Genomic DNA, 57,671 nt, shown 5'->3' on the forward strand with positions numbered 1-57,671 from the left:
ACTTCGATGTATTGAAGTTGGCCGGCATTATCGCGAGATCGCATCACGAGAAGTGGGATGGAACCGGTTATCCGCACGGCTTGAAGGGCGAAGACATTCCGATTGAAGCGAGAATCGTCGCGCTTGCGGACTTCTACGATGCTTTGACGCACGAGCGCCCTTACAAAAAGGCTTGGACATCCGAGGAAGCTCTTGCCGAAGTAGAGAGACAGCGTGGGCTTCATTTCGAACCGCGAATCGTCGATGCTTTCCTTCAGTTGTACAACGAGACGACTTGTGAATATTTTCAGGCCGTCGGAGGGCATTCTTAAGGGGTACGCACTAAATCTCAAGGAGATGGTCCCCCTGTCGGATGTTAAACTCGCGGTCATTTATTATAGTTCCACCGGAACGAATTATCAGCTGTCGCAGTGGGCTGCAGAAGGGGCCAAGCAAGCGGGAGCCGAAGTGAAAATATTGAAGGTACCCGAGCTTGCCCCCGAAGCAGCGATCGCCGCCAATCTGGGTTGGAAAGCGCATGTGGACGCAACGAAAGACGTTCCTACGGTGACCAATGCGGATTTAGAATGGGCGGACGCTTATATTTTCTCGGTACCGACCCGATTCGGCAATTTGCCGTCCCAGATGAAGCAATTTTTCGATACGTTAGGCGGTTTATGGTTTAACGGCAAGCTGGCGAACAAAGTCGTTAGCGCCATGTCAAGCGCTAGTAACGCGCATGGCGGACAAGAGGCGACTATTCTATCTTTGTACACGTCGATCTACCATTGGGGCGGAATTATCGCCGCTCCGGGATACACCGACCCTTCCGCGTTTACTTCGGGAGGAAATCCTTACGGGACGAGCGTAACCGTCGATCAGTCAGGCAAAATGGTCGAGGACGTTCAGGCGGCCGTCATTCATCAAGGTAAACGAACGGCGACGGTAGCGGGATGGGTGAAGAAGGGGCTGCAGGGATAAAGATTTCGATAATCAATGCCGAATCGTTGCTTAGTGCAACGGTTTCGGCATTTTTTAAGTTGAATCGTATTTGTTCGTAGATGTACACTGGTATTATTCATACCATCAGTCATAGGCAGAGGAGAAATAACGAATGAGCTTCCAATATAGAATCGCGGTTGCAGGCTGCGGAAACATGGCAAACACTTGGGTAAAATACGCCATCGGGCGATCCGATGCGGAGATCGTGGCATTAATCGATATTAAGCAGGAATTTGCCCAAGCGATGGCGGACAGACATGGTCTCGCTTGCCAGACCTTCACGGATATTCAGCAGGCGATTGAAGAAACGGGGGCTAACCTCGTGTTCGATATTACGATTCCGGCGAGCCATTATCAGATTAGCTCTACGGCAATGAAGCTTGGTTGCGATGTGTTCGCAGAGAAACCGCTAGCCGAGACATTGAAGGAATGCCAAGACATCATCGCCATCTCCGATGAGACGGGGCGTACGCATAACGTCATGCAAAATAGGCGCTTCGATGGTCGAATTCGCGCCTTGAAGGAATTGATTACGTCCGGCACGATCGGCAAACCGGGTTATGCGGGAGCGGATTTCTTCTTAGGCCCCCATTTCGGAGGATTTCGCGATGCGATGGACAGCCCGCTCTTATTGGATATGGCTATCCATACTTTCGATCAAGCACGGCTTATTCTCGGCGCAGACCCGGTATCCGTATATTGCCAAGAATTCAACCCCGTCGGATCATGGTATGCCGGACAAGCTGCGGCAATCTGCATTTTCGAGATGTCCGATGGCTCTGTATTTTGTTATAGAGGGTCTTGGTGCGCCGAAGGAGCTCCGACTTCATGGGAAGCTTCGTGGCGCGTGACGGGAGAGCAGGGGACGGCTATCTGGGATGGAGTGAATTCCCCTTATGTCGAAGCGGTGGCACCGGGTAATCAAGAGGAGAACTTCATCCGCGATTACGTTCGGATAGATATCGATGTACCGCAGCAAACGAAGCCGTTTCATGAAAGCGGCTTGGACGAGATGTTCGCTGCCCTTGCGGAAGGCCGTAAGTCCGAGACGGATTGCCGAGATAACATCCACAGCATGGCGATGGTGCTAGGCGCGATCGAGAGCTCCAGATCAGGCCAGAAGATCAGGATCACGGATATGATGGACTCGGCGAAAACAGGAACAGAAGTGTAGATGATTTTCCCGGTTTTCACCGACTTGCAAGATGTGCGTTTGCGCGAATGTTAGCAAATTCCGTCTATTGTTGCCGCATGAACTATTGTATAATGGTTGCTAACTATTATCATCGTTGTGGAGGTAGCACATTGGCTCAGTTGTATTTCAAATATGGCACGATGAACAGCGGCAAATCATTCGAAATTATTAAGGTCGCCCACAATTATGAAGAGCAAGGCAAACCGGTTCTGATATTTACGCCTGCGATCGATACGAGGAACGGATCCGACAGGGTAGGATCAAGAGCAGGCTTCACGCGTCCGGCGATTCCCGTCAGTGAGAACACCAATTTATATGAGTCCGTGAAAACCCAACTGTCGGGTTCGGGCCGCTTTTTCTGCGTTCTCGTGGATGAAGCGCAATGGCTAAAGAAACACCATATCGTGGAGCTAACTCGCGTCGTAGATGAGTTGAACGTTCCGGTTATGGCGTTCGGACTGAAAAACGATTTTCAGAACGAGCTCTTCGAAGGAAGCTACAATTTGCTCGTCTACGCGGACAAGATCGAAGAGATCAAAACGATATGCTGGTACTGCGATCGCAAAGCTACGATGGTGATCCGTTTCAAAGACGGCGTTCCCGTGAACGAGGGCGAACAAATTCAAGTCGGCGGTAGCGAGGATTATAAGCCGGTGTGCCGGCGTTGCTATAACGAGGCTTTCAAACAGAAGTAAAGGTGAATGAAGAGACAGGGGGGGTTGCCCCTGTCTTTTTTGTACCCGCATATCGAAAATCGTAAATTTGAGGGTGATAGCGGCAAATCGTGCTGCTATTTTGTGGTTTAGCGAGTGTTTGTCTGCAATAGCGGCATAGAGTGGTTACTAATTAGGTCTTCACCACTTACAAACAACACTCCCTTACATAAAAAAGTGCCTTCATTGCGCCGCAACAACCTCGCCTGAAGCATGAAGGCCAAAAAAGTACCTTCATTGCGCCGAAATAGCCACTCTTGAAGCACGAAGGCCAAAAAAGTACCTTCATTGCGCCACAACAACCTCGCTTGAAGCATGAAGGCCAAAAAAGTACCTTTATTGCGCCGCAACAACCTCGCATGAAGCATGAAGGTCAAAAAAGTACCTTCATTGCGCCGCAACAACCTCGCATGAAGCATGAAGGCCAAAAAAGCACCTCCATTGCGCCGCAACAACCTCGCATGAAGCATGAAGGTCAAAAAAGTACCTTCATTGCGCCGCAACAACCTCGCATGAAGCATGAAGGCCAAAAAAGCACCTCCATTGCGCCGCAACAACCTCGCATGAAGCATGAAGGTCAAAAAAGTACCTTCATTGCGCCGCAACAACCTCGCATGAAGCATGAAGGCCAAAAAAGCACCTCCATTGCGCCGCAACAACCTCGCATGAAGCATGAAGGTCAAAAAAGTACCTTCATTGCGCCGCAACAACCTCGCATGAAGCATGAAGGCCAAAAAAGCACCTCCATTGCGCCGCAACAACCTCGCATGAAGCATGAAGGTCAAAAAAGTACCTTCATTGCGCCGCAACAACCTCGCATGAAGCATGAAGGCCAAAAAAGCACCTCCATTGCGCCGCAACAACCTCGCATGAAGCATGAAGGTCAAAAAAGTGCCTCCATTACGCCGCAACAGCCTCGCTTGAAGCACGAAGGCCAAAAAAGTACCTTCATTGCGCCGCAACAACCTCGCTTTGAGCACGAGGGCCAAAAAAGTGCCTTCATTTCCCTTACAATAGGGAAACCTAATAGGCTTGACTGGATGAAGAAAGTTAGACAATAACGGCCTCGCATGCCATTATTCAGAGTTTTAGCGAGTTTTTGATCGTAATAGCGGCACCTTGTGCTGTTTTAGGACAACGGGATGGCGTGAAAAGTTCTCGACTTGAACTATTCTTGCTTATATCGACAAAAATCGCTTTTATTTTACAATAAAAGCGATTGCAACAAGAAATAATAGTATGCTATAACAAAATTAATAGAACACTTAAACGTTTAGATAAACGAGGTGTAAGTTTGTCAGAGGTCGGCATAAAGGAAATCGCGGCAAGAGCGAACGTGTCTACCGCAACTGTATCTTACGTGCTCAACGGTACGCGGAATGTGAAGCTCAACACCCGGGAACGCGTGATGCGCGTAATCGAAGAAATGAATTACAAGCCCAATAACGCGGCGCAAAGCCTAAAACGGAAACGTACCAATACGATAGGCGTCATTGCCGAAGACGTAACGGTATTCAACGTGCCCGAAATCATCGACGGGATCAACGACTGCGCGGACAAGATGGACATGCATATTCTATTGACGAACCTTCGTCTCGATAAGCGAATCGGACGTAACTTCGACCAAACGGACAGTTATCGCCACTATGCGAACAATGCCGTCTCGGAGCTACTCAGCAAGCAAGTCGAAGGGATCGTCTATATCGGCGTTCATCCCCGCGATCTAACGGGGTTGATCGATACGTCGGGCAAACCGATTGTCTATGCGTATTGCTACACCCAGAGCGACATTTCCATTCAGTATCACGATGAGCAGGCGTCTTATGAGGCCATGACCTACCTGGTGAAGAAGGGACATACACGCATCGGGATTATTAGCGGGACGATGGACTCCATTCCATCCCGGCTCAGATTTAACGGTTACTATAAAGCGGTGACCGAACACGAATTGCCATTCGACCCGCAATTGATCAAGATGGGAAACTGGGAAGCGGAATCCGGTTATCGATTGGCGAAAGAGTTGTTGGAGCTTGAGCAACGTCCAACCGCGATATTGGCGATGAACGATGTCATGGCGGTAGGGGTCATGCGAGCGGCCGACGAGATGAACGTTCAAATCCCGAGAGATTTATCTGTAATGGGCTTTGACAATCGGGAGTTCAGCGATTATTTAATCCCCCGTGTTACGACAATGGATTTGCCGCTTCACGAAATCGGGTTCCAGGCGATGGAATCGCTTGCCCTCTTGATCAAAGGGGAGCAAGTCGAGCGGAAGCCGATGCCCGTGTGCAAGTTGATCGAAAGAGAATCTGTCGATGCCCCTAGGTGACGATAGATTTTTTTGAAGAAAAATCTAAACGTTTAGATTTCTACAATAGCCGGAATGTCCCCCCTTTATTCGCCGCTAATCATCGTCCCCTTTTCCTCGAACAAGGCTCCAATATTCGTTTCAACTCGATATGTTCTTTTCTAATTAGAAGGGGGGTGATTGCCTATTCGTCGAATGATGCAGGATTAGAGAGTAGATCGACATCATGACGGAGGAGAACCGGCTGAAGCTAAGCCAATTATGAAGGAGGAATTATTGATGCTTACGCAAGAGGCCCCCAGATCTAATCGATTTTTTATTTTCGCCGCATCACTTTTTGTAACCGCTTTATTTATCGTCTTTTGGCCGAAGATGGCTTCCGCGTACACGCTCACGGACGGCAATTTCAACGTTCAAACCGGTACGAACGGGGAGATCACCTCATTGAAATTGGTAGGAGATTCGTTCCCGACGAACTATGTGATGAATGGGACGAATGCTCCGAACCAAAATACGGCCGATCATCAATGGCTCGGTGAATTGATGTTCAAATACAAGCTGGGAAGCGGGGCTTGGACGAATGCATGGACAAGCAAATCCGCGGATGGCAGAACCCAGAGTCAGAGCGGAAACACGGTAACGGTAACGTACCAGAATGCTTCTAACGCAGAGGGGATCAAAAACTTCAAGGTCGTGGAGACTTACTCGCTCGTGAACGATTACTTGTTGTGGTCGATTAATCTCACGAATACGAGCACTCAAACGATCGAGTTCGGAGACGTCGGACTTCCGCTTCCGTTCAACGAATTTTGGTCAGGCGGCAACAATGAGGAGATCTATGAGACGCGGGTTCTTACTCATTCCTATGTGGGGAATAACAGCTCTTATATTACGGTCGCAAGGCCAAGCGGAATTGGTTCCTCGTTGCTGATGATTCCCGATCCGACGACGGGAGCCGGCTTCGAATATCAGGATCGCTGGCGGATCGAGGAGCATCCCGGCAGCAAGTGGGCGATGGATCAGGGAGGCTGGTCCGAGGGACTGAACGTGTTCTACATCCATTCGAACGTAATTAAGAGCACGAACCGGGGCTACCTCCCCAATACGAGCCTGACGTTAGCTCCTAACCAAAGCAAGACGTACGCTTTTAAATTTTTCAAGGTAGCGAATGAGAATGCCGTTAAAGACAAGCTTTACACCGAAGGGCTGATCGATGTCACTGCGGTTCCCGGAATGATCTTCTCTACGAACATGAAGGCGAAGATCGATCTCAGAACCTCTAAGGCGATCACTTCCGTCACCGCGCAATATCCGACCGAAACGACGATAACGTTCCTTAACTCCGCGGCCGGAGGACACAACATATACGAGCTGACGTTAAGCCATCTTGGTCAGAATAACATTACGGTCAACTATGGTAGCGGTGAGAAAACCGTCCTGCAATTTTACGCGATCGAGCCGATCGACACGGCCTTGCAGCGGCATTCGACCTTCATGGTGAACAGTACGCAATGGAACGCGCCCGGACAGGTGAAAAATAAAGTGTTCGACGATTGGATGATGGACACGAAAGCCAAAAGAAACGTATTCAACGGTTACTGGGGCTGGGGAGACGATTGGGGATATACCCACGGGCAATTCCTAGCGGAGAAGAATGTCCAGACGCCAGTCGCATCGGAGATATCGGCGGTCGATCAGTATTTGGAAACGGCGATTTGGAATACGCTCATGGCCACGAACCATACGGATTACCTCATCTACGATTTTCTGATGCCTGCTCCGAACACGACGCCGACCTACCGAGGATACGCTTATCCTCACATTTATAACACGTATTTCAGCATGTACAAGATCGCCAAGTTGTACCCGGACATGGTGACTTACCTTAATCCGAAGAATACCTACTTGCTACGGGCATATAACATCTTCAAAACGTTGTACGACGGTCCTGTCGCTTATAACTGGAATACAGGGCTAATGGGCGAGCTGACCACTCCGGAGATAATTAAGGCTCTGCAAGACGAAGGTTATACGGCACAAGCCAACGATATGATCGCGAAGATGGCGACGAAGTATAACAATTTCAAGAATACGACTTATCCGTACGGATCCGAGTACAACTATGACAATACGGGAGAGGAAGCTGTGTATACTCTCGCGAAGATGAACAACAACACGACGATGAAAAGCAAAATAAATGCCAAAACCCGTGCAGCACGCGGACAGATGCCGATCTGGTATTACTATGCGGATCCGGTGACGATCACGGGCGAGAACTGGTGGAACTTTCAATACACCGTTTCCTTGGCCGGTTATGCGATGGATGATTGGATTCGCAATCACTCTACGACGCCGGAAATCGAGCAGCGGTTATCCTATGCGGCGAAGATTGCCAACGTAGGTGCAATCAATTCCGGGCAGATCAGCTCCGACCCGGCGAATATCGGCGCGGTCGCTTGGACTTATCAAGCGGAGAAAGGCAATTATGGCGCTTTGGGCGTCGGAGGCGGAGCATTGCAGAACGGTTGGAGAGGCATGTCTGGAGAAGCGGATCTCGGTTTATTCGGAGCGATTAAGATTCTAAGCTCCGATGTCGCGATCGACCCGATCTTCGGACTATACTGCTACGGCTGCGAAGTTACTTCTAGCGGCGGCAACTATTCCGTCATTCCGAAAGACGGCGTATATCAACGCTTGAACTTGATCACGGAGAAGTTCGGCATGGAGCTCGAGCGCGACAAGTATACGGCGGCTACGGTTGCGATCGCCAAGAACAGCGTGAACTTCACCTTAAAAAATTCAACGCCGGGTTCTGCGCATACGACGAAGGTAACGTTCTCGGGGCTTGCGCCGGGCTCGTACAACATTCTGGTGAATAACACGGCTGCAGGTAGCTTTAACGCGACGAGCGGCAATAAAGCGACGATCAGTTTAAGTATTGGAACGGCAGCGACATACGACGTGAAGCTTCAGCAGGGAACTCCTCCCGCGAATACGGCTCCCGTCGTGAATGCAGGCTCCAATGCGACATTTACGTTGCCGGCAAGCGTTGCGTTGATAGGAACCGCGACCGACGACGGCTTGCCGAGCGGGACTTTGACGACAACCTGGAGCTTGCAAAGCGGACCTGGAACGGCAACAATCGCGAACGCTAGCGCTTTGAGTACGAGTGCTACGGTATCCGCAGCGGGCACTTATGTATTCAAGCTGACGGCAACCGACGGTGCATTGTCTTCTTCGGCTACGGTCACTCATACGGTAAACCCGGCATTGCCTGTTCCGGAGATCATCGCGAATTATTTGTTCAACGAGACGAGCGGAACAACCGCCAGCGATTCCTCAGGCAACGGCAATCATGCCGTATTGACCGGCGGGACTTCATGGGCCGCCGGACATGCGGGGAATGCCTTAAGTTTGAACGGTTCTAACGCTTATGCCAGCTTGCCGACGGGGATCGTCAGCAATTTGAACGATTTCACGATCGCGACATGGGTGAAAGTGAATAGTCTAAGCGATTGGGCACGCATATTCGATTTTGGCACAAGCACAAGTAAGTACATGTTCCTCACGCCGCGTGCGGGGGGTGCAGGCCTCCGGTTCGCGATAACGACGGGAGGCAACGGAGCGGAGCAAGTACTGAATGCGCCCGTTTTGCCAACCGGAGTGTGGAAACACGTCGCGGTCACTCTCTCCGGTACTACCGGAAGATTGTACGTCGACGGCGCGCAAGTAGCCAGCAATACGAGCATGACGCTGAAGCCTTCTAGTTTAGGAAGCACCAATCTCAACTATATCGGAAAGTCCCAATACAGCGATCCGTACTTGAACGGTTTAATAGACGATTTCCGAATCTATAGCAGGGCGTTAAGCGCTGCGGAAGTCGGCACTTTGTTTAGCGGAAGTACGACTAGCCGGACTTCGTCCGACATTTCTTCCCTAGGCATTGCCTCGACATCGTCCGACATTGCTCCCCTAGGCACAGCCTCGACTTCATTCGTCTCAAACGGGGAAAGCTTGACTGGACTGAACGACGGTTATACGCCTACAAGTTCTAACGATCGCTTGCATTCCGTATACGGGAATCGGGACAATCCAAATACGACACAATGGGTGCAGTATGATTTCGCACAAGATCACACGGTATCCAGCATTGAAGTATATTGGTTCGATGACGATCAAGGAATCGGTCTTCCGGATTCGTATTCGATCCAATACTGGAACGGAACGGATTGGGTTAACGTCGATTCGCCGACAGGGCTTGGACTGCTCGCTAATCAGTACAATACGACTACATTTACGCCGGTATTGACGAACAAGATTCGTTTGAATGTAACCGCCAAGGCGGCCACTTCGACAGGAATCGAATCTTGGAAAGTAAACGGAGTTTAAGAGGTTAAGCCTAATCATTAGCTAAATTCGTTTTCAAGCCACCCCTTCGGCTATTTATGCCGTTGGGGTGGCTTTCTCATGGGGCTTGCTGACTGTTCGAATGGAAGAATACATCCGAGGGAGACGTTGTCGAATCCTGTGTAACCCTTTACAATGGAAATACCGACATTAAGATATTGCTATACGAGGAGTTGAGAGTCATGGTTGATAATCATAGAGAATGGATTCGGTTATGGCAGGATGGTGCACCAGGGGCACTTGGGAGCGGGGAAGAGGATATTCCCGCTATTAAGGCTTTTTTAGCGGGCGAAACAGGGAGAGGGGCCGTCATCGTCGTTCCCGGCGGCGGTTATGGGATGCGTGCCGATCATGAAGGAGATCCGATTGCCTTATGGTTGAATAGCATAGGGATTCATGCTTTCGTATTGCGATACCGAGTAGCGCCTTATCAATATCCTTGCGCATTGAAAGATGTGCAACGGGCTGTTCGTCATGTCAGGCACCACTCAACCGAATGGGGAATCAACGCCAACAAGATCGGCGTGCTCGGTTTTTCCGCGGGAGGACATTTGACGGCATCGATCGGTACGATGTACGATTCCGGCAATCCGTCCGCCGCAGATCCGATCGAGCGGCAATCCTGCCGACCGGACGCCATCGTTCCGTGTTATCCGGTCATTACGATGAAGGAACCCTATACGCATGGAGGTTCGGCTTTGAATCTATTAGGAGCTAATCCCGACCCTGCTTTGATAGAGTCGCTTAGCTGCGAGAGCCAAGTGACGCCGGACACGCCTCCGACGTTCCTATGGCACACGGCGGACGATGGAGCCGTTCCCGTCGAGAACGCGCTATTCTTTGCTTCCGCTCTTAGCAAGAACAAAGTTCCATTCGAATTGCATATTTACGAGAAAGGGAGACATGGCCTTGGCTTAGCCGATGATGACTCTCATGTTGCTTCCTGGAGTAAGCTATGCGGAACTTGGCTACAACGGCAGCAATTCTAAGATAGGATAGGAGCTTTCCTATGCTTTTTGTTTGGATAGCCTTATGGGCGGTCGCGCTTATATTGTGGCTGGCCGATCCTCGTTCCCCCGTGAATCGCTGGCTGAGCGCGGTTGCGGTATTCGGGGGGGCGGGGGCGCTCGCCGAAACGTTGGATAACGTGTTTATTCCTTACATCCATGCCAATCATCCTCACCAGAAGGTAGAGGATGCGTTGTACTTCCTTCAGGCAGGATCGTCTTTAGGTACGTATTACGGACTTCCCTATTCGTATTTACTGTTCGCTAGGGCTTATCACCCTAATAATCTATCCAGGAACGTACAACGGGCGCTTGATCTTATTTTGCTCTTACCGATAGTGCTTTGCGTTATTTTCACGCCGCCTTACAACACTTACGAACCGGTCTCTCATTCGATCATCGTATGGTGGGCCGTTCCTTATTTTCTTATCGGAACGTATATCGTCTTATCCAAGAAATCCAGACCGATATCGCTGGCCCATTCCCATTGGATGATCTGCTTAGCCGTGTTGCCGCCGGTACTCTTCGCCATGATTATGAGTTATGTTCTACCGAGCTTCGGCATCTTGAAAATGTGGAGATTCAATACTTGGATCGTCGCGATTGCGATAGCGGTTTTCTTGATCGGCTTGTTCACTTACGGATTTATGGGATTGAGGATATTCATAGATCGGCGCAGGCTCGATTCGACCCTAAGGGCGGTCACTTCCGGTACGGCCATTCTCCATCATGCGATCAAGAACGACGTGGGGAAAATGCGTTTGTTTACCGAGAAAATGAAAGCCTATGCCGAGACGACTAACCAGCCGGAGCTACTGGAAGACATTCGTGTCGTTCAGAACGCTTCCCACCACATTCAGGACATGATCTCGCGGGTACACCGTCGCACGGAAGATCTGGAGATTCAGCCTAGAGAAGTGGAATTAATTGCACTCATACGGGAGACGATTAAACCGCACGAGCCGTCTTTAGGAAACATCAAGCTTAGCTTAACGGTAGCTGACAACTGGAGATGCATGGTAGATCCGGCTCAAGTCGGGGAAGCTCTTAACAATTTGATCTCCAACGCCATCGATGCCATGAACGGGGTAGGACACTTGTTCATCGCCGTGCGTGAAGGGAAAAAAGAGTTGACCGTAGAAGTTCGCGATACCGGCCCTGGAATGGATAAGGCGCAAGCGGCTAAAGTTCTTGAGCCCTTCTACACGACCAAGTCGAATAAAGAAGCTAACTTCGGACTCGGCTTGCCCTATGCTTATTATGTGATGCGCAAGCACGGCGGATCGTTGCTTATCCGCAGCAGGCCCGGCGTCGGCACTCGCATATACTTGATTTTTCCGAAGAAGAGCGTAGGAGCGGTAAAGCTATTAATGCCGGATAGCGCGGTTGCCGAAAGGGGAGTTAATCTTGAGTAACGTCAAAGTATGGATCGTCGAGGATGACAAAGATTGGCTTCGCGGCTTGCGCGCCTATTTGGGTACGCACAAGGACATCGAGGTTACGTATACGGCGGACAATCCGAATGACGTGAGGCAAACTTTATCCGGGGAATCGATAACGGATGCGGCCGATGTCGTGTTAATGGATATTATGCTGGACGGTGTGCCGGTCGGAATAACTTTAGCGGAAGAAGTGACGATGGCAACCGGCGCGCGGGTGATCATGCTCACGTCGATGGAGGAGAAGGAGCTGATTTTCCGTTCTTTCCAAGCTGGGGCGATTGACTATCAAATCAAATCGGAGTACGAATCGTTACCGGCAGCCATCTTGGCCGCAGCGCGGCGCGAAGCGCCGATCAGTTCGCTAGCCGCGGAACAGATGCGCGAGGAGTTTCGCCGGTTAAAGCGGATGGAGCGGGAATTCGAGGTTAAGAAAATGCAGGACTTGATCACCCCTTCCGAGCTAGAGCTGCTTAAGCTCATAGATAAAGGCTACACACAAACTGAAATCGCGAACCGACTCGTCGTCTCCATCCGCACCGTCAAAAACCACATCAACCACATCCTCAAGAAACTAGGCTCCAAAGGCTCTAAAGAAGCGGCGGAAGAAGCGAAAGATAAAGGCTTGTTCTAGACTGCCGTATAAACGAGTAACCTCATTGCCGCATACCCGTGATTCCCCACTCTGAGCGATTTAAAGCGGCAGAGCCGCTCTAAATCCGCGAAAGCCACCGCATTGTGTGATTTAAAGCGGCACAGCCGCGTTAAATAGTCGTAAGCCTCCATTTTGTGTGATTTAAAGCGGCAGAGCCGCTCTAAATCCGCGAAAGCCACCGCATTGTGTGATTTAAAGCGGCACAGCCGCGTTAAATAGTCGTAAGCCTCCATTTTGTGTGATTTAAAGCGGCAGAGCCGCTCTAAATCCGCGAAAGCTACCGCATTGTTTGATTTAAAGCGGTGGAGCCGCGTTAAAAGGTCGAAAGTCTCTGCTTTGTGCGATTTAAAGCGGCCGAGTCGCTCTAAATCCGCGAAAGCCACCGCATTGTGTGATTTAAAGCGGTGGAGCCGCGAATAAAGGCCGAAAGTCTCTGCTTTGTGCGATTTAAAGCGGCCGAGTCGCTCTAAATCCGCGAAAGCCACCGCATTGTGTGATTTAAAGCGGTGGAGCCACGTTAAAAGGTCGAAAACCACAAAGTTATGTGATTTAAAGCGGCCAATCCGCTCTAAAGCCGCTCTAAAGCCGCTCTAAAGCCACGAAATGCCCCGCCACTCCTCTACTCATTCATTCATCGATTTCAAATCCGGTTGATCTTGCTTAAACAAGGGTACCATATAAAGTTGGTACTTTTTTATTTGCGCCGATTTTCTAAAATGAAGGTGCGAGCAGGTAATCTCACAAGCGGAAAAGAGGAACGGAATTGACATTCGAACCCTTCTCATTAGCTCATGGACTTGGGCTGGCAATGGCATCGGCGATCGTGATCGGATTCATCATCTTCCGCAAGCGCTTGCGGTCGAAGAGGGCTAATCGCAACGCCAGATACGCGTTGGTCGCCGTGCTCGTCGGCTGCGAGTTATCGCTGCAATTCTGGTACGGGCTAACCGACAACTGGGGATTGTACTCTCTCCCGTTTCAGTTATGCAGCATCATGATGTGGTTATCTGCGCTATTGCTGCTTACCCGGAATCGCAAATTATATGAAATTACGTTTTTTCTCGGGATCATGGGAGCGATGCAGGCGTTGCTGACCCCTAATCTGGATGCGACTTATCCGGAATTCCGTTATTTTCACTTCTTCATCGCTCATGGGGCGATCATCGGTTCAAGCGTTTTTCTAACCGTTATTGAAGGCTATCGTCCAACCGTCTCATCCGTATTTCGGGCTATCGGTTGGCTGCATGTTCTGGCCATTCCTGCCGCGATCACGAATAGTGTGGCGGGCACTAATTTTATGTTCCTCGCCCGCAAACCGGATACGGCTTCGTTGCTAGACTTGCTTGCTCCGTGGCCGTGGTATTTACTCCAACTAGAACTCGTTGCGCTCCTTTTATGCTTTTCTTTGCTCGGCTTAGTGAAAGTTCTTGATCGCTGGTTGCTAGTCGATGGTAATAGCAATTCCGGTTCCGATTGTCCCCAACCCAGATCAAATTCGTAGGAGGCTGATCGCAAAATGCAATCCACCATTCGTAAACATTGGACATCGCTTCTAGGCGTAATGTTTATTTTGGCGGCATTTATCACGTTTTTCAAATATTCCATAGAGCAAGGCTGGGTAACGGATTGCATGAAAATCGGCTTAGGCTTGCTTAGCGGCTCGGGTATTAGCGTTGCGGACCTGTGACGAATATCACATTGTTTAAATCCTCAATATGATACAGTCAAAACATCAAATCCATCTCAACCAAGAGACAATGCCGAGGGGGAGTGAATGTGGAGACAGAAGCGCTACAGAAAGTCGAACAGTTGGCTTTAAAGAAAGTAAAAGTATATAAGCATAGCCGAATGCGTTACCTCGCGCGCTCCATGTTAGCTAGCATGTTCATCGGTTTTGGGGTTATCGTCGCTTTCAAGACAGGGAGTTTCTTCTATTCGGAGCATTCTCCGCTTACTTATCCGATGGCGGCCCTTACGTTCGGTGCGGCAATTATCCTAATCTCTTACGGCGGCGGAGACTTGTTTACCGGAGATACTTTTTATTACACCTATGCTGCGTTACGCAAAAAAATAAGAGCCGGGACAGCAGCGAATCTATGGGTATGGAGTTATGCGGGGAATGTATTGGGAGCCGCGGTATTTGCCTTTCTGATCTATACGACCGGTCTCTTCGACGATTCGTCCGTAAACGGATTTCTGCTCAGCGTAGTAGAGAAGAAGATGCACACGCCGACGATGGAACTGTTTTTCCGGGGCATTCTGTGTAACTGGCTCGTCTGTCTGGCCTTCTTCATTCCGATGTCCATGAAGAGCGACGGAGCCAAGATGTTCGCTATGATGCTGTTCGTGTTCTGCTTCTTCATATCCGGATATGAGCATAGCATCGCCAACATGTGCACGTTCGCGATCGCACTCGTGCTTAACCATCCTGGAACGATATCTTTTGCGGGGGTCATGCACAATTTGATTCCGGTTACGCTAGGTAACTTGATTGGCGGCGGACTGCTAATGGGTTATATGTATTATTATGTGAATAAGCCTTTTATGGAAGATTAGATGCTGGGAGAGTGTAGATAATGGCTAACAAAACGAGAATTGTCATCATCGGAGCAGGTGCGGTAGGTTCGACTACAGCCTATACGTTGTTACTGCGTAACCGGGTAGATGAGCTGGTGCTCATTGACGCGAACCATAAGAAAGCCGTTGGCGACGCGTTGGATATGAACCACGGCATGCCGTTCCTAGGCGGAGCTAAGCTGTGGGCAGGTACATACGAGGATTGCAAGGAAGCGGATATTATCGTCATCACGGCGGGGGCAGCGCAAAGAGAGGGAGAGACGCGCGTCGATCTTCTGAAGCGAAACGTGGCGATTTTCGATAGCATCATTACCGAGGTTCTGAAGTATAACTCGCATGGCATCTTGTTGATCGCGTCGAATCCGGTCGATATTATGAGTTATTTTTCTTGGAGAAAATCGCAATGGCCGGTTAATCGGATCATCGGTTCGGGAACATTGCTGGATAGCGCCCGTTTCCGTTATTTGATCGGAGATAAGTTGGCTATCGATCCGCGCAGCGTGCATGCCCATATCGTTGGAGAGCATGGCGATTCGGAGTTGCCGATCTGGAGCCTTGCCAACGTGGCGGGATCCCAGTTGCAATTAGACGAAGAAGACAAGGAAGAAATCTTCACGAACACTCGCGACGCGGCCTATCAGATCATTAGCGCCAAAGGAGCGACCTATTACGCGATCGCCCTGGCGTTAGACCGGATTTGCACGGCGATCCTTCGGGACGAAGGGGCGGTTCTGAACGTATCGACCTTACTTCAGGACTATCATGGGATATCGGATGTCTTCTTGGGAGTTCCGTGCGTCGTCGACAGGCATGGAGTGAGGGAAGTGCTGCCTATCCAGTTGACGGATGAGGAGCGGAGTCTCCTTCATCGTTCCGCCGATAAGCTCAAGGGCTTGATCGAATCGATTTCATAGAAATATAACTAGTCGCCGCCTGAGAGAGGGAAATCCCTTTTTCGGGCGGTTTTTGATATTTTCTGGCTAACCGGACTTTTCGGGCTGGTCTGTTTTATTGGCGTCTAGCGCACAGCTCGTTACTCTTGGCTTTCATTCCGAAAGCAATAACTTAAAGTTTCTATAAAGGGTGAAGGAATTTAGGTAAAAATGTAGAAAATTGTTAAAAGATTAAATTGAGAGTTCATTGTCGAAGGAGCGAAGGGGATGTCTCGATTCCGTATTGATCTAAGTAACGTCAGGGTGGAGCAAGACAAACTGAACCAGACTATCAGCACGTTTACGAACATGCAGCAGCAAGTATCGTCGATGGAGTATCGTGTGGAAGGCGCCGTCAGAGCCCGCCGAAACGTGGGCTCGCGGTTGAATCGATCAAGCCAGCAGCTACGAGAGCTTGATCGCATGGTCAGAGAACTCAACCAATTTATGGTCAATACGGTTGGACGTTACGAACAAGCGGAAGCTCGACTCGTTCGGAATGCTTCAGAGATGAATAACGGCCAATACATCTTTGCGCTTACGAAATACGCCGGAGGTTCGCCAGGCGGGGTTAGCAATGGAGGCAACTCCAAAGAGCAGATAAAAGCCAAATCGGTAAATGAAGTCACTACATCTGCCTACAAAGCCGATACAGGAGTTGGAGAAACGAAAAAGAAAGTCCAAATCCCTCCGCCCCCGGAGAAATATACGAATAATCAAAAAGTTCAATATTACTTGAGCAAAATGGGATTCAATATCGGTACCGTCGATGGCAAAATGGGTGTTAAATCGTCCTCTGCACTCATTATTTTCCAATACAGTCAAGGATTAAGCATTACTGGTAAAGCGGATGCTGCTACGCTTAAGCTTTTGCAAAAGCTAGCGGAGGAAGGGTTAACTTATGATTCCATAATGAAATCGGATGTATTAAAGAATTGGAAACCAGAACAACCGGGTATAGAACCAAGAAAAGACAATAAAGGTAACGGAAAACTTGATGTAAGTAAATTAGCTAGAGTACCAGCAACCAAAGATAGAGATGCCTACCTACAAAATGAAGCAGCGGTAGCATGGGCATTAATGGTAAATGAAGCTTCAAAAGATAAAACTATTGATATTAATAGGTTTAAGGCAAGTGGGACTTCTGAGGGCTATCGAACGTTAGAAGTACAAAAAGAATATTTCAAAAAATACGGTGAAGATTCCAAACGTGCTGCAACGCCTGGAACTAGTAATCATGGATGGGGTTTAGCGATTGATTTGGATCTTAATGATCCTCAGAAAGGAAAAGCTCAAACAAATGAATTAAAATGGCTTGAAGCAAATGCTGAGAAATTTGGATTCAATCCATATCTTGATAAAGAAAAACCTAAATTTAAAGATGGATCCAATAATTACTATGAAACCTGGCACTGGAACTATAAACCTAAGAAAAACTAAAGCAGGTGAATGGAATGAAATTGCCTTATAAAATGACATTTTTAGTTTTTGTGTTTAGTTTCAGTATGTTAATGGGTTGCACTTCTAAACAAGAAAATGACTTAAACCAGGTGATTCCTTTGTCCACAAAAGTCGAAGGAAATTTAAAAATCGATAGCCAAGAAGTGGAACCGTCTTCAGAGCTTGAAAGCGAAATTAACGTTTATGGCAACACATCGGGAAATTTGCAAAATGGAGGATTTGCCGCAATACAAGGGGATTGGATTTATTATCTTAGGGAAGAGAGAAGCGATTATTGGGATGAAGGTGAGCTATATAGAGTCAATGTGAAAAACGGAAAAAAAGAAAAAATTAGCGATCATGCGGCAAGCAACATTAATGTGGTGGGGGATTGGGTTTACTACTGCAATCGTGAAGATAGCGAAAGGGGCGAAGTCAACGAGGGACCTGTCTATCGAGTAAAGATTGACGGAACAAGGACGGAAAAATTAAGCGAAGGTGATAGTTCAACATTTTTCGTAGTTGGTGGAATGATTTATTATTTAGATGCTTCAGCACGTAATATCTATAGCATGAGGACGGATGGAACACGTGTAACTCAACTAAATGATATAAAAACATGGAGATTATATGTCATAGATGAACAAATATACTATATATCTTCTGATGGGGATATTTACAAAATGAATCTGGATGGCAGTGGAAAAAGTTTGGTGTATTCTGGTAATGTGTCGGATTTATCGGTTGTGGAAAGTTCAATTTACTATTACGAAGGAGATGATGAAAGAGATGAAGGGCCGATATTAAAAATGAATTTAGACGGTACGGGAACAACGGAAATTACAAAAGATAACACTTCAACCTTCAGAATCATTGGAGACCATATTTATTATAGCATCGAAGAAGGCGAAGATGATTTAGCCTATATTTATAGGGTAGATTTGAACGGAGAAAATAAAATAAAAATAGCTCAAGGGGATATAGGAAGTATAGTTGGTGATTGGGATTATTATTATGTACATTATGCGGAATGGGCGGAACTAGAGAGAATGAAATGGGATGGGAGTGAACGTGAAAAAGCTTTGTAAGTAAAGGGAATAGGTCGATTATGGTCAAATGCCGCCAATGATGCCATCATTCAACCAATAACATAGTGGGACAACCATCTAGAAACTGACTGCCAAATAATTGTACAATGGCAATAGTCAATAATCTTGATAGGAAATCACTGGGTCTGGGAGAGATGATGATGCTGCTGCAGAAGGATCAGAAAGTACTGTTCATAGGCGATTCGATTACCGATTGCGATCGGGCGAAGCCGGCGGGAGAAGGTTTATTCGGGGCGCTTGGCAAAGGTTACGTTTCGTTGGTGGACGCTTTTCTTCAAGCCGTATATCCCGAGCTAGGCATTCGTGTTATCAATACGGGAATAAGCGGAAACAATGTCGTCGATCTTGAAGCTAGATGGCAAGAGGATGTACTGGACCGGAAGCCAGACTGGCTGTCGATCATGATCGGTACGAACGACGTATGGCGCCAATACGATACCCCGTTCATTAAAGAATGGCATGTGTATCCGGATAAATATGAGAAGACATTACGGGCATTAGTAAATAAAACCAAGCCGCATGTCGCTAATCTAGTACTTATGACGCCTTTCTATTTGGAGAGTAACGAGCAAGATGCCATGCGCCGGACTATGGATGAGTACGGGGCGATCGTCAAGAAGATCGCGGAGGAAACGGGAACTCTGTTCGTGGATACTCAAGCTGCGTTTAACGTGGTGTTGAAGGAATTGTACGCCGCGACACTAGCTTGGGATCGCGTTCATCCGACGCAAGCGGGTCATGTCGTTCTTGCCCGAGCGTTCCTGAACAAGGTCGGGTTTGATTGGAATAGAGGTTAAACCTAACAAAACCGCCAACACTGGCTCGCTCTATGCGAGAGGTTGGCGGTTTTTTTTGCGCTTCGAAGAGGATCCGGCTAGTGCTGCTAAATTTACGCTTTAGTTTTGGTTCATATTGAATCGCTCCAAGTGGAGGGTCAAATTTTCTTTGCGTAAAATTTCTTGTTGCTTCGCTCCCATTAAGTCGAAATGGGGAAACGGAGGACGGTTATGAATGTACCTGGGATTGAGTCCGTTGGCCAAGCACCATTCGGTTAATCGTTCGAGATTCGCGTTGCCGACTTTCGTCACCGTGCGAAATTCGGGAAAACGAGGATCGAACCAGTAGTGGGTTAAGAAGGCGGTTTCTCCTCTAGTGACGGATGCTTTCCACGCGTTCAATTCTGCTCTTTTTATGCCAAAAGCCATGGTGTTTCATCCTTTGCTCGAGAAATAAGGGTTTGATTTCCGATAGCTTCAGAATCAGTATAGCATGAAGTTAGGGTTTGACGGGATGCGGCAGGGGATGGATAATAGACCGCATGGACATTTTTCTGCTTATACTCACGAATAACGTGCTTCCGCTATCGCTTATTATCGGTCTTGGCATTATTTTGCATCGGATTTTTACTTTGGACATTAAGACGCTCTCCAAGCTGAATTTTTATTTATTCTCGCCGGCGATCATGTTCGAGTTGCTGTACGGAACCGCGATTTCCGCGCAACTGTTCGGGCAAGTTCTACTCTTCTTTGTCGTGTTCATGGTAGCTCAGTATGGCTTGCTAGAGGCAGTCGTTCGGTTGCGAAAATATAACGGAGGCATGCGTGCGGCCATGAGGAACAGCGTTCTGTTCTACAATAGCGCGAATTACGGTATCCCTATCAATCAGTTGGCGTTCGCAGGCAATCCTTACACGTTGTCCGTCCAGATCATTATTATGATGATGCAATCTCTTATTCCGAATACTTATGGCATCTATAGCGTTAACGCCCATAAAGCGAACTGGCGCGAAATTCGTAAGGTCATCCTCTCGATGCCTGTCATTTATGTCATTCCTCTTGCTCTGTTGTTGCGCGGGTTTCATGTTCCGTTGCCGGAATTCATGAGCATATCCGTCGGGTATTTGTCCCATGCTTTTATCGGGACTGCATTATTTACGCTTGGCGTGCAGTTAGGCAGCATGAAAGGCACGATCAGCCGCAAGCTCGCGCTGGATGTCGGCTTAGCTTCTGTGCTGCGTCTCATTGCGGGTCCACTGCTCGCATGGGGAATCGTTCTGCTATTCGATGTCGAACGGATTGTTGCCGCGGCGCTGATCGTATCGTCGGCCGTTCCGACCTCGCTGTCTAGCGTATTGCTTGCTGTCGAGTTCGACAACGAGAAGGATTTCGCTTCGCAGACCGTACTCGTATCCACGACGCTAAGTATCATAACCGTCACCGCGGTTATCTACTTGCTTCGGGTGTGAGATCTAAACTTAGTGCCGCCACACGGCACTAATCCCAGCTAGCGAAGCTCAGCGGAGCCAAATAGTGCCGCGAAACGGCACTAATCCCAGCTAGCGTGCTTCGCGGAGCCAAATAGTGCCGCGACACGGCACTAATCCCAGCTAGCGAGCTTCGCGGAGCCAATTAGTGCCGCGACACGGCACTAATCTTAGCTAGCGAGCTTCGCGGAGCCAAATAGTGCCGCGAAACGGCACTAATCCCAGCTAGCGAGCTTCGCGGAGCCAAATAGTGCCGCGACACGGCACTAATCTTAGCTAGCGAGCTTCGCGGAGCCAAATAGTGCCGCGAAACGGCACTAATCCCAGCTAGCGAGCTCCGTAGAGCCAAATAGTGCCGCGAAACGGCACTAATCCCAGCAAATTCGGAAAAGAGGCTATCTCAAAGGTCGATTAAGACCAATAGAGATAGCCTCTTTCCCGTTATTCGATCAATAAAACGATGTTGGCGATTCTGAACGAAGGGGATAACGAGAAAGACTGCAAGAGGATAAGTTATAAGCACGAGTAGACTCACAGTTAAATGAGGGCGCTTAATCATTCCCGAGAGTGAAGTTCACTCACAATCAAAGTGGTACAATATCTGTAGAAGAAAACCACAGATGAAAGAAGGCGATCCCCAGTGAGTAAAGTGAGAATCGGTATTGTAGGCCTTGGGAACATGGGAACTGGCCACGCTCAGTATTTGATTGAAGGTCAAGTGGCAGATGCTGAGTTAGCGGCCGTTAGCGATATTAGTCCCGAGCGCTTGAAGCTGGCGCAGGAGCACTGGGGAGATCGCGTCCGTACGTTCGGAACCCCTGAAGAGATGTTTCGATCCGGTGCCGTCGACGGAGTGCTGCTATGTACTCCGCATTACGATCATCCGAAACAAGCGATCGATGCTTTCGCTTGCGGGCTCCATGTGCTGGTAGAGAAGCCAGCGGGCGTATATACAAGGCAGGTTCGGGAGATGAACGAAGCGGCGAAAGCAAGCGGCAAAGTGTTCGGAATTATGTACAATCAGCGCACCAATCCGCTGTACGCGAAGCTTCGCGAATTGATCTCGTCTGGGGAAATCGGTGAGGTTAGACGTACGAATTGGATCATTACGAATTGGTACCGTTCGCAAGCGTACTACAATTCGGGCGGTTGGAGAGCGACTTGGGCGGGTGAAGGCGGCGGAGTGCTAATCAATCAGGACCCTCACCAATTGGATCTGTGGCAGTGGACGACCGGCTTGATGCCGAAGCGAATCCGCGCGTTCTGCGCGTTCGGCAAGCATCGCGATATCGAGGTCGAGAATGACGTAACCGCTTACGCGGAATACGAGAACGGCGCAACGGGGGTGTTCGTGACCTCAACGCATGAATGCCCGGGCACTAATCGATTCGAGATATCCGGAGATCGCGGCAAAATCGTGATCGAGGACGATAAATTGACCTTCTGGCGGTTGAGGCAACTAGAGTCGGAGTTCAACCGCGTCAACACCTCGGCCTTCGCGCAACCCGAGGTGTGGAAAAGCGAGATTCCCGTTGGAGCAGGAGGGGCCCAGCATAAGGAGATTACGCGGGATTGGATTAGCGCTATCGTTCGAGGAACGCCGCTGCTAGCGCCGGGCGAAGAGGGGATCAGAGGTTTGTCGATATCCAACGCGATGCTGTTATCGACTTGGACGGACAATTGGGTTGATCTGCCGATCGATGAGAACCTGTTCTACGACAAGCTGCAAGAGCAAATCGCGCGCTCGCCTAACGGCAATAGTAAAGGAGAATGATGATGTCCCGTTCAAATGGCATGAATTACGCTCCGCAAGGGAAACCTCGGCCGGTAGTGAAAACTGGAGAGTTTATTTTCGCAGCCCTTTCGCTTGATCACGGGCATATCTACGGGATGTGTAATGGGCTTCAAGAAGCAGGCGCAACGTTGAAATGGGTGTATGACCCTGATCCCGACAAGGTGCGCAAGTTCATCGATAAGTATCCGCATGTCCGAGCTGCCGAATCCGAGCAGCAAATTTTGCAGGATCCGGAAGTGATGCTCGTAGCTGCGGCCGCTATTCCTAGCGAGCGCGGACCGCTCGGAGTCAGAGTGATGCAGCACGGGAAAGATTATTTCACCGACAAAACCCCGTTTACGGCATTGGAGCAATTAGATCAAGCGAAACGAGTGGTCGAATTGACCGGCCGCAAATACGCAGTCTATTATAGCGAGCGTCTCCACGTGGAAAGCGCGGTGTTCGCGGGACAGCTTATTGAAACGGGAACTATCGGTCGCGTCGTACAGGTGCTGGGGCTCGGACCGCATCGCCTGAATGCGCCGCAGAGACCGGATTGGTTTTTTAAGAAAGAGCAGTACGGAGGCATTCTCTGCGATATCGGAAGCCACCAGATTGAACAGTTCCTCTACTATTCCGGCAATGAGGATGCCAAGGTGCTCCATAGCAAAGTGGCGAATTATAACAACAAGGGCTACTCGGAGCTGGAAGACTTCGGAGATGCGACGCTCGTTGGCGACAACGGGGCAACGAACTATTTTCGCGTGGATTGGTTGACCCCTAACGGTCTATCGACTTGGGGAGACGGCCGAACGGTAATTATGGGGACGGAAGGATATATCGAGTTACGCAAGTACGTCGACATTGGGCGAGAGAACACTGGGGATCAACTTTATCTAGTGAACGGAGAAGGAGAGTTTCGTATGGAACTCGGCGGGAAGGTCGGGTTTCCCTACTTCGGCGAGCTCATATTGGATTGTCTGAACCGTACCGAACTTGCGATGACTCAGGCGCATACCTTCAAAGCAGCTGAGCTATGCTTGCGCGCGCAAGCCCAAGCCGTCCGTATCGAATAGAAATCGGATAAACATACCTAATCAAGGGGGATATCAAGATGATTAAACTATCGATATTCACGGTCGCGACGCCGGAGTTGGAGCCGGAACAGTTGGCGGAAGCGGCAGCGCAAGCGGGTCTGCATGGCATCGAATGGCGCTATAAGATGACTTCGGCGGATACGGCGCAAGAAGCTCCTTCTTTCTGGGGCAATAATCGCTGCACGATCAATCCGTCAGGAGGTTTGGAGGAGCTAGATAGATTCAAGAGAGCGGCGGATCGTCATGGGTTAGTGAACTTGAGCGTTACTCCTTATTTGAAGGCCGGAGATTTGGAAGAGACGGAGAGAGTATTGCAGGCCGCGCAGTATATGGACGCAGCTTATATTCGTCTGGGCGTGCCGGGGTATGACCGGAGCCAATCTTTCACTGAGTTATTCGAGCTCGGGAGGACTTATTTGAAGGACGCGGAGAAGCTCTGCCGGAAGTATGGGATTAAAGGTTTAGTCGAGATTCATCACGGCACGATAGCTGCTTCGGCTTCAGGTGCGCGAAGGTTGGTCGAGGGCTTGGACCCGAATGCGGTTGGCGTTCTCTTCGATCCGGGTAATTCGGTACATGAAGGCTTCGAGAACTACCGGATGGCCTTGGAACTGTTGGGACCGTATTTGGCACATGTCCATGTGAAGAACGCGGGATGGCACGTCAAGGAGACAACGGGTGACGGAAGCAAGGACTGGGGATGTATGTGGGCCGGGCTCAAGGACGGAATGGTGCCTTGGAGACAGGTTATTGCCGATCTGATCTCGGTAGGATATGACGGCTATTTGGGAGTCGAAGATTTTAGCGGGCAGTTTTCGGATTCTTCGCGCATGCTGAATCATTTTTCCGAGTATATCGGGGGACTGCTCGCGGAGAAACCATCGGATGTTTGAGTATTTGTATCGCTCCAATGGCGTGTTTGATCCGGTGTTCCATTCTCACACATTCTATGAGGTGTATTATTTTCACGAGGGTAAATGCAATTATTTGATCGGGGACCAGATCTATCATCTTGCGCCCGGCGATCTTATTCTTATGTACGGAATGACGCTCCACTGCCCGAAGATCGACCCATTGGTTCCGTACGTCCGGTCGATCATCCATTTCGATCCTGCTATCCTCCGTCCCTATACGGAATTACCGCAAGTCGTTCCGATTTTGCAGCCGTTCGAGCAATTTAAGAATTATAGGCTTAGCTTAAGAGGGGAAGATAGGGCGGAGGTAGAGAGGATACTCGATGTCATGCATGGTTACCAGCAACGGGGCGACGAAGTCGGCGAAGGACGATTAAGGCTAGCGTTCGTGGATTTGCTTCATTTCATATACGAGCGTTGTCTGCAACCGCTTAAGGAACAGCGAGTGTTTCCTTCAGAGAAGGAGAAGACGGTTCAAGAGGTCATCGCCTTGCTAGAGGAGCGGTATTCAGACGATGAACTGAACATGGAGCAACTGCAACGGGAGCTTCATCTGAGCAAATCTTATCTAGCGAAAATTTTCAAGCAGGTGACCGGAGTCACGATATTCGAATACGTATACCGGAAGCGGATCAACGAAGCGAGAATTTTATTTTTGCTCCATCCGATGCTGGCGGTCACCGAGGTGAGCTTTCGTCTAGGGTTCAAGCATCTTGCGCATTTCAGCAGGCTATTTAAAGATCATGTGGGAGTATCTCCGGAACGTTACAAGAAACAGTTGAAAGACGACCAGACGACGATGAAAAGATAAGGAAAGCACTGAATAGTCAAAATACGTTACTTTTATGCAGGAATCCGGTGTTTCATCACATCGACAGTGGTGGTAAAATGGGTTACGTTGGCTAAAGTGCAACTATACCTAAAGTCCAAAGGAGTTTTCATATGCCTTCAGAAATCATGCAAGCTTTGTCCCGCGAGAAAATCGTAGCGATCATTCGCGGAATTTCCGCGGAATCCGGAGATGCAACTGCTAAAGCTTTGGCGGACGGCGGAATCGTCTTCCTTGAAGTTACTTTAAATACCGACGGCGCGCTGAACATGATTTCGCGTTTCCGTGAAGCCTATGAAGGACGTCTTCGCATCGGCGCGGGCACCGTTCTTGACTTAGGACAAGCCAAGGAAGCGATTGCCGCAGGAGCGGAGTACATTATTTCGCCTAACTTGGACGAAGAAGTGATCTATTATGGAGTAGAGAAGGGCGTAGAAGTATGGCCGGGCACGATGACTCCTACGGAAATCGTTCGGGCTTACAAAGCGGGGGCTTCCGCAGTCAAAGTATTCCCAATGGGTTCACTCGGCATAAATTATTTGAAAGAAATTAGAGCTCCGCTCAACCATATCCCGATGGTCGCAACGGGAGGAGTCAATTTGCAAAATATTAATTCCGTACTGGACGCCGGCGCGATAGCTGTAGGCTTAGGTGGAAACTTAGTCGACAAGCAGCTGGTGAAGGATGGAAAGTTCGACGAGCTGCGCAAACTGGCGCAAGCGTTCGTCAATGAGGTTCAAGGGGCGAAGACGGTATGAGTGCCCCGCGGGAAGCGGATGTCGTTACGATAGGGGAAAGCATGGTACTGCTTCAACCGATGAGCGAAGGCTCATTGGCTTATGCGCCATTGTTCACCCGTTCGATCGCGGGCGCGGAGTCGAACGTATCGATCGGATTATCCCGATTGGGATTCAAAGTACGCTGGATTAGCCGTCTAGGTTCCGATCCGTTCGGTGATGTCATCTTGTCGACTCTCGCGGGCGAGGGGATAGACGTTACGCAAGTCGTTAGGGATTCCGCTTATCCGACCGCGATCTATTTCAAGGAATTCAAGGGCTATGGCGATCCGAACGTCTATTATTACCGCAAAGGATCGGCGATTAGCCGCTTAACGCCACGCGATGTGGAAGCTACTTGGCTTCAAGGGGCCAAACATTTGCATGTTACGGGCATAACGCCTGCGCTCGGACCCGAGACTGGCGACGCGGTCAAACAATTGATGAAGCAAGCAAGGCAGCAGGGGATGACGATTTCCTTCGATCCTAACTTGCGCCGTAAGCTGTGGGGGGAAGAGGAAGCGCGGTCTATGTTGCTCTCCCTGATCCCGCTTTGCGATATTTTCTTGCCGGGAATCGAAGAAGCGGAGTTCCTGGTCGGGGAGCTGCCGGAACAACAATACGGAGCGCGTTTCCTGGAAATGGGTGCCCGTGCCGTCGTGCTTAAGCTTGGCGAACGCGGATCCATGGGCTTCGTCGGCGATCGTACGGTTATCGCGAAGCCGTTCCCGGTCTCAAGAGTCGTGGACACGGTCGGTGCAGGCGACGCTTTCGCTGCCGGCTTCTTATCTAGATTCCTTGAGAACGGAGATATGGAGCAAGAGGAAAACCTGCTTAAAGCGTTGGAAAGAGCTAATTTTATGGGGTCATTGGCTACGCAGTACAAAGGGGATTGGGAAGGTCTTCCGAAACGGGAAGAGCTTCATAGACTATTGTCTGGCGGCAAGGAAATTACCCGGTAATTCATAACATAACCGAGCGGGGATCTCTCCCTACGCTCGGTTTTTTATTAATGAGGCGCAGTTGAACTAGGCAATTCAGGGAAGTCGTACACACCTAGCTTAGTTAAGATTTGTTCGAAATCGAGCTTCAAAGCATGTTTCTCTTCAGGTTCAAGGAAAGACGCTTCCACTCCATTAAGGATCAGCTTCGTGATCTCTCGCAAGGTGAACCCGAATTTCTCCGCGATAACGCGATATTCATTCGTAATATCCGTGCCGGAGACGCCGGGATTGTCCGTGTTAATCGTAAACATGATCCCCTGATCGTAATATTCCCTTATCGGATAAGCCTCCCACCCGATGACCGCTTTGGTTTGAATGTTGCTTGTCGGGCATAGCTCGAGCGGGATTTGATGTTCTTTAATCATGTTCATTACGTCATCGTTTTCTTTAAGCCGTACGCCGTGTCCGATTCTGCGAGCTCCAAGATGGAGTACCGCTTCTTCGATATTATCGGCACCGGCAGCTTCGCCTGCGTGTATCGTCGCGGGAATGCCGAGTTCTTGCGCCCGAGAGAACACTTTGCGGAAGCGCGAAGCGGGGAAATTCGTTTCGTCTCCAGCTAAATCAACAGCGACCAGCCCATGTCCGATATAATGGGAGGAGGCTTCGATGACTTCCAAATTAGTCTCCTCTGAATGGTGCCTCATGCAGATGGCGATGGCCCTTGCTTTCACGCCATAACGGGCTTCTCCTTGCTTCAAGCCTTCAATGACGTGATGAATCGCGTCGGCAGTCGACAATCCGCCGTCCCTGTGCAATTGCGGTGCGAACCTGACCTCGATATATTTAATCCGGTGCTCTGCGGCTTGTTCTACGACTTCGAATGCAACTTGCTCCAACGATTCTTTCGTTTGCAGGAAGGGGAGCACGAAATCGAACTTCGTTAAGTACTCCGTTAGGTTCGTGCAATCTTCGTCAACCTGAACGTAAGGTATTAAATCTATAGTCTCGTAAGAGGGTAGAGGAATACCTTGGCGATAGGCTAGTTTCAGCAGCGTAGCAGGTTTAATGCAACCGTCAAGATGTACGTGTAAATCTACTTTCGGCAGCTCAGACAAAAGACGCGACGATACCATCTAAATTCACTCCCTTAAAAAATGTATGTTATATAATATAACATGAATTCGCTGTTATTGTAATCAACTGAACATTAAGATTATGTAAATGTGAGGTAAAATTCGTTATGGGGGGTTACCATGGCTAACGGCAGTATTTTCGATTCCGATTTGTTGAAGGCTGACTATTCTCCAAGCATATTCGCATATTATTTCAGACAGTGGGAAGGTTTCCGCATGGCTTTCCACCAGCATGATTCGACCGAGATCATGTACGTCATCCAAGGGGATTGCATTGTCGAGTGGGACGGTGGAGCGGGACGGCAGGGCACGATCAAGCTGACGAAAGGCGAATTTATTTTATTGGACGCGAACGTTCCGCATCGGCTGATCGTCGATCAAACATGCCGTATGCTCAATGTTGAATTCGGTTTTGTTGAGCATTCGGGCGGTTTTCCGTCGATTAAGCAAATCGCTGATGAAGAGGACTCGCTTCGCGCGATGGTGGAAGCTCCCGTATCTTACTTGAAGCTGCAAGACCCGGATGAAGTGTATCATTCGTTAAAAAGCTTGGTATTGGAATTGGACAAGAGGGGCGGCGATGGAGGGATTGTCGATCGCTTAATCTTGTCGCAGTTATTCATTCGGATAAGCAGGCTAAGAGCCGATTCGCAGAAGAACGGCTGGCAACAGGCCGACCATTACGTCAAGCAAAGCATCGATTTTCTGCATCAGAACTACGATCGCAATATCCTCGTTCAGGAGGTTGCGTCCTACGTGAACTTGCATCCCGGATATTTGCAAAGGATTTTCAAAGGACAAACAGGACAAACGTTAATGGAATATTTGACGGTCGTCAGAATGGAGAAGGCCAAAATGCTACTCTTGCATACCGATATTCCGGTTACGGACATTTCCGATTACGTCGGGGCGGGAAGTCGGCAATACTTCCATGCACTGTTCAAGAAACATGTGGGAATGACCCCTATAGCCTTCCGCAATACGATGAATACTCACCATTATTCTGAGATCAAAAAGTGAGGATTGTTGACAGTATAAAGCCAACATGGTCATGATTTTGATAACGCTTACCTATCCGGGCTTGTTACAATGGAACCATTGAATTCATTCATTGGACATGAATCTGGAGGGATAGAACATGGCATTCAAGATCGCATTCATTGGCGCAGGCAGTATTGGTTTTACCCGCGGTTTGCTTCGAGACTTACTGAGCGTGCCCGAGTTTAAGGACATTGAGGTTGCTTTTACGGACATTAATTCCCACAACCTCGAGATGGTCACGGAGCTTTGCCAACGCGATATTACGGAGAACGGGCTTGCTATCCGAATTCAAGCTTCGACGGATCGTCGTCAAGCTTTGGCAGGAGCGAAATACGTATTTTGTACCATTCGAGTCGGAGGTCTGGAAGCGTTCGCGACGGACGTAGACATTCCGTTGAAATACGGTGTCGACCAATGCGTCGGGGATACGTTGTCGGCAGGCGGTATCATGTACGGTCAACGTGGTATCTCGGAGATGCTGCGAATCTGCAAGGATATTCGCGAGGTTGCGGCGGAAGATGTGCTGCTACTGAACTATGCGAATCCGATGGCCATGCTCACTTGGGCATGCAATCAATACGGAGGCGTGCGCACGATTGGGCTTTGCCACGGCGTACAAGGAGGGCATTGGCAAATCGCCGAGGCTTTCGGGCTGAATAAGAAGGATGTAGACATCATTTGCGCGGGAATCAACCATCAAACCTGGTACGTTCAAATTCGCCACAATGGAGAAGATTTGACCGGGAAATTGCTCGAAGCGTTCGAGAAACATCCGGATTTCAGCCGCACGGAGAAGGTACGCATCGATATGCTCCGTAGGTTCGGTTACTACAGCACGGAATCGAACGGACATCTGAGCGAATACGTGCCATGGTATCGTAAACGTCCGGACGAGATCGAGCAATGGATCGACCTAGGCATTTGGATAAATGGGGAGACGGGCGGATACTTGCGGGTGTGCACGGAAGGACGCAACTGGTTCGAGACGGATTTTCCGAATTGGATGAAGGAACCGGCCATGAAATATGCCCCCGAAGAACGGGGAGAAGAGCACGGTTCTTATATTATCGAGGGCTTGGAAACCGGTCGGGTGTACCGGGGGCATTTTAATGTCAGGAACAACGATATTATTGCGAACTTGCCCGAGGATGCAATTATCGAAGCGCCGGGGTATGCGGATCGCAACGGGATTTCAATGCCGCTTGTCGGCAAGCTTCCGTTAGGGCCGGCAGCGGTATGTAATGTCAGCATTTCCGTGCAACGGCTGGCCGTTGAAGCGGCGGTGCATGGCGATGACAAGCTGTTGCGTCAAGCCTTCATGATGGATCCGCTTGTCGGAGCGGTATGCAATCCGAAAGAGATTTGGCAGATGGTCGATGAGATGCTTGTAGCGCAGGAGAACTGGCTGCCGCAATACGGATCGGCGATTGCCGAAGCCAAGCAACGTCTGGCTGCGGGCAACCTTATTCCGACGAACGAAGGGTACCGCGGTGCTGCGCGCTTGAAGATCAAGTCTGTAGCAGAGATGCAACAGGATCGCGAGGCAGCGAATAAGAACGCCGGAGAATCCGACAAAGGCAAAGAGCGGACGAAAGTAGGGCACTAAGCCTGACGGGCGATTAGCCAAGATTGAAAGGGGTTGTACGGGGCTCTCGCCCGTACAACCCCTTTATTGCGTGTTAGACTCCCGAAAAAGCCATGAAGCCGCCGTCCACGGGGATAACGGTTCCGGTGACGAAACCGGAGGTGGTGTGATCAGCCAGCCAGAGCAGCGTTCCGATCAAATCGTCCGGCTCGCCGAAGCGCCGCATAGGCGTGTTGGACAAGATTTTATGAGACCGTTCAGTTAAAGAGCCATCCTCGTTCGTCAGTAGCTTGCGGTTCTGTTCAGTTAAGAAGAAACCCGGCGCGATCGCGTTAACGCGAATGCCTGCTTCCGCCATATGAACCGATAGCCATTGCGTAAAGTTATTTATCGCAGCCTTGGCCGCGCTATAAGCGGGAACCTTAGTCATCGGGCTCGGTGCGCTCATCGACGAAATATTAATTACGGTCGTACCCGTCCGTCCGATCATGCGTTTAGCGAAAGCCTGCGTCGGAATTAACGTGCCGATGAAATTGAGGTCGAGCACGTTTCGGAAGCCCTGTACGCTCAGATTGAAAAATGTTGTCCGATCCGCATGGTCTAAATCCTCTAATCGGAAGGTTTCGTTAGTCGTGTTTGCGCTAGGATGATTCCCGCCGGCTCCATTGATTAGGATGTCACAAGGGCCTAATTGTTCGTAGACGAATTTCTCGGCGGCAGTGACGCTTTCCGCATCGGTGACGTCGCAAGCTACGGAGATCGCGCTATGTCCAAGTTCGCGAATATGCTCGGCGACCGCGGCTCCTTTTTCCACCGTTCGATTCAGGATCGCGATCTTAGCACCCTGTCTCGCTAGCTCGATAGCCATCGCTTGGCACAGAATGCCGGAGCCGCCCGTTATGACCACGACTTTATTAGCTAGATAAGGGTGAATCGGCCATTCCTTCATACGGATTTCCTCTCTTCGCGTCGACGTGTGTTTTCCATGGCATCCCATACTCCCCATAAATACATAATTCCTAGAGCCCGATCATATAGTCCGTAACCTGGACGGCATTGCTCGCCCCAAATATGTCTTCCGTGATCAGGGCGGCAATAGCCCTTATAACCGTTCTCATGGTAAGCCTGCACGATTCCGGCAATATCGACGGTTCCGTCCTGAGTTCGATGGGAAGTTTCGATGAAATCCCCATTATCGTATACGCGTACGTTGCGAATATGGGTAAAAGGAATACGGTCTGCGAACTCATGAACCATCGAGATAATATCGTTGTCCGGATTGGCTCCGAGCGACCCGCTGCAAAGCGTGATCCCGTTGGACGGGCTGTCGTTCAAAGTTAGGAATCTTCGCAAATTCGCTTGGTTAGTAATGATTCGCGGTAGACCGAAGATAGGCCATGGCGGATCATCGGGATGGATGGCCATTTGGATGCCGTTACGCGCGGCTACGGGGATAATGGCATCTAGAAAATAACCCAAATTACGCCATAGATCCTCGGTTGTCACTTCGCGATAAGCGTCGAACAAGGAAGTAAGGTGCGCCAATCTTTCCGGCTCCCAGCCGGGCATGCTTAGTTCGGAATTATGAGTAATCTCGCGAACGAGTTCGGATGGATCGATGTTCGTTGTCTTGCTATTCTCGAAGAATAACGCGGTAGAGCCGTCATCCATCTGTTTAAACAAATCCGTCCGCACCCAATCGAATACAGGCATAAAGTTATAACAGATCACTTTAACTCCGACGCGAGCGAGCTTCTCGATCGTGCGGATATAGTTCGCGATGTACTTCTCCCGAGAAGGAAGACCCAGCTTAATATCCTCATGGACGTTGACGCTTTCGACGACCTCGATATGCAATCCCGCGCTCGCGGCTTGATCCCGGAGGCTCTCGATGCGATCCATCGGCCATTCTTCTCCGGCAGCCAGATCATGCAAGGACCAGACGATGCCTTCCACGCCCGGAATCTGTTTGATCTGCTCTAGCGTTACTGTATCGTTCCCTTCACCAAACCAACGGAAAACCATGCGCATTCCTATCACCGCCTATTTAAGTTTGAAATAACTCGGATATTCCTCTTGCAGGACGACCAAATTGGAAATGCTTAAGTTCAAGTGCTGCTTCATCACCGCTTCGGCGTGGTCCGGATTCCGCTTGCGAATGGCTTCGACCAGCTCCTTGTGTTGTTCATAGAGCGGTTCCCAATGAGAATCGGCAAGCAACCAGAGAACCCGGCTTCGATTGAAGTCGGAATTCATCCGTTCGACGACGGCCCACGTTCTCAGCTTGTTGCAACCTTCGAATATCGTGCGGTGGAAGGCGTCGTCAAGCTGATACATCGATTGATTGTCATGTTTGTCGATGCTCTCGCGCTGATGGGCAAGATTGGCGTCAAGCTCTTGCAATAAGGGCTCGGGAAATCGTTCGCAAGCGATGCGCACGACCGCTTTCTCCAACTGCTCCCGCAAGAAACGGCCTTCCTCAATGAGTTCAGGATCGATTAGCGATACTTGGGTGCCTCTCTGCGGCAGGACAAGGACGAGACCTTCCTGGGCTAGCCGCACGAAGCTTTCGCGAACGGGCGTACGGCTCATCTGCAACTGGATGGACATCTCTTTCTCGGATAAAGCGGTGCCTGGAGGAAGCTCGAGGTTTAGAATTTGTTGCTTTAACCGGGCATAGACGATATTGCTCGTAGTTCCGGGCTGCGGTTTCGTACTCCAATCCATAAGTTCACCTCCTTGGTTAAGAATGTCTCTTATGGTCTCATTGTAACACACTGGCATACTAGTATGGTAGTGAGTAATTTGTTCATCGTATTGAGGCAATATATCGAACAAATAAGTTTAATATTGTGTCATAAATAGGAATGTGATATACCATATGTATTAACTATTAACGAATAAAATTTAAGGGAGAAATATAGAGGAGTGAGATAGTTATCGAACTTACGGTAAGACAGTTAGCGATTATCGACCTCGTCAAAAAACAAGCTCCCATTACCGGAGAACAAATTGCCGAGAACTTAGGCATCAGTCGTCCGACCATAAGGTCGGACTTATCTGTATTGGTAATGCTAGGTTATATCGATGCCAAGCCGAAGGTCGGCTATTTTCTAGGGAAGGTTATGACTTCCGAGGGGCGGCAGAGCGAGAAGTTCATGAACTTGAAGGTCAAGGACGTCATGAACCGGCCTGTCGTCATCGCAGAAAGTTCAACGGTTAACGATGCCGTCATTTCCTTATTCGTAGAGAATACCGGGTTTCTGACTGTTACGGATGAGCAGGGAGCGTTAACGGGAATGGTTTCCTTGAAGGACCTTCTGAAAGTAACATTGGGCAACCCGAATGCCACGACTATTCCGATCAGTATGGTCATGACAAGAGTACCGCGTCTTGTATTTGTATCTCCCGATGATTCCGTGCTGGAAGCGGCTAAGAAGATGCTGGACCATCAAGTGGGCGGCATGCCTGTCGTCAATAGCAACGGGGATCGCAGTCGCCTTGAAGTCGTCGGGAGAATTACGAAAACGAATTTGGCGCAAGCCTTAGTGGATTTGACCTCGGGATTTATCGCTGAGTAGGGGGAGAACGGATGTCGGAGCAGGGCCAGAAGGTAATATTCGTATGTTCGGACGCGGTCGGGGAGACTGCGGAAGCTGTCGCGAAAGCGACCGCAAGGCAATTCGCGACCGAGCAGGTCAAAATCAAAAGATACGGACATATTAAGCACGAGGATGAGATTAAGGCGATCATTCACGAGGCAATCTCGGTAGGCGGCTATATCGCGTATACTCTCGTTCAGCCGGAACTGCGCGAGACGATGAGGGAAGAGACGATCAAACAGGGCGTCCGAGCCGTAGACGTGATGGGCCCGATGATGCAAGCTTTTATCGATACGTTTAATGATTCGCCCAAGTACAAACCTGGATTATTGCATGAGATGGATGAAAACTATTATCGTAAAATCGAAGCGGTCGAGTTCGCGGTTAAATACGATGACGGCAAAGATACGCGCGGATTGCTGCAAGCGCAGGTCGTTCTTGTAGGGGTGTCTCGGACATCGAAAACGCCGCTAAGCATCTATCTAGCCCACAAAGGAATTAAGACGGCGAACTACCCGCTAACGATAGAGGTCAAACCTCCCCAAGAGCTGTTCACGTCAACCAATCCGCTTGTCGTCGGTTTGACGATGCAGCCCGAACGGTTGCTCAAAATCCGCACGGAACGTTTAAAGGCTCTCGGACTGCCGAGCCAAGCCAACTATGCTTCCATGGAGCGGATTCAGAAAGAGTTGCGTTTCGCGTCGGAAATCATGGAGCGGTTAAATTGTCCGGTCATCGATGTATCCGAGAAGGCGATAGAAGAGACGGCAGGATTAATTATGGAGTTGTTGGCGCCTTGAAAGAAGCTGTCCCACTAGCAGAGCGTTCCGCTTCTGCAGGGTGGGGCAGCTTCTTTTAAGTTCGTTTACGATTTCAAATCCTCGATCGATTGGACTTCCATATATTTCGGCACGACGAAGCCTAGTTTCGTCCCGGAGAGGTTGGCGCCTAAATCCTCGAATTTACCTTTGTATTTGTTGTAGTAATCAATGGAAGTGGTAGGGAGCCAAGCGGCAACCATCGCGTCCGCATCGCCGTTCGCGATACCCGCCCACATAGGGCCGATCTCCACTTGGAGCATTTCGACCGAATAACCGAGCCTGGTTTCCAACGCTTTCTTGACGACGTGCGTGCTCGCGATTTCGGAATCCCAAGCGACGTAAGCCAGCTTCAAGCGATGGCCGGAAGCGGCGGGTATGCCTTTGACCCAGGCGTCCACAAGCGCGGTATTGTCCTTTACCCACTTTGCGGCGGCAACGTCCGGATCGTCTCCTCCGCTGATTTGAATCATAACCTTCTCCATTTCGGAAGGCTCCCAATGGAACTGACCTAGAAATCGATACGCGGAAGGCTCTTTCTCCTGCAAATTCAAACGAGTGATCGTATGGATTTGCTCGCTTTCTCCGAAGGCTTTCTTAGGATCGTCCAAATACTTAAGGTCATACTTGACGAACATCCAATGAGGCGTCCATCCCGTTACGATAATGGGCTCTTTATTCTTGTAAGCTTTGTCCAAGGCGGCAGTCATGGCCGTACCCGATCCTTCCAACAAAGTCCAATCGGTTAGTCCGTAGTCCTCGATGGCTTTGGCCGAAGTTTTCATTAAGCCGGACCCGGGATCGATGCCGACGATCCGGTATCCGACTTGTTCCCCGATCTTATTGTTCTTGTGCGCGTTGCCGCTCGTATAATTCTGGTATAACGAAGCAACTACCAGAACGATGACTAGCCCGATGGCGAATAGCGATACGCTCTTTAAAAAGCCTTTGTTCTTCTTGCGGTTCGGGTTAACGAGCTTTTGCGACATCCTATCCAGCAGAATGGCCAGTGTAACGACCGCTAACCCGGCTTCAAAGCCCTTTCCCGTATTGAGCTGGGTTACGGAACGGTAGACATCGGCACCAACGCCTTGGGCTCCGATCATGGAGGCTATGACGACCATCGATAAACTAAGCATAATCGTTTGGTTAATGCCGGCCATCATGCTGGGGAGCGCGAGCGGCAATTGCACCTGGAACAATTTCTGGCGCGGCGTAGAGCCGAACGCATCTGTTGCTTCGATCAGTTCTTCCGGTACTTGCCGAATTCCGAGATTGGTCAAACGTATCGTAGGCGCGATGGAGAAAATCACCGATGCGATGACCCCCGGAACGACCCCTAGTCCGAAGAATGTGACGGCCGGAATCAAATAGACGAATGCCGGCATCGTCTGCATGAAATCAAGTATCGGCGTCAGGACGTTCTGGACGTTCCTGGATCTTGCGCACGCGATGCCTAGCGGAAGCCCCAACACGAGAGAGACCAGCGAAGCTGTCAGTACGAGCGCCGTCGTATCCATCGTCGGCGACCAATAACCTAAATTCCAGATCAGCAGCAAACCGATTGCGGCGAACAGGGCAAGCGTCCAGCGACCTAATCGATAAGCTGCAATTCCTACAAGTACGATAATTAACCAAGGGGGGAGCAAATGCAGCACGGCAGAAAACGCGTTGACCGTTCCGCCAATGATCGTGGCTAGAAAATCAAATAGAAGGCTTAGGTTAGTTGCCAGCCAGTCTACGATATTTTCTACCCAACGGTCTAAAGGAAGCTTAGGCATTCGGTTGGCCTCCCGGTTCATTATCGTCGGTGCTGCCGGAAAGCGCGGAGAGAACCGCTCCTCGCAAAATGATGCCAAGCAACCTCCCGCTTTCGGAGACAACGGCTGCGGGGATGCGGGAGTTGCCCACGACCTCGAACAGCTCGTTCAAATGCTGATCGGGGCTGAAAGTAGGAACATCCCGAATGACGATATCCATGAGAGTCCGACCGGAACGGATCGCGGCTGAAGCATCTTCGGCCGTTATGGCGCCGATCAGCTTCTTCGACTTGTCGACGACGTACAGATTCGAGACTCCGCTGTCGTACATGAGTTGAAGAGCTACCCGGGGCCCGCGATCCGGGCTTATCGTCTCGGGCCTGCGCATGACATGGGAAGCGGTCAGAACCTTGGACAAATCGACGTCCTCTACGAAACGTTGGACGTATTTGTTGGCCGGATTAATCATGATCTCCTCGGGAGTTCCGATCTGAACGACGGAGCCATCGCGCATAAGGGCGACTCTATCGCCGATGCGAAGCGCTTCGTCCAGATCGTGCGTGATGAATATAATCGTTTTCTTCATCGAGTTCTGAAGCTCCAATAACTCGTCTTGCATATCTTTGCGGATTAGGGGGTCCAATGCGCTGAACGCTTCATCCATGAGAAGAATATCGGGTTCATTGGCCAGCGCCCTCGCGAGCCCGACCCGCTGTTGCATGCCGCCGCTCAATTGATCGGGGTATCGGGTTTCCCAGCCCTCCAATCCGACGAGACGCAGAGAGTTTAAGGCTTTCTCGTGTCTCGTTCGTTTCTCTACTCCTTTGATTTCCATTCCGTATTCGACGTTCTCGATGACGGTCTTATGGGGGAATAACGCGAATTTCTGGAAGACCATGGCCATGCTTTGGCGCCGAACGTTGCGAAGCTGTTGCGGACTCATGGTAACGATGTCTTGGCCGCGAATCCATACGCTTCCTCCGGTCGGCTCGATCAGCCGGTTCAAGAGGCGGACTAACGTAGACTTTCCGCTTCCCGATAATCCCATGATGACGAAAATTTCACCTTCTTCTATGCTAAAGCTAACGCGGTTAACCCCGACCGTCATTTTGGTCTTCTCGTAAATTGCTTTTTTACTTAACCCTTGAGCGAGCAGGGCTATCGCCTTCTCAGGCTCGTTGCCGAAAATTTTCGTTAGCTCCCGTACTTCGACTATAGGCATAGGCCCTCCGCTGCAATGTAGTTGGGTTTGATCGGATAGAGTTAGATTAAGCAAAAGAAGGAAAATTTACGCACGGGAGCGCGAGGAAAAAATATTTCTAGACAACGACAAACAAAGCCTGGGTCAACCGAGGTCCAAAAGTCCCTAGGTTTACTCAGGCTTTGTTTGTTGCGTTGGCTATCGTTCTTCGATTATTGATCGAGCAAATGACGAATCATTTGTTGTTTACGACCAGAGCAAGGAAGCCGCTTGGAGGTGTCACCGAAGAAAATATGGTTTTCTCCGATTACTGAAATGTTCCGTACGTTGACGTAACAATCCGAAGATACGCGGAAAAAAGTCGCGGAATCCGTAATGAGGCGGTTTCTTTCATCGGCGGACATTCTCTTTTTGATGTTGTAATTCCGTCCGTGAAAGCTGATTAACCCATGTGCTCCGACTTTGAAGAACAACGTGTCTTGACGAGGCTCGAAGTCCTCGTACACATTTTTCCCCTGCAGCGCTACATTCATCGTTCCAATTCCCCCTTAGAATGATGTTGCTATGGTAGCGCTTTCAGTATAACATAAATTCCAGCTAATTGGGTAACATTCCTAAAAAAATTATAAAAAATCACAACAAAAATCAAAATGAAGCCTCGAATAGACAGGGGGAGGGAGATCCCAACCCTACGTTCCTTCGAGGCTTCTTCGCTTTATAGTCGGATCCGAATGACGTTCCAGGAAGCTTTGCTTAGCGTTGCGTTAATTTTGGAGCCTTCCGCGCGGGCATTGCCGTTCGCGTTCGGTTGAATACGGTTCGGCTGGCTGGCCGTATTCGTCGCTTTGAGATCCTCGTTCTCGAGTACGATATGCTCGATAATGCCGCAAGCGCCGCCGAAGCTGCGCAGATCGACTTCCAGCGGAAGAGCGTTCGTGAGGTCGCGGTTAACGGCGAATACCGTTACTTCTTTAGCATCCTCATTGTATACGGCAATCGACTCAAGGTAAGGAATATCGGTAATTTCCTTCGTATCGTATTTCGGAGACTGCACGAGCGGAACGAGCGCTTGACCGCGTCCGAACACGGAAGCGTGCATGTAAGGATAATAGATGGTTTGAGCCCAAGCCGGGCCACCGTTCTCCGTCATAATCGGAGCTATGACGTTGACGAGTTGGGCTAGGCAAGCCATTTTGACGCGATCCGAATTTTTCAACAGGGCGATGAGCAGGCATCCTACGACGAGGGCGTCTTCCATCGTGTAGACGTCTTCCAACTGTGGTGGCGCGATTTGCCAAGGCTCGATTTTTTTGTCCGCATTGTTGGAATGGAACCAGACGTTCCACTCGTCGAACGAGAGCTGCATCGTTTTTTTGCTTCTTTTCTTTGCTTTGATGTAATCGCAAGTCGCGACGACGCTGCGGATGAAATCTTCCATTTCGAGCGAACGTCCGAGGAAAGTCGCCGTATCATTGTCATGGTTACCGTAATAGGTGTGCAAAGAAAGGAATTCAACGTGATCGTACGTGTGGTCAAGAACGGTCGCCTCCCATTCCGGGTAGGTAGCCATTCCTTTGCCTGAGCTGCCGCAAGCGACCAACTCGATGGAAGGGTCGACCCACTTCATCACCTTCGCTGACTCTGCCGCGATTCTGCCGTATTCGACCGCCGTTTTGGCGCCGATCTGCCACGGACCGTCCATCTCGTTGCCTAAGCACCAGGTTTTGATCCCGTGAGGCTTCGCATAGCCATGGCTGATCCGCATGTCGCTCCAATAGGAGCCGGAGGAATGATTCGCGTATTCCACGATATTGCGAGCTTCATCGACCCCATGCGTGCCTAAATTAATGGCCCACATGACATCCGTTCCGGCGATTCGAGACCAATCCACGAACTCGTTTAATCCGAATTGATTCGGCTCGACCGTTCTCCAAGCAAGCTCAAGGCGGCTTGGGCGCTTATCTTTAGGGCCGATGCCGTCCTTCCAATCGTAACCCGAGACGAAGTTGCCTCCCGGGTAGCGAATGATCGGAACGCGAAGATCTTGAATGAGCGAGAGTACATCTTTACGGAATCCGCGCTCGTCTGACGCGGGGTGGCCGGGTTCGTAGATTCCTCCGTACACTGCGCGGCCTAAATGTTCGATAAAGGATCCGTAAATACGATCGTCAATGGAGGAGATAACGAAATCTTTGTCTACGATCATCGTAGCTTTCTGGGACATGAAAACCTCTCCTTGGAATAATATTATTATTAATCGATAAACAAATATAACTATCCTGAACATATTAAACAGGATAAGACCGCTTTTGGCAATAGTTTTTAAGGAATTCGATTTGATCTTTTAAGGATTTACAATTATATTAATTTAAGACGAAAATGGGGAGGTCCCCGATGATCAGAGCGAATACGGACCGTAAATGGCTGCCTCTGTACGAGGCGTTGGCGAGCGAAGTACGCCTTCGGATATTAGAATTATTGGCGGAGAAGCCGATGAATTTGAAAGAAATCGCCGAGCGGCTGGAGCTGAGCAGCGCGATTCTGACGATGCACGTGCGCAAGCTGGAGTTGGCGGGATTGATTCATACGAAGATGGTTCGCAAGGAAGGCGGCACGCACAAGATATGTTCCTTGGCGGAGTCGGGCGTAGAGATCGCTTTGCCGCAAGCCGGCGCGGTGGAGCGTCTGTACTATGAACAACAAATTCCTGTGGGACACTACACCTCGTTCGAGGTTTTCCCGACTTGCGGATTGGCGACGCGCGAGAAGTTGGTCGGCCAATATGACGACCCGCGGTATTTTCTCGATCCAGAAAGAGTGAATGCGGCCATCCTATGGTTTGGTAAGGGCTACGTGGAATATAAAGTGCCGAATTACTTGCTTCCGAGCCAAGAGCCGGAGGAATTGGAAATATCGTTCGAGATCGCTTCGGAAGCACCCGGAGCGAACGACCAATGGCCTTCCGACATTCGGTTCTATCTCAACGACGAGCGTTTAGGGCAGTGGACGAGTCCGGGCGATTTCGGCTCGCATACTCGCGGGCGCTTTACGCCGGAGTGGTGGAGGATCGAGGTCAACCAATACGGGTTATGGAAGGTGCTTCGCGTCAATCGGAGCGGAACCTACATGGACGGCCAGAAAATTTCGGAAACGACGCTCGAAGACTTGCGGCTGGATAAGCATTTCTGGACGCTGCGATTCGCGGTTGAAGACGATGCGCCCCACGTGGGCGGTTTAACTTTGTACGGATCGGGCTTCGGCAATTATAATCAAGATATTCAAATTCGCGTGTATTACAGCCAGAGGAGATAACGAACGATGATTAACCGTAAAATTACGCCTTCCGAGGGCGGCAAAAGATTGCACAGGTTTCTAAGAAACCTGATGCCCAACATTCCTCTGGGACAAATCTATAAGATGATCGATTCCGGCAAAGTGAAAGTGAACGGAAAGAGAAAAAATCAGAATTACGAGCTCGTTGCCGGCGACGAGATCGTTCTGTACGTCGAGGAATCCGCTTATCAAGAGGCGAGTATCGGACAGAAGAAAGCGAAGTACGTCGGAGTTAACGCGAATATTGACGTCTTATATGAAGATGCCGAGCTCTTGGTCGTCATTAAGCCGGTAGGCATGCTGACGCATCCCGATCAAGCGGACCAGAAGGACACGCTCGTTAACCGAGTGCACGCTTACTTGTACCGCAAGGGGGAGCTGGATAGTCCTTTGTTCATGCCGGCAACGGCTAACCGGTTGGATCGGAATACGAGCGGCATCGTGCTTGTCGGGAAAACGGCGGGAATGCTGCATCAATTAAACCAATGGATCCAGAAGCATGAGCTGCAAAAATACTACGTAACGATCGTAGAGGGCAGGCTTGCGGGAGAAGGAACCTTGTCAGGAGATTTGATCCGCGACGAGAAGAAAAATCGCACTCACGTCGTGGGAAGCCAGACGAACATCGCGAAGCATGGCGGCGTCGAGCAAGTGAAGTCGGCGGAAACGCGCTATCGGGTATTGCAAACCGGGGCTTCCTATTCATTCGTTGAAATCGAATTAATCAGCGGCCGGACGCATCAAATTCGTACCCATTTTCAGGATATCGGGCATTCCCTGCTCGGAGACATTAAGTACGGAGGGAAGAGATTCGGAGACGTGAACCATCAACTGCTGCATGCGTGGAGAATCGTCTTGCCTGACGGGCGGGAATTCAAAGCCCCTTTGCCGGCCCAAATGCGTACGGTAGCAGACCAAGTAGGGTTGAATCCGAACATTCAGTAGAAACGGATTCAGGGGAGCGGGGAAAGAGAATGGAAGTTTACACGGACGAGTTGGCCAAATGGTTTAGGCAGCATGCCGATCCGGAGAAGGCGCTGCCGATGGAAAGCTACATGCGGAATCGGTACCCATTCTTAGGGATCAAAACGCCGGAGCGCACGAGCCTGCTTAAGCAATTCTGGGCGAAGCACGGATTACCTGTTGGCAGGGAGTTGCTTGTCGTCGCGCAACAACTATGGCAATTGCCCGAGCGGGAATTTCAGAACGTGGGGATGGCTTTCCTCGAGAAATATGGCAAACAGGCGGAAAAGGATGATATTGACGCGTTCGAGAGCTTCGTGACGACGAAGTCTTGGTGGGATACGGTCGATTATTTGGCCGCCCAAACGTTGGGCGATCACCTAACGAAGTTTCCAGAACTGATCCCGAGCTATACGCAGCGGTGGATCGAATCGGACGACTTCTGGCTGCGCCGAACCGCGATCCTGTTTCAATTAAAATATAAGCGGCGGACGGACGTCGAGAGGCTATTCGATTATATATCGCGGTGCAAGGGCGAGGACGAGTTTTTCATTCGCAAGGCGATCGGTTGGGCGCTTCGGGAATATTCGAAAACCGATGAGGCAGCCGTGCGCGGATTCGTTGCGTCAGCTAGGTTGTCGGCGTTGAGCGAGAGAGAGGCTTTGAAGTACGTGAATCGTTTGAATTGACACAGCTTATTCACAGCATTTCGAGATGACCGTTGGTATGATAAAACTAATTTGGTCAGTCGGAGGTTATCGAATGTTAAAGACGCCGATCGGACGGTTGCGCGCAATTGGCACGGCTGAAGCGATTTCGTTCTTGGTACTGCTGTTGATCGCGATGCCGCTTAAGTATTGGGCCGATATTCCCGAGGCCGTGTTGATTGTAGGTATCGCTCACGGAGCTTTGTTCGCACTGTATTTGCTCGCGATTCTCAATGCGCTCGTCGCGCGTAAAATCTCGTTTCTAATGTCGGTGCTTGCTGTTATTGCCGCCTTTATTCCGTTAGGTCCTTTTTTCGTAGACCGTAAAATTCGTTAATCGCCAATTGTGCTAGCGACCCATTTCGTTGTTATTCGAAATGGGTCGTTTTGATTTGAAGGATTAATCCGGATAGGTATGGAATAGGTAGTTGAAGCTCCGACTATATTTGGAACAATCGAGGGATATCCATGATCGTCGACCATCTGTTTGATCGTTTTCCGGTTCTCGAATCGGATCATTTGTTGCTTAAGAAAGTGGAAGAGCATCATCTGGATGGACTATATGAGATTTACGACAATGAGCGGGTGTTCGAATATTGCGGCATCGTTCCGAAGCATAACAAGGAAACGGTCAGAAACATGATCGGACATTTCGAACGGGATTACAACAAGCGTTTCAAAGTAAAATGGGGGATTTTCCGTAAGCAGGAGAGCGATACTCTTGTCGGCATAATCGATACTTTCGACTGGAACCATCGCGTGGACATGGTGACTGTCGGATATTATTTGGCGGAAAGAGTCTGGGGACAAGGAATCGCGACCGAAGCGGTTGGGAGATTAATTAAGTATTTTTTCGAGGATATCGGCGTTAATCGCATTCAAGCCGAAGTGATGCCGGTTAACGGAAGCTCCAAGCGGGTGTTGCTCAAGAACGGATTTCTCTTGGAAGGGACGCTCAGGCAAGCCCAGAATTGGACGGGAAAAGGAATCGTGGATCTGGAGATTTACGGGTATTTACGAGAGGATTATATAACCGAATAACCAGTAAGAGAGCACGAAAAAAGCCGCAAGCCATGGACCTATCGGTCTGTGGCTTGCGGCTTTTTTTACAAGATCCGCTCGGGGCATTCTCTAGCTATAGAATAATTCAACGGAAAGAATAAGTCTATATTTTATTCGGCATATTCGATATATTTTTCATGCTGCTTCCGGAGGCAGAGGGTGAAAATGCGCATTTCATGAATTCGTTATAGGGAGAGTAACCGATGTTTAGAGAAGACCGAAAGGCAACATTTATTACTATTGGTCTTATCCTGGGAATCATTTTGTCTTCCTTGGATCAAACGATCGTATCGACAGCCATGCCCACCATCGTAAAGCAACTAGACGGACTGTCGTTGTATAGCTGGGCGTTCTCCGTTTACATGCTAGTCTCGACAACTGCGATGCCTGTCTACGGAAAGCTCGCGGATATTTTCGGAAGAAAGAAAGTTTATCTAATCGGTTTATCCCTATTCCTAGCCGGTTCGGTTTTGTGCGCAGCGGCGGCAAACATGGCGCAATTCATCGTTTTCAGGGGGATACAGGGTCTTGGTGCCGGAGCGTTAATGCCTATTGCTTTCACGATTGTCGGCGATGTGTATCCACCCGAGAAAAGGGGTAAATTCATGGGCTTGTTCGGAACCGTATTTGCCCTCTCCAGCATGGTCGGTCCTACCCTTGGTGGTGCAATAGCGGAGCATTGGGGGTGGGGGTGGATATTCCTCGTCAATATCCCGCTCGGGGCTGCTGCGTTTCTCTTGGTCTATGCCTCGCTTAAAGAGAGCAGAAGCGGCGGAAAACGTTCGATCGATTGGATTGGGGCTTTAACGTTCAGCGGAGCGATCGTCGCGGTTTTACTCGCCCTTATCTTGGTCGGAGATCATCAGGAAACGATAAACCGATATTCCTGGAACTCCTCAATTATCGTTACGCTACTCGGATTTGGAGCAACATTGTTGATCTTGTTCTTATGGGTTGAAAAGATAGCGAGAGATCCGTTCATTCCTCTTCGATTGTTTAGAATCCGTGTTATCGCATTCGGCAATATCGCGGGATTCTTCATGAGTGCTGCCATGTTCGGGGCGATCGTGTATATTCCCTTATTCGTTCAAGGCGTTATAGGAGTAAAGCCGACTCTCGCCGGTTTTATATTAACGCCTCTAATGTTATCCGTAGTCGTCACGACGACGCTCGGCGGACGTTTGCTTCATAAGGTGTCTTATCGGACTATCCTCGTTCCGAGCCTGATCTTAATGGGGGCAGGGTTTTATCTCCTCAGCCAAATGAACGTGGATACGAATGAATATGAAGCCGCAGCCATTATGGTCATTACGGGACTCGGCATGGGCGCGGTATATCCGACGCTTGGTACGGCTGCGCAAAGCGCGGTCGGTATCGCGGACCGAGGAATCGCTACTTCTTCGTCCCAATTTTTCCGTTCGATAGGGGGGACGATCGGGATTAGCGTATTGGGAAGCCTGTTGACGATGCGCATGGCATCGCTTTCAGTGAATCAGGCGGGAAGTTTCGTCGATCCAAAGGTTCTATTGGATGTGGAGACACGCGGCGCGCTGACGGGAAACGCCTTGTTCGATCTTCAATCACGATTCAGCGAATCATTGGGTAACGTGTTCGAGGTCTGTCTCTTCTTTATTGTTGTCGCTTTGTTTGCAAGCCTGTTGATGGGAGATGCCAGGCTAGCGGATCGGAAATCATAAATAGTGTAAAGGGAAATAGATGGTCCACCGGGCCATCTATTTGTCTTTCGTTCATATTCAGTTCATAATAACGTCATATTATCTTTTTTACATATGATAAATTTTGAAAGTATGAATTTATGACTCGGAGTTGATGCGAATGATCAAGCTTTTTCGGTATCTAAAGCCATATCGCTGGGCGGTTGCGGCGGTTATGGCGCTTATTCTTATGCAGTCACTCAGCGAGCTGTATTTGCCGACGTTGATGGCGGATATCATTAATGATGGCGTCGTCAAAGGGGATATTCCCTACATTTGGAAGATAGGCGGATTCATGCTGGCGGTTACGGCGGTAGGAACGTTGGTGTCTATTGCGGCAAGCTATCTCTCCTCCAAAATCGCTTCCGGTTTCGGAAGGGATGTACGCAGCAAGACGTTCCGGCACGTGGAAAATTTCTCGTTGCAGGAATTCGACAAGATCGGAACGGCGTCTCTCATTACCCGCACGACCAACGATATTACGCAAGTACAAACGGTCCTCATGATGATGATGCGATTAATGGTAGCCGCTCCGATGATGTGCATCGGGGGGCTGATCATGGCCATATCCAAGGACGCCCATCTGTCGCTCGTATTCGTTGGGGCGATTCCGATTCTTGCTTTAACGATTTTTATTATCGCGAGCAAAGGAATTCCCTATTTCAAAGTGATGCAGAAGAAGATCGACAAGCTGAATCTGGTGCTTCGCGAAGGGTTGACGGGAATGCGCGTCATTCGTTCGTTTAATCGCTTCGAGCATGAGACGAAACGTTTCAAGGAAGCTAACCAGGATTTGACGCAAACCGCGATCAAAGTAAACCAAATCATGGCGTTCATGATGCCGATGATGATGCTGATTTTGAACTTCTCTTCGATTGCGATCATCTGGTTCGGCGGCATTCGCGTAAGCGACGGCGATATGCAGGTCGGCGATTTAATGGCGTTCCTGCAATATGCGATGCAAATTATGTTCTCGCTTCTGATGGTGTCGATGATGTTCGTCATGGTTCCGCGTGCCTCGGCTTCCGCGGTTCGTATTAACGAAGTGTTGAACACGGAGCCCGTTATCGTAGGCACAAACGGGGAAGTGACAACGCTAGAAGAAGATGACGATTCGGAATACCAGACGCGCTCCCCGCAAGGGCTTGTGGAGTTCGAGAATGTGACGTTCCGTTACCCGGGGGCAGAGAGCCCGGCGATTTCCGGGATCTCTTTTGAAGCGAGGCCGGGCGAGGTGACGGCGATTATCGGGGGAACGGGCTCCGGGAAATCAACGTTAATCAGCCTGATTCCAAGGTTCTATGACATCGAGGATGGTGCCGTTCGCATTGACGGCGCGGATGTGCGGGACTTATCGCTTGACGAGCTCCGTTCGAAGATCGGGCTAGTTCCGCAAAAGGCGTTGTTGTTCACGGGAACGGTATCCGATAATATCCGCTACGGGAAAACGGATGCTACCGACGAGGAAGTGAGTCACGCGGCGGATACCGCGCAAGCGAGCGATTTCATCGAAGGCATGCCGGAAGGCTATTCGGCTCTTATCTCGCAAGGCGGAGCGAATCTATCCGGCGGGCAGAAACAGCGGTTGTCCATCGCTCGCGCCCTCGTGCGGAAACCGCAAATTTATTTGTTCGACGATAGCTTCTCCGCGCTCGATTTCAAGACCGATGCTAAGCTAAGGGCAGCGCTGAAAGGCGAGACGACGGAAGCGACCGTCATTATCGTCGCGCAGCGGGTGAGCACGGTTATGGACGCAAATCGTATTATCGTGCTGGATGAAGGCCGGATCGTCGGAATCGGCAATCATCGGGAATTAATGGAAGGCAGCAGCGTCTATCGCGAGATCGTATCTTCGCAACTGTCCGAGGAGGAGATCGCATGAGTCAACATAGCGCAAATCAAGGCAGGGCAGGTCAAGGCCCGGCTCCGGGAGGACCCGGCAGAGGCCCGATGGGTCCGGGCATGGGCGGAATGGGCGGCATGATGCCGGTGCAGAAAGCAAAAAATTTCAAAGTCACGCTTCGCAGGCTGATGGGCTATTTGCGACCGCAACGGTTCAAGTTGTTGGCCGTGCTCGTCACCGCAATCCTAAGCACGGCGTTCGCGATTTACAGTCCTAAGGTGCTCGGAGAAGCGACAACCAAGCTATTCGCAGGCATGATGGGCAAGCTGAACGGCGACCCGAACGCTCATTTCGATTTGGCGGGCATTTGGCAGATCGTCGTTTTCCTGGCAGGGTTATATGTGGTGAGCTCCATCTTCAGTTATATCCAACAGTTTTTAATGGCGGGAGTCGCTCAGAAAACGGTATACGGCTTGCGTAACGAAGTGAACGCCAAGCTAGGCAAGCTTCCGCTTAAATATTTCGATAGCCGGGCGCATGGAGAAATTCTGAGCCGCGCCGTCAACGACGTGGACAATATCAGCAACACGCTGCAGCAAAGCTTGACGCAGTTAATCACATCGCTAATCACGATCATTGGCGTAATCATCATGATGCTAACGATCAGTCCTTGGCTGACGCTGATTTTGCTGCTTACGCTTCCGCTCTCCATGATCGTGATCAGAGGGGCGGCGAGCCGGTCCCAGAAGTACTTCAAAACGCAGCAAATGGAACTTGGGCAATTAAACGGTCACGTCGAGGAGATGTTCTCGGGACATAAGATCGTCAAAGCGTTCGGGCAAGAAGAGAAGTCCGTTGCCAAGTTCGACGAGATCAACGAGCGCTTATACGAATCGGGAAGGAAAGCGCAGTTCGTCTCCGGCAACATTATGCCTCTGATGAACATGGTCAGCAACATCGGCTACGTCTTCATCAGCGTCGTCGGAGGGATCATGGTGGCTAGGGGCTCGATTTCCATCGGGAACATTCAGGCTTTCATCCAATATGCGAGACAATTCTCGATGCCGCTCGTGCAGACGGCGAATATCGCGAACATCATTCAGTCGACGATCGCTTCGGCGGAGCGCGTATTCGAATTGTTGGACGAAGAGGAAGAAGTTCCTGAAGCAGCTGAAGGGAAAGACGTGAAGCTAGCTACTCCGCAAGGTAACGTTGCGATGAATGGCGTGAAATTCGGCTACAATCCGGATACGATTCTGATCGAGAATATGGACATCGACGTTCGTAGCGGACAGACGGTGGCCATCGTAGGGCCGACTGGCGCCGGTAAAACAACACTGGTGAACCTGCTTATGAGGTTCTATGAAGTGAACGAAGGTAACATTACGATCGACGGTGCGGATATCACCAAGATGAAACGCGGTAATCTTCGCAGTTTGTTCGGAATGGTGCTCCAGGATACGTGGCTGTTCAACGGGACGATTCGCGACAATATCGCTTATGGCCGCGAAGGGGCTAAGGAAGAGGATATTGTGGAAGCGGCGGTTGCCGCTCATGCGGATCACTTCATTCGTACCTTGCCGGAAGGCTATGATACGGTGTTAAATGAAGAGGCGTCCAACTTATCGCAAGGACAAAAGCAACTGTTGACGATTGCCCGTGCGATCTTGGCGGACCCGGCCATTCTTATTCTGGACGAAGCGACGAGCAGCGTAGATACGCGTACGGAAGTGTATATCCAGAAAGCGATGCATGAACTGATGCAGGGCAGAACGAGCTTCGTGATCGCTCACCGCCTTTCGACGATCCGCGATGCCGATTTGATTCTGGTCATGAATCAAGGCAGTATTATCGAGAAAGGCACGCATAACGAGTTGCTCGCGCAAGGCGGTTTCTATGCGGATCTGTACAATAGTCAATTCGTAGGCGGAAGCCTTCAACAAAGCGCGGGATGAGCAAGCGTTCAGCAGACGAGAGGATAGATGAAGACGATGGCTAGCTTAGAGGAAATCATACAAGGCAGACGCAGTATCGGGAAGGTCAAGGATGATCCTGTTCCGCGGGAATTAATCGAGAAGCTTCTCGAAGCGGCGACTTGGGCGCCGAGCCACCATGCAACGGAGCCGTGGAAATTCGTCGTCATGACGGGGGGAGGCAGACGGGTATTGGGGCAAGCTTACGCCGACATTGCGGAGGAGACGCTGCAGGATTTAGCCGAAGAGGAGCGCTTGCAGCGATTGGAGAAGGAAATTGCTAAGGCGTTCAGGGCACCGGTCGTCATCGCCGTAGCCTGCGCGCCATCCGACGCGCCGCGGGTCAATCCGGCGGAGGAGCTTGCCGCTGCGCAAGTTGCCGTGCAGAATCTTTTGCTTATGGCGCATGATTGCGGTCTTGGCGCAGTGTGGCGCACGGGCGATCCGGCCTATCATCCGAAGATGAAGGCAGCGCTAGGGTTTACCGGGAACGAGCAAGTCGTCGGGCTCGTCTACGTCGGATACCCCGACATGAAGCCGCTAACTGGCAAGAGAGTGCCCGCAGCAGATAAAACCGTCTGGCTGGAAGGTTAATATTTATAATACTCGAAAGAGCCGATTCCCACGTTATTCCGTGGGGATCGGCTCTTTGTTCGTTTAGTAGAGTTCCCAAGACGCTCGCACACATGCGGCACCTCAAGTCGCTGTAAGACCGGAAACCGTTCGTGCAGATCCCCACGCTGCACCTCAAGTCACTGTAAGACCGGAAACCGGTCTTGCAGTGTCCCACGTGGTACCTCAAGTTAATGTAAGAACGGAAACTGGTCTTACATCGCCCCACGCCGCACCTCAAGTCACTGTAAGACCGAAAACCGGTCTTACATCGCTCCACGCCGCACCTCATATCACTGTAAGACCGGAAACCGGTCTTACAGATCCCGACTCGGCACCTCAAGTCGCTGTAAGACCGGAAACCGGTCTTGCAAATCCCAACTCGGCACCCAACGTTGCTGTAAGACCGGAAACCGGTCTAGCAGCACCCAGCGCGGCACCTCAAGTCAATGTAAGACCGGAACTAAAGGATGTTTTCCACCGCCGATACCGAGCGACGGACGATCATATCTGCTGGGAGAACGACTTTTTTCCACGGGAGTCCGGTTTCCCCGCGTTCTTGTATCCGTTCCACGAGTAACTGCATGCCGAGATACCCGAATTGGTAAGCCTGCTGGGCGATGACCGTCAAGAACGGGTCTATCTCGGAGTATGGGCCCAGATCGTCGAAGCAGACAACCGACATTTGCTCGGGTACTCTGATTCCGCGATCGTGAAGCGTCCGTATGACCTCTACCGCAAGCACGTTGTTTCCCGCGACGATCGCCGTCGGCAAAGGAGACATCCGCTCCAACCAGCTTTCGATCTCGGACAAGTCGCTTCGCGGCTCGAAAGCGGTCTCGAGTACATAGCTCTCGTCGTAAGCGAGATCGTTGAGCTTTAACGCTTCCCGATAACCTTCCAACCTCAAACGGGCGCTGGAAATGTACGGAGAGCCGTTAATCAAGGCGATACGCCGGTGTCCCTGAGAGGATAGGTGATCTACCAGCTTGCGGGCGCCTTCTTTGCTGTCTCCGAGCACGACGTCGCTATCCAGCCCGGGTACTTCGCGATCGAGCAGCACGAACGGGACTTGATGCTTGCGCAAAGTCTCCAGATGAGGCAACGAAGGATCGCCGGCAGGCGCGACCAACACGCCATCCGCTCTCGTCGCAAGTATTGTATCTACGTAATCTTTTTCCTTCTCTACGTTTTCGTCCGAGTTTCCGAACAGCAGGCGATAGCCGTATTTTTTGGCGGCATCCTCCGCGCCTCGGGCCAAAGTGGTATAGAAAGGGTTAGTAATGTCGGTAATAAGCAAAAATAGCAGGTTCGTTTGCTGTAACACCAGGCTCCGTGCCATATGGTTAGGAACGTAGTTCAGATCCTCCATCACCCGGCGAACTTTCGCTCTCGTCTTCTCGCTGATTTTGCCAGTGTTATTGATAACTCTGGAAACGGTCATCGCAGAGACGCCAGCTTTGGCCGCAATATCGTAAATTGTAACCATGGGTAAAGCTCCTTGTTGTCAGGATGTTGTTTTTATCTTACCGAATTAAACAATTGACAGCAAGCGTTTACCCTGATAATTTAAGGTTATCGGTAACATTATTTCATCCATATGGAGGTACTAACATGGCAGATCAACATTTTAGATGGAATGGCGGGTTTCCAAAAATCGGAATTCGTCCAACAATTGACGGAAGACGCAAAGGCGTTCGCGAGTCTTTAGAAGATCAAACGATGAACATGGCGAAAGGCGTTGCTAAGCTAATATCGGACAACTTGCGTTATCCGGACGGTTCGCCTGTACAAGTCGTCATTGCCGACTCGACGATCGGCGGCGTTGCGGAATCCGCGGCAGCGGCTAGCAAATTCGCCCGCGAGAATGTCGGGGTATCGATAACGGTTACTCCTTGCTGGTGCTACGGTACCGAGACGATGGATATGGATCCATCGATTCCGAAAGCGGTATGGGGATTCAATGGTACGGAGCGTCCAGGCGCGGTGTATCTAGCTGCGGTTCTATCCGCTTACGCGCAGAAAGGCCTTCCGGCGTTCGGCATTTACGGCCATGACGTTCAGGATGCAGGATCGACGGAAGTGCCGGAAGACGTGAAAAGCAAATTGCTCGGATTCGCGAGAGCGGGACTAGCGGTTTCCCTGATGAAAGGCAAATCCTACTTGTCGATGGGTTCCGTATCGATGGGAATCGCCGGCTCGATCGTGAACGACAGTTTCTTCCAAGAATACTTGGGCTTGCGCACGGAATATATCGATATGAGCGAATTCGTTCGTCGCATAGAAGAGAAAATCTACGATCCCGCGGAATACGAGAAAGCGCTTGCGTGGGTCAAAGTAAATTGCATCGAAGGTCCGGACAACAATCCGCCGCAGCTTCGGACGTCCCGCGAGCAGAAGGACAAGGATTGGGAGACAGTCGTCAAAATGACGATCATCGCTCGCGACTTGATGATCGGCAACCCTCGCTTGGCCGAGCTTGATTTCGGCGAAGAAGCGCAAGGACACAACGCGATCGTGTCCGGTTTCCAAGGGCAACGCCAGTGGACCGACCATTTCCCGAACGGCGACTTCATGGAGACGATCCTCAATTCCTCGTTCGACTGGAACGGAATACGCGCCCCTTACATGGTAGCTACGGAAAATGATAGCTTGAACGGCGCGGTTATGCTATTTGGCAGCTTGCTTACGAATACGGCGCAAATCTTCGCGGACGTACGGACGTATTGGAGCCCGGAAGCGGTTGAACGCGTTACGGGACATAAGCTGACCGGCGCTGCAGAGAACGGAATTTTGCACTTGATCAATTCCGGCTCGGCGACAATGGATGGTACTGGGGAGCAAACGAAAGACGGCAAACCGGCGATGAAGCCGTTCTGGGAAATTTCCGCCGAGGAAGCGCAGAAGTGTCTCGATGCGACCTCTTGGCGCCCGGCTTCGGTAGAATATTTCCGTGGGGGCGGTTATTCCTCCGACTTCTTGACTCGCGGCGGAATGCCGATGACGATGTCCCGTTTGAATCTGGTCAAAGGAATCGGACCGGTATTGCAAATCGCGGAAGGGTATTCCGTAGATCTGCCATCTGACGTTCACGATACGCTCGACAAACGGACGGATTCCACTTGGCCGACGACTTGGTTTGCTCCGATCATTACGGGCAAAGGCCCGTTCGGCAGCGTTTACGACGTCATGGACAACTGGGGCGCAAACCACGGATCGATCAGCTACGGCCATATCGGCGCGGACTTGATCACGCTCGCTTCGATGCTGCGCATTCCGGTTAGCATGCACAACGTGCCGGAAGAGAAGATCTTCCGTCCACGCGTTTGGGGTCTGTTCGGAACAGACAACGCGGAGAGCGCCGATTATCGTGCTTGCAACAACTTCGGACCACTATACAAATAATTAAGCCGACGACGCTGCCGCCTGTTTCTCTTAAGAGGCAGGCGGCGGTTGTCTGTCCACAGAATGGAGCGAACTTATTCATGAGCAGCCAAGATATTCGTCTTGAACTGTGCAAATACGCGCAGAAAACCGTTTCCAATAAACTAGTCGTAGGACCTGGGGGCAATCTCAGCGCGCGTTACGAGGGGAAAATGTATCTTTCTCCGAGCGGCTTCGCTTTGGATGAAATTCAGCCGGAGCAATGGGTGGAAGTAGACATTGAGACGGGGCACATTACCGATATCGGTCTTCGTCCGTCCTCCGAAGTTCTAATGCATTTATATGCTTACCGCCAGAACCCGAACATCGGAGCGATGGTTCACACGCACCCGCCGTATTGCATCGCTTTCACGCTAGTCGAGAAGGATTTGCCGATTATGTTCCCGGACCAAGCGGCTCTCGTAGGCAAAACCGTTTACGTAGATTACGTGCTGCCGACAACCGATAAGCTAGCCGACGCCGTCGTCGAGAAAATCGAGCATTCCTCGATCCTGCTGGGTAATCACGGCTTGGTGACGACCGGACGTAACCTGCGTGAAGCCTATTATCGTACGGAAGTCGTCGAGGAAAGCGCGAAAATATTCCTGATCGCCAAAGCGATCAAGGAGCCGAAAGTATTAACGAAAGAAGAGTTCGAGGAAATTGCTTCCTTGGAAAGCGAAGCGTATCGCATCGAATTGCTTCAGAAAATGAAATAAAAGCTCTCGTTCCGAAGAAGGGAGGGAATTACGATGACGAGGACAACGGATTCGACGGTACTGGCGTTCGACATGGGCGCGAGCAGCGGCCGGGCGTTGATCGGACAACTGACGTCCGGTTCCGAGGGTCAGCGAAAGCTGGAAGTAACGGAAATCCATCGCTTTCCCAACCATGCGATCCATGTCGGCAATCATTTGCATTGGGACATTCTGAGGTTGCTGCATGAGATGAAAAAAGGGATTCGATTGGCTTTCAAAGGCGGTTATGAGCCTTCTACGTTCGGCATCGATACGTGGGGCGTCGATTTCGGTTTGTTGGATGCCAACGGAGAACTATTAGGCAACCCTTATCACTATCGCGATTCCCACACGGAAGGCTTGATCGAGGAAGTAAACGGCTTAGTCGGACAAGAGGTTTTGTTCCGGCAAAGCGGTCTGCAATTCATGCCTTTTAATACGCTCTATCAGTTATACGCCATGAAGAAAGCGGCATCTCCGAAGCTGGATATCGCGCGCACGTTACTGCTCACTCCGGATTTATTGGCTTATTTACTAACGGGCGTAAAATCATGCGAGTTCACGATGGCAACGACGACGCAGCTATTCGACCCGGGGACGCAAGCGTGGAATACGGAGCTTATGGATAAGCTAGGGATTCCATCGCGGCTGTTCCTGGAACCCGTTCATCCGGGAACGGTCATCGGGCCGCTAACTGCCGAGGTCATGTCGGAGCTGGATGTTCCTGCCATGCAAGCGGTATCCGTCGGGACGCACGATACGGAGTCCGCAATCGCAGCCGTACCGGCGGGCGATGATCCGTTCGCCTTCCTCGTATGCGGGACATGGTCTCTGCTAGGAACGGAGATGTTACAGCCTCTGCTTAGCAAAGAGACGATGGAGCTGGAGTTTTCCAACGAAGGTGGCGTGGGCGGAACCTACCAATTGCTCAAAAACATTATGGGCTTATGGCTGCTTCAAGAATGCAAGCGGGAATGGGATGAGAAGGGAAATGAGATCAGTTTTCCCGAACTGGTTCGCATGGCCGAACAAGCAACCCCATTCCGCAGCCTTATTCACCCGGACGATCCGAGATTTTTCTCGCCGGGCGGTATGGCGGATAAAATCCGAGAATTTTGCGAAGAGACCGGTCAACCTATTCCGCAGTCGGAAGGCGAGATAGCACGTTGTATTCTGGAGAGCCTCGCGCTTCGTTACCGACAAGCTTTAGAGCAGGCCGAGACACTGACGGATATCCGTTACGGAGGCCTTCATATGGTCGGCGGAGGCATCCAGAACAAGCTGTTATGCCAATTCACCGCGAACGCGTTAGGAAGGCCGGTTTGGGCAGGTCCAATCGAAGCGAGCGCGATCGGCAACATGCTGATGCAGCTTGTCGCGCTCGGTCAATGCAAGGATTTGCGGGAAGCTCGTCAGCTCGTTGCGGCGTCGTTCCCTATCGATGTCTATGAGCATACCGTGAATGCGGATTGGGCTGCCGCCTATGAAACTTTCATCGGCTTCGGTCGGGTATGATAAGGAGGAGGAACGTTTTATGTTAATCGGTATTTCAAGTTTGATTTCTCCTGAACTGCTGAAGGTGCTCATGGAGATGGGACATAGCGACGAAATCGTGCTCGCCGACGGCAATTTCCCGGGAGCCAGCCATGCGCAGCGCTTGATCCGCGCCGATGGACACGGAATACCGGAACTACTGGACGCCATTCTGCGATTGTTCCCGTTAGACCCGTACGTCGACAAGCCTGCCTCTTTAATGCAGGTCGTGCCGGGAGATACCGTGCAAACGCCAATATGGCAAACGTACGGCGAGATTATCGAGGCGCGGACCGGTTTCTCGGCACCGTTCGAGGAAGTGGAACGCTTCGCTTTCTACGAACGGGCTAAAAAAGCTTACGCCGTCATCGCGACCGGGGAAAGCGCATTGTACGCAAACCTGATTTTGAAAAAGGGCGTTATTTCGGAGTAGTTCGTTTGGACCTCGCTCGCAACGAATAGATGGATTTGTACGGTTATTTAGCCACTCCGAGAGCGGGAATTGAATAATAAAGGGAAAAGTACAGTTATTTCGAACGAGTGGGCCTCAATCCGCTTTGAATCGAGTAAATAACTGTATTTTTCCTTTTATTCGTTTATGGGGATGATAAAGGCGCAAAACAACTGTATAATTCCATTTATTTAAGCTTCATCTCGGGGGCAGGCCCATCATTTACTTAGATTACGGGAGGCATAACAACATGACTACACAATCGAATAAGCTTCTTATTGAAGGCGACGCGATCGATTTGCGATACGTGCGGGAATCCGACCTGGAACGCTACTATACTTTTATACAGGATGCCGAGAACACGCGGTTGACCGGAACGCAAAAAGAGTTTACGCGCGAGGAGATCGCCGCTTGGATTCGGAAAATCGGCGTCATAAACGAGGACCGCGTCGATCTCATGATCGTAATAAAGGAAACGGACGAGCTTATAGGAGAAGTCGTGCTTAACGATATCGATTCCATCAATCGGAGCGCGAATATCCGGATCGGAATTCAAGGAACCGAGCACCGGGGCAAAGGTTATGGCACGGAGGCGATGAAATTGATGCTCCGTTACGGATTTGAAACGCTGATGCTGCATCGGATCGAATTAGGGGTCTATGCTTTTAATCCGCGAGCTATCCATGTGTACGAGAAGATCGGTTTTCAGAGAGAAGGGATACAGAGGGATGTTCTGTATTGGGACGGGGAGTTTCATGACTCGATCGCGATGGCTATGCTTGAGGAGGAGTTCCGTTCCCACAGGCTACGTACGTA

Annotated in this window: 52 protein-coding genes (2 of these 52 running past the window's edge); 42 read left to right on the forward strand and 10 right to left on the reverse strand. The window is 50.3% G+C overall.

Going from position 1 to position 57,671, the window contains the following annotated elements; translation table 11 throughout:
* The 17 genes from L3D05_RS00455 to L3D05_RS00535 form a co-directional block, all read left to right on the forward strand.
* A protein-coding gene (locus L3D05_RS00455) for an HD-GYP domain-containing protein (protein ID WP_239613611.1) crosses the window boundary here: on the forward strand, positions 1 to 311 show its end. It extends 757 nt beyond the left edge of the window; the window shows 311 of its 1,068 coding nt (coding positions 758-1,068); its start codon lies off the left edge, out of view; its stop codon occupies positions 309 to 311.
* A 34-nt stretch (positions 312 to 345) separates the two neighbouring features.
* The gene (gene wrbA / locus L3D05_RS00460; protein ID WP_239614723.1) at positions 346 to 960 is read left to right on the forward strand and encodes an NAD(P)H:quinone oxidoreductase; all 615 of its coding nucleotides are present in this window, start codon (positions 346 to 348) and stop codon (positions 958 to 960) included.
* Between the two features lie 133 nt (positions 961 to 1,093).
* The gene (locus L3D05_RS00465) at positions 1,094 to 2,155 is read left to right on the forward strand and encodes a Gfo/Idh/MocA family protein (protein WP_239613612.1); all 1,062 of its coding nucleotides are present in this window, start codon (positions 1,094 to 1,096) and stop codon (positions 2,153 to 2,155) included.
* 131 nt (positions 2,156 to 2,286) lie between these two features.
* Positions 2,287 to 2,871 carry a thymidine kinase gene (locus L3D05_RS00470; protein WP_239613614.1) on the forward strand — a complete coding sequence of 195 codons (585 nt, stop codon included), beginning with the start codon at positions 2,287 to 2,289 and terminating at the stop codon, positions 2,869 to 2,871.
* 275 nt (positions 2,872 to 3,146) lie between these two features.
* Positions 3,147 to 3,950, forward strand: a complete 804-nt coding sequence (locus tag L3D05_RS00475; RefSeq protein ID WP_239613616.1) for a hypothetical protein — start codon at positions 3,147 to 3,149, stop codon at positions 3,948 to 3,950.
* A 233-nt stretch (positions 3,951 to 4,183) separates the two neighbouring features.
* Complete coding sequence (locus L3D05_RS00480) at positions 4,184 to 5,218, forward strand: LacI family DNA-binding transcriptional regulator (protein WP_239613618.1); 1,035 nt, start codon at positions 4,184 to 4,186, stop codon at positions 5,216 to 5,218.
* Positions 5,219 to 5,476: 258 nt separating this feature from the next.
* Complete coding sequence (locus L3D05_RS00485; protein WP_239613620.1) at positions 5,477 to 9,586, forward strand: DUF5695 domain-containing protein; 4,110 nt, start codon at positions 5,477 to 5,479, stop codon at positions 9,584 to 9,586.
* Positions 9,587 to 9,786: 200 nt separating this feature from the next.
* Entirely contained in the window at positions 9,787 to 10,593 is an 807-nt protein-coding gene (locus L3D05_RS00490) for an alpha/beta hydrolase (protein ID WP_239613622.1), read from the forward strand.
* Between the two features lie 20 nt (positions 10,594 to 10,613).
* A complete protein-coding gene (locus L3D05_RS00495) occupies positions 10,614 to 12,026 on the forward strand; it encodes a sensor histidine kinase (protein WP_239613624.1) in 1,413 nt (470 codons plus the stop codon).
* A complete protein-coding gene (locus L3D05_RS00500; RefSeq protein ID WP_239613626.1) occupies positions 12,019 to 12,684 on the forward strand; it encodes a response regulator transcription factor in 666 nt (221 codons plus the stop codon). Before L3D05_RS00495 ends, L3D05_RS00500 begins: the two co-directional genes overlap by 8 nt.
* A 784-nt stretch (positions 12,685 to 13,468) precedes the next feature.
* Positions 13,469 to 14,206, forward strand: coding sequence for a YwaF family protein (locus L3D05_RS00505; protein ID WP_239613628.1), 738 nt, complete (start codon positions 13,469 to 13,471; stop codon positions 14,204 to 14,206).
* Positions 14,207 to 14,221: 15 nt separating this feature from the next.
* The gene (locus L3D05_RS00510) at positions 14,222 to 14,392 is read left to right on the forward strand and encodes a hypothetical protein (protein WP_239613629.1); all 171 of its coding nucleotides are present in this window, start codon (positions 14,222 to 14,224) and stop codon (positions 14,390 to 14,392) included.
* An 89-nt stretch (positions 14,393 to 14,481) separates the two neighbouring features.
* The gene (locus L3D05_RS00515; RefSeq protein WP_239613631.1) at positions 14,482 to 15,261 is read left to right on the forward strand and encodes a formate/nitrite transporter family protein; all 780 of its coding nucleotides are present in this window, start codon (positions 14,482 to 14,484) and stop codon (positions 15,259 to 15,261) included.
* Positions 15,262 to 15,281: 20 nt separating this feature from the next.
* Entirely contained in the window at positions 15,282 to 16,196 is a 915-nt protein-coding gene (locus L3D05_RS00520) for an L-lactate dehydrogenase (RefSeq protein WP_239613632.1), read from the forward strand.
* A 246-nt stretch (positions 16,197 to 16,442) separates the two neighbouring features.
* Positions 16,443 to 17,654: a D-alanyl-D-alanine carboxypeptidase family protein gene (locus tag L3D05_RS00525; protein WP_239613634.1), complete on the forward strand. Its 1,212-nt coding sequence runs from the start codon at positions 16,443 to 16,445 to the stop codon at positions 17,652 to 17,654.
* A gap of 14 nt (positions 17,655 to 17,668) precedes the next feature.
* Entirely contained in the window at positions 17,669 to 18,742 is a 1,074-nt protein-coding gene (locus tag L3D05_RS00530; protein WP_239613636.1) for a DUF5050 domain-containing protein, read from the forward strand.
* Between the two features lie 161 nt (positions 18,743 to 18,903).
* Positions 18,904 to 19,560, forward strand: coding sequence for an SGNH/GDSL hydrolase family protein (locus L3D05_RS00535; RefSeq protein WP_239613638.1), 657 nt, complete (start codon positions 18,904 to 18,906; stop codon positions 19,558 to 19,560).
* A gap of 99 nt (positions 19,561 to 19,659) precedes the next feature.
* Here the strand turns inward: L3D05_RS00535 and L3D05_RS00540 are convergent, their stop codons facing one another.
* The gene (locus L3D05_RS00540; RefSeq protein WP_239613639.1) at positions 19,660 to 19,968 is read right to left on the reverse strand and encodes a hypothetical protein; all 309 of its coding nucleotides are present in this window, start codon (positions 19,966 to 19,968) and stop codon (positions 19,660 to 19,662) included.
* A 113-nt stretch (positions 19,969 to 20,081) separates the two neighbouring features.
* Between L3D05_RS00540 and L3D05_RS00545 the strand changes: the two genes are divergently transcribed.
* The 7 genes from L3D05_RS00545 to L3D05_RS00575 all read left to right on the forward strand — a co-directional run bounded on the left by L3D05_RS00545 (position 20,082) and on the right by L3D05_RS00575 (position 27,378).
* A complete protein-coding gene (locus L3D05_RS00545; RefSeq protein ID WP_239613640.1) occupies positions 20,082 to 21,008 on the forward strand; it encodes an AEC family transporter in 927 nt (308 codons plus the stop codon).
* A 658-nt stretch (positions 21,009 to 21,666) separates the two neighbouring features.
* Positions 21,667 to 22,800 (forward strand): Gfo/Idh/MocA family protein, encoded by a 1,134-nt coding sequence (locus L3D05_RS00550; RefSeq protein WP_239613642.1) that lies wholly within the window; start codon positions 21,667 to 21,669, stop codon positions 22,798 to 22,800.
* Positions 22,801 to 22,802: 2 nt separating this feature from the next.
* Positions 22,803 to 23,876, forward strand: a complete 1,074-nt coding sequence (locus tag L3D05_RS00555; RefSeq protein WP_239613644.1) for a Gfo/Idh/MocA family protein — start codon at positions 22,803 to 22,805, stop codon at positions 23,874 to 23,876.
* Between the two features lie 41 nt (positions 23,877 to 23,917).
* On the forward strand, positions 23,918 to 24,790 hold the full coding sequence (locus L3D05_RS00560) for a sugar phosphate isomerase/epimerase family protein (protein WP_239614724.1): 873 nt from the start codon (positions 23,918 to 23,920) through the stop codon (positions 24,788 to 24,790).
* Positions 24,783 to 25,622 carry a helix-turn-helix transcriptional regulator gene (locus tag L3D05_RS00565; RefSeq protein ID WP_239613645.1) on the forward strand — a complete coding sequence of 280 codons (840 nt, stop codon included), beginning with the start codon at positions 24,783 to 24,785 and terminating at the stop codon, positions 25,620 to 25,622. Before L3D05_RS00560 ends, L3D05_RS00565 begins: the two co-directional genes overlap by 8 nt.
* Positions 25,623 to 25,753: 131 nt before the next feature.
* Entirely contained in the window at positions 25,754 to 26,398 is a 645-nt protein-coding gene (locus L3D05_RS00570; protein ID WP_239613647.1) for a bifunctional 4-hydroxy-2-oxoglutarate aldolase/2-dehydro-3-deoxy-phosphogluconate aldolase, read from the forward strand.
* Positions 26,395 to 27,378 carry a sugar kinase gene (locus L3D05_RS00575; RefSeq protein ID WP_239613649.1) on the forward strand — a complete coding sequence of 328 codons (984 nt, stop codon included), beginning with the start codon at positions 26,395 to 26,397 and terminating at the stop codon, positions 27,376 to 27,378. Before L3D05_RS00570 ends, L3D05_RS00575 begins: the two co-directional genes overlap by 4 nt.
* Positions 27,379 to 27,425: 47 nt before the next feature.
* On the opposite strand, the gene add is transcribed toward L3D05_RS00575, so the two are convergent.
* The gene (gene add / locus L3D05_RS00580; RefSeq protein WP_239613651.1) at positions 27,426 to 28,496 is read right to left on the reverse strand and encodes an adenosine deaminase; all 1,071 of its coding nucleotides are present in this window, start codon (positions 28,494 to 28,496) and stop codon (positions 27,426 to 27,428) included.
* A gap of 120 nt (positions 28,497 to 28,616) precedes the next feature.
* On the opposite strand from add, the gene L3D05_RS00585 reads away from it, so the two are divergent.
* Both L3D05_RS00585 and L3D05_RS00590 read left to right on the forward strand, forming a co-directional pair.
* Positions 28,617 to 29,516, forward strand: a complete 900-nt coding sequence (locus L3D05_RS00585) for an AraC family transcriptional regulator (RefSeq protein ID WP_239613653.1) — start codon at positions 28,617 to 28,619, stop codon at positions 29,514 to 29,516.
* A gap of 118 nt (positions 29,517 to 29,634) precedes the next feature.
* Positions 29,635 to 31,143, forward strand: coding sequence for an alpha-glucosidase/alpha-galactosidase (locus L3D05_RS00590; RefSeq protein ID WP_239613655.1), 1,509 nt, complete (start codon positions 29,635 to 29,637; stop codon positions 31,141 to 31,143).
* A 73-nt stretch (positions 31,144 to 31,216) separates the two neighbouring features.
* On the opposite strand, the gene L3D05_RS00595 is transcribed toward L3D05_RS00590, so the two are convergent.
* From L3D05_RS00595 to L3D05_RS00605, 3 genes are read right to left on the reverse strand one after another with little or no spacing between them, the layout of a single operon-like run.
* Entirely contained in the window at positions 31,217 to 32,071 is an 855-nt protein-coding gene (locus L3D05_RS00595) for an SDR family oxidoreductase (protein ID WP_239613657.1), read from the reverse strand.
* Entirely contained in the window at positions 32,068 to 33,153 is a 1,086-nt protein-coding gene (gene uxuA, locus L3D05_RS00600; protein WP_239613658.1) for a mannonate dehydratase, read from the reverse strand. The genes L3D05_RS00595 and uxuA overlap by 4 nt, the downstream gene beginning before the upstream one ends.
* Positions 33,154 to 33,165: 12 nt before the next feature.
* A complete protein-coding gene (locus tag L3D05_RS00605; RefSeq protein ID WP_239613660.1) occupies positions 33,166 to 33,849 on the reverse strand; it encodes a GntR family transcriptional regulator in 684 nt (227 codons plus the stop codon).
* Positions 33,850 to 34,088: 239 nt separating this feature from the next.
* On the opposite strand from L3D05_RS00605, the gene L3D05_RS00610 reads away from it, so the two are divergent.
* Both L3D05_RS00610 and L3D05_RS00615 read left to right on the forward strand, forming a co-directional pair.
* Positions 34,089 to 34,703 carry a helix-turn-helix transcriptional regulator gene (locus L3D05_RS00610; protein ID WP_369417935.1) on the forward strand — a complete coding sequence of 205 codons (615 nt, stop codon included), beginning with the start codon at positions 34,089 to 34,091 and terminating at the stop codon, positions 34,701 to 34,703.
* An 11-nt stretch (positions 34,704 to 34,714) separates the two neighbouring features.
* Positions 34,715 to 35,524, forward strand: coding sequence for a pyruvate, water dikinase regulatory protein (locus tag L3D05_RS00615; RefSeq protein ID WP_239613662.1), 810 nt, complete (start codon positions 34,715 to 34,717; stop codon positions 35,522 to 35,524).
* A gap of 65 nt (positions 35,525 to 35,589) precedes the next feature.
* On the opposite strand, the gene L3D05_RS00620 is transcribed toward L3D05_RS00615, so the two are convergent.
* The 4 genes from L3D05_RS00620 to arfA all read right to left on the reverse strand — a co-directional run bounded on the left by L3D05_RS00620 (position 35,590) and on the right by arfA (position 40,727).
* Positions 35,590 to 37,323 (reverse strand): glycine betaine ABC transporter substrate-binding protein, encoded by a 1,734-nt coding sequence (locus L3D05_RS00620; RefSeq protein ID WP_239613664.1) that lies wholly within the window; start codon positions 37,321 to 37,323, stop codon positions 35,590 to 35,592.
* Positions 37,316 to 38,524 carry a glycine betaine/L-proline ABC transporter ATP-binding protein ProV gene (gene proV, locus L3D05_RS00625; protein WP_239613666.1) on the reverse strand — a complete coding sequence of 403 codons (1,209 nt, stop codon included), beginning with the start codon at positions 38,522 to 38,524 and terminating at the stop codon, positions 37,316 to 37,318. Before proV ends, L3D05_RS00620 begins: the two co-directional genes overlap by 8 nt.
* A 191-nt stretch (positions 38,525 to 38,715) precedes the next feature.
* Positions 38,716 to 39,036: a hypothetical protein gene (locus L3D05_RS00630; RefSeq protein ID WP_239613668.1), complete on the reverse strand. Its 321-nt coding sequence runs from the start codon at positions 39,034 to 39,036 to the stop codon at positions 38,716 to 38,718.
* 182 nt (positions 39,037 to 39,218) lie between these two features.
* Positions 39,219 to 40,727, reverse strand: coding sequence for an arabinosylfuranosidase ArfA (arfA, locus tag L3D05_RS00635; RefSeq protein WP_239613669.1), 1,509 nt, complete (start codon positions 40,725 to 40,727; stop codon positions 39,219 to 39,221).
* A 170-nt stretch (positions 40,728 to 40,897) separates the two neighbouring features.
* Between arfA and L3D05_RS00640 the strand changes: the two genes are divergently transcribed.
* The 9 genes from L3D05_RS00640 to L3D05_RS00680 all read left to right on the forward strand — a co-directional run bounded on the left by L3D05_RS00640 (position 40,898) and on the right by L3D05_RS00680 (position 50,693).
* Complete coding sequence (locus L3D05_RS00640; protein ID WP_239613671.1) at positions 40,898 to 41,815, forward strand: ArsR/SmtB family transcription factor; 918 nt, start codon at positions 40,898 to 40,900, stop codon at positions 41,813 to 41,815.
* Between the two features lie 6 nt (positions 41,816 to 41,821).
* On the forward strand, positions 41,822 to 42,781 hold the full coding sequence (locus L3D05_RS00645; protein ID WP_239613673.1) for an RluA family pseudouridine synthase: 960 nt from the start codon (positions 41,822 to 41,824) through the stop codon (positions 42,779 to 42,781).
* Between the two features lie 29 nt (positions 42,782 to 42,810).
* The gene (locus tag L3D05_RS00650; RefSeq protein ID WP_239613675.1) at positions 42,811 to 43,488 is read left to right on the forward strand and encodes a DNA alkylation repair protein; all 678 of its coding nucleotides are present in this window, start codon (positions 42,811 to 42,813) and stop codon (positions 43,486 to 43,488) included.
* Between the two features lie 73 nt (positions 43,489 to 43,561).
* Entirely contained in the window at positions 43,562 to 43,843 is a 282-nt protein-coding gene (locus L3D05_RS00655) for a DUF3817 domain-containing protein (RefSeq protein WP_239613677.1), read from the forward strand.
* Between the two features lie 131 nt (positions 43,844 to 43,974).
* Positions 43,975 to 44,547 carry a GNAT family N-acetyltransferase gene (locus tag L3D05_RS00660; protein ID WP_239613679.1) on the forward strand — a complete coding sequence of 191 codons (573 nt, stop codon included), beginning with the start codon at positions 43,975 to 43,977 and terminating at the stop codon, positions 44,545 to 44,547.
* Between the two features lie 224 nt (positions 44,548 to 44,771).
* Positions 44,772 to 46,265, forward strand: coding sequence for an MDR family MFS transporter (locus L3D05_RS00665; protein ID WP_239613681.1), 1,494 nt, complete (start codon positions 44,772 to 44,774; stop codon positions 46,263 to 46,265).
* Positions 46,266 to 46,404: 139 nt separating this feature from the next.
* On the forward strand, positions 46,405 to 48,165 hold the full coding sequence (locus L3D05_RS00670; RefSeq protein ID WP_239613683.1) for an ABC transporter ATP-binding protein: 1,761 nt from the start codon (positions 46,405 to 46,407) through the stop codon (positions 48,163 to 48,165).
* On the forward strand, positions 48,162 to 50,081 hold the full coding sequence (locus L3D05_RS00675) for an ABC transporter ATP-binding protein (protein ID WP_239613685.1): 1,920 nt from the start codon (positions 48,162 to 48,164) through the stop codon (positions 50,079 to 50,081). Before L3D05_RS00670 ends, L3D05_RS00675 begins: the two co-directional genes overlap by 4 nt.
* Positions 50,082 to 50,108: 27 nt before the next feature.
* On the forward strand, positions 50,109 to 50,693 hold the full coding sequence (locus L3D05_RS00680) for a nitroreductase family protein (protein WP_239613687.1): 585 nt from the start codon (positions 50,109 to 50,111) through the stop codon (positions 50,691 to 50,693).
* Between the two features lie 481 nt (positions 50,694 to 51,174).
* Here the strand turns inward: L3D05_RS00680 and L3D05_RS00685 are convergent, their stop codons facing one another.
* Positions 51,175 to 52,200: a LacI family DNA-binding transcriptional regulator gene (locus tag L3D05_RS00685; protein WP_239613689.1), complete on the reverse strand. Its 1,026-nt coding sequence runs from the start codon at positions 52,198 to 52,200 to the stop codon at positions 51,175 to 51,177.
* 125 nt (positions 52,201 to 52,325) lie between these two features.
* Here L3D05_RS00685 and L3D05_RS00690 point away from each other — a divergent pair, with 125 nt between their 5' ends.
* The 5 genes from L3D05_RS00690 to L3D05_RS00710 all read left to right on the forward strand — a co-directional run.
* The gene (locus L3D05_RS00690) at positions 52,326 to 54,116 is read left to right on the forward strand and encodes an L-fucose isomerase (protein WP_239613690.1); all 1,791 of its coding nucleotides are present in this window, start codon (positions 52,326 to 52,328) and stop codon (positions 54,114 to 54,116) included.
* A gap of 80 nt (positions 54,117 to 54,196) precedes the next feature.
* Positions 54,197 to 54,853, forward strand: a complete 657-nt coding sequence (locus L3D05_RS00695; protein ID WP_239613692.1) for a class II aldolase/adducin family protein — start codon at positions 54,197 to 54,199, stop codon at positions 54,851 to 54,853.
* Positions 54,854 to 54,886: 33 nt separating this feature from the next.
* On the forward strand, positions 54,887 to 56,386 hold the full coding sequence (locus L3D05_RS00700) for a rhamnulokinase (protein WP_239613694.1): 1,500 nt from the start codon (positions 54,887 to 54,889) through the stop codon (positions 56,384 to 56,386).
* A 19-nt stretch (positions 56,387 to 56,405) separates the two neighbouring features.
* Positions 56,406 to 56,837: an RbsD/FucU family protein gene (locus tag L3D05_RS00705; RefSeq protein WP_239613696.1), complete on the forward strand. Its 432-nt coding sequence runs from the start codon at positions 56,406 to 56,408 to the stop codon at positions 56,835 to 56,837.
* A 268-nt stretch (positions 56,838 to 57,105) separates the two neighbouring features.
* Positions 57,106 to 57,671: the 5' portion of a GNAT family N-acetyltransferase gene (locus tag L3D05_RS00710; RefSeq protein ID WP_239613698.1), read on the forward strand. It continues 1 nt past the right edge of the window; 566 of the gene's 567 nt are visible here — the first part of the coding sequence; it begins with the start codon at positions 57,106 to 57,108; the stop codon is cut by the window's right edge — 2 of its three bases fall inside, at positions 57,670 to 57,671.

This window comes from Cohnella mopanensis, assembly GCF_022352055.1.
Classification (GTDB): domain Bacteria; phylum Bacillota; class Bacilli; order Paenibacillales; family Paenibacillaceae; genus Cohnella; species Cohnella mopanensis.

What these genes read in the sequence shown, in the direction of transcription:
- L3D05_RS00465 (WP_239613612.1), top strand. Translation starts at nt 1,094, where the DNA reads ATGAGCTTCCAATATAGAATCGCGGTTGCAGGCTGCGGAAACATGGCA.
- L3D05_RS00485 (WP_239613620.1), top strand. Translation starts at nt 5,477, where the DNA reads ATGCTTACGCAAGAGGCCCCCAGATCTAATCGATTTTTTATTTTCGCC.
- L3D05_RS00490 (WP_239613622.1), top strand. Translation starts at nt 9,787, where the DNA reads ATGGTTGATAATCATAGAGAATGGATTCGGTTATGGCAGGATGGTGCA.
- L3D05_RS00495 (WP_239613624.1), top strand. Translation starts at nt 10,614, where the DNA reads ATGCTTTTTGTTTGGATAGCCTTATGGGCGGTCGCGCTTATATTGTGG.
- L3D05_RS00510 (WP_239613629.1), top strand. Translation starts at nt 14,222, where the DNA reads ATGCAATCCACCATTCGTAAACATTGGACATCGCTTCTAGGCGTAATG.
- L3D05_RS00520 (WP_239613632.1), top strand. Translation starts at nt 15,282, where the DNA reads ATGGCTAACAAAACGAGAATTGTCATCATCGGAGCAGGTGCGGTAGGT.
- L3D05_RS00525 (WP_239613634.1), top strand. Translation starts at nt 16,443, where the DNA reads ATGTCTCGATTCCGTATTGATCTAAGTAACGTCAGGGTGGAGCAAGAC.
- L3D05_RS00530 (WP_239613636.1), top strand. Translation starts at nt 17,669, where the DNA reads ATGAAATTGCCTTATAAAATGACATTTTTAGTTTTTGTGTTTAGTTTC.
- L3D05_RS00535 (WP_239613638.1), top strand. Translation starts at nt 18,904, where the DNA reads ATGCTGCTGCAGAAGGATCAGAAAGTACTGTTCATAGGCGATTCGATT.
- L3D05_RS00540 (WP_239613639.1), bottom strand. Translation starts at nt 19,968, where the DNA reads ATGGCTTTTGGCATAAAAAGAGCAGAATTGAACGCGTGGAAAGCATCC.
- L3D05_RS00545 (WP_239613640.1), top strand. Translation starts at nt 20,082, where the DNA reads ATGGACATTTTTCTGCTTATACTCACGAATAACGTGCTTCCGCTATCG.
- L3D05_RS00555 (WP_239613644.1), top strand. Translation starts at nt 22,803, where the DNA reads ATGTCCCGTTCAAATGGCATGAATTACGCTCCGCAAGGGAAACCTCGG.
- L3D05_RS00565 (WP_239613645.1), top strand. Translation starts at nt 24,783, where the DNA reads ATGTTTGAGTATTTGTATCGCTCCAATGGCGTGTTTGATCCGGTGTTC.
- L3D05_RS00570 (WP_239613647.1), top strand. Translation starts at nt 25,754, where the DNA reads ATGCCTTCAGAAATCATGCAAGCTTTGTCCCGCGAGAAAATCGTAGCG.
- L3D05_RS00575 (WP_239613649.1), top strand. Translation starts at nt 26,395, where the DNA reads ATGAGTGCCCCGCGGGAAGCGGATGTCGTTACGATAGGGGAAAGCATG.
- add (WP_239613651.1), bottom strand. Translation starts at nt 28,496, where the DNA reads ATGGTATCGTCGCGTCTTTTGTCTGAGCTGCCGAAAGTAGATTTACAC.
- L3D05_RS00585 (WP_239613653.1), top strand. Translation starts at nt 28,617, where the DNA reads ATGGCTAACGGCAGTATTTTCGATTCCGATTTGTTGAAGGCTGACTAT.
- L3D05_RS00590 (WP_239613655.1), top strand. Translation starts at nt 29,635, where the DNA reads ATGGCATTCAAGATCGCATTCATTGGCGCAGGCAGTATTGGTTTTACC.
- L3D05_RS00595 (WP_239613657.1), bottom strand. Translation starts at nt 32,071, where the DNA reads ATGAAGGAATGGCCGATTCACCCTTATCTAGCTAATAAAGTCGTGGTC.
- uxuA (WP_239613658.1), bottom strand. Translation starts at nt 33,153, where the DNA reads ATGCGCATGGTTTTCCGTTGGTTTGGTGAAGGGAACGATACAGTAACG.
- L3D05_RS00605 (WP_239613660.1), bottom strand. Translation starts at nt 33,849, where the DNA reads ATGGATTGGAGTACGAAACCGCAGCCCGGAACTACGAGCAATATCGTC.
- L3D05_RS00615 (WP_239613662.1), top strand. Translation starts at nt 34,715, where the DNA reads ATGTCGGAGCAGGGCCAGAAGGTAATATTCGTATGTTCGGACGCGGTC.
- L3D05_RS00620 (WP_239613664.1), bottom strand. Translation starts at nt 37,323, where the DNA reads ATGCCTAAGCTTCCTTTAGACCGTTGGGTAGAAAATATCGTAGACTGG.
- proV (WP_239613666.1), bottom strand. Translation starts at nt 38,524, where the DNA reads ATGCCTATAGTCGAAGTACGGGAGCTAACGAAAATTTTCGGCAACGAG.
- L3D05_RS00630 (WP_239613668.1), bottom strand. Translation starts at nt 39,036, where the DNA reads ATGAATGTAGCGCTGCAGGGGAAAAATGTGTACGAGGACTTCGAGCCT.
- arfA (WP_239613669.1), bottom strand. Translation starts at nt 40,727, where the DNA reads ATGTCCCAGAAAGCTACGATGATCGTAGACAAAGATTTCGTTATCTCC.
- L3D05_RS00640 (WP_239613671.1), top strand. Translation starts at nt 40,898, where the DNA reads ATGATCAGAGCGAATACGGACCGTAAATGGCTGCCTCTGTACGAGGCG.
- L3D05_RS00645 (WP_239613673.1), top strand. Translation starts at nt 41,822, where the DNA reads ATGATTAACCGTAAAATTACGCCTTCCGAGGGCGGCAAAAGATTGCAC.
- L3D05_RS00650 (WP_239613675.1), top strand. Translation starts at nt 42,811, where the DNA reads ATGGAAGTTTACACGGACGAGTTGGCCAAATGGTTTAGGCAGCATGCC.
- L3D05_RS00655 (WP_239613677.1), top strand. Translation starts at nt 43,562, where the DNA reads ATGTTAAAGACGCCGATCGGACGGTTGCGCGCAATTGGCACGGCTGAA.
- L3D05_RS00660 (WP_239613679.1), top strand. Translation starts at nt 43,975, where the DNA reads ATGATCGTCGACCATCTGTTTGATCGTTTTCCGGTTCTCGAATCGGAT.
- L3D05_RS00665 (WP_239613681.1), top strand. Translation starts at nt 44,772, where the DNA reads ATGTTTAGAGAAGACCGAAAGGCAACATTTATTACTATTGGTCTTATC.
- L3D05_RS00670 (WP_239613683.1), top strand. Translation starts at nt 46,405, where the DNA reads ATGATCAAGCTTTTTCGGTATCTAAAGCCATATCGCTGGGCGGTTGCG.
- L3D05_RS00675 (WP_239613685.1), top strand. Translation starts at nt 48,162, where the DNA reads ATGAGTCAACATAGCGCAAATCAAGGCAGGGCAGGTCAAGGCCCGGCT.
- L3D05_RS00680 (WP_239613687.1), top strand. Translation starts at nt 50,109, where the DNA reads ATGAAGACGATGGCTAGCTTAGAGGAAATCATACAAGGCAGACGCAGT.
- L3D05_RS00685 (WP_239613689.1), bottom strand. Translation starts at nt 52,200, where the DNA reads ATGGTTACAATTTACGATATTGCGGCCAAAGCTGGCGTCTCTGCGATG.
- L3D05_RS00690 (WP_239613690.1), top strand. Translation starts at nt 52,326, where the DNA reads ATGGCAGATCAACATTTTAGATGGAATGGCGGGTTTCCAAAAATCGGA.
- L3D05_RS00695 (WP_239613692.1), top strand. Translation starts at nt 54,197, where the DNA reads ATGAGCAGCCAAGATATTCGTCTTGAACTGTGCAAATACGCGCAGAAA.
- L3D05_RS00700 (WP_239613694.1), top strand. Translation starts at nt 54,887, where the DNA reads ATGACGAGGACAACGGATTCGACGGTACTGGCGTTCGACATGGGCGCG.
- L3D05_RS00705 (WP_239613696.1), top strand. Translation starts at nt 56,406, where the DNA reads ATGTTAATCGGTATTTCAAGTTTGATTTCTCCTGAACTGCTGAAGGTG.